Consider the following 57671-nt stretch of genomic DNA (forward strand, 5'->3'; position numbering starts at 1 on the left):
AGATTCTTTAGATCATATAATACGGTTATATTTTACTACGATTAGTAACAAATAGTCAAGGTGGTTGAAAAAATTTTTTAGTATGCTATGAGGCTGATTTGTATAATTATATCGGGCAGGATGTCCGCACCACAAGATTTAGTCCGGGTATTTATTCTACATTGATCGTCAAAACTTGCTCATTTTCGCGTATATATGTGTAATTTGGGTTAATAAACAAAACCCAACAAAATCTTAGAAATGTTGGGTTTCACTTTGTTCTACCCAACCTACAATTATCTTTAACTGAAATCTATCGGTTTTAAGTCAATTTACTGATTTTAACAAAACAAAAAAAGGCAGATTATACAGAGTCTGCAATTTTTATTCAAGATTCCGATTGCAATATTATCGAACTGAGTCAATTTATGGAACAATGATTTTATTCTCCATGACAACAGTTAAAATAGTTGCAGATTTGTATATGATTTTAGTGACCATATATTAGTTTTCAATAATACTAATATATATTTGTTGTTTGCTATTGTCCTCGTCCTGGTTTGCAGTCTGCGAAACCTAATGCTTCGCTATCTAGGAAACTAGCGATCGCCATTTCAATAATAGCTTCTACTGGATAGTCAATTTCAGCAGCACGAGCAATTAAAGCTACTCTGATTTTTTCTGGTAAGCGTTCTAAGATAATTTTAGCATCAGTAGCGGAAAGTTGCTCTAAAAGTTCTACTTGCATAATGTTACTACTCACTTGGTATTTGAACGTTGTAAGGAGGTTCAGTAGCTCTGAGAATAATTGCTTCTAACTCCAATAATAGCCCAGGATTTTCCCAATGAGAAATTGCTTGTACTGCAATACGCACATCTTCGTCTCTATATTTATCTAGCCATGCCCATAAAAAAGCTTTGTGACCTCCACTGAAACGACTACGTAGATTTTGTGCTTTACCAATGTAAAGTAATCCTTCCGTTTTGTGTCTAATAGCGTAAATACCAGGACTTCGAGATATGTTATCAAACCTGCGGTTTAAGGGTTGACATTGCTCAAAGGGAGTAAAAGCTATTGCATCTAATATTACTTGAGCCTGAATTTTTAGATCAGATTCTTTTGCGGACATAAAAACAATTAGGGTAATTCCACAAGAATTATTCCACAGTTTAACGTTATAATAAGTAGTGGTACAAAATAAATTGCATATTTAGGAAAGGAAATGTCAAAATTGATAATGATTTAATAAAAAATATAGGTCGTATTTCTTTATATATTTTTAATCAATTACATAAGTTCTAATTTGACAGATAAAATTGTACTATATTTTTAACAAAAAATGCAAATTACACAGAGTCTTCACACTGCTATCCTAATTACTGATTTAGAACGTTCCGAATATTTCTATAGCCAGATATTAGGATTAAATAAAATAGAACGTCCTTTAAAATATCCCGGTGTCTGGTATCAAATTGGTAATTATCAACTGCATCTGATTGTTGCACCTACTGTACCAACTGATAAGCAACAGGAAAAATGGGGGCAAAATCCTCATATTGCTTTTTCTGTGGTTGATTTGCAGGTTGTGAAAGATGAGTTAATCACTAAAAACTATCCTTTCCAAGCTAGTGCTTCTGGTCGCGCGGCGATTTTTATTAAAGATCCAGATAGAAATATTATTGAACTTAGTCAACAATGAGATTATTCTCCATGACAAAAGTTAAAATGGGTAGATTGTGAAAAGATAAATAGCAAATGTTTTGGGCTGATAAAATCGCTGCTGATGCAGTAGGCTACCAGGTAGTTAATGATTCTAAGACTCCATCAGGAAGAGTACACGTTGGATCTTTGCGGGGTGTGGTTATCCATGATGTGATTTACCGGGCATTGAAACACGCAGGTAAGCCCGTTAAGTTCTTGTATGGTGTGGATGACTATGACGCACTGGATACAGTTCCAAAATACTTAGATCAGGAAAAGTTTTCTCCTTATTTGGGCTTTCCGCTGTGTAATGTGCCTTCTCCTGGTGATGATGCTAGTGATTATGCTAAATATTTCATTGGTGAATTTTTTGAAGTTTTCGAGTATTTAGGAATTAAACCAGAAACTTATTTTCTCCGCGATTTATATCGTTCTGGAAAACTTAATTCCTATATTGACACTTTCTTAAAAAATGCCCATTTGGCGAGAGAAGCTTATAAGGAAGTAAGCAAAGCTGACCGTCCAAATAACTGGTATCCTTTTCAAGTTATTTGTGAAAATTGCGGTAAGATTGCCACAACTGTCACGACAGATTATAACGGTTCAGAAGTATTTTACACCTGCAAACCTGATGCAACTGATTATGTAAAAGGTTGTGGACATTCTGGCTGGGTTTCTCCTTTTAATGGTAATGGTAAATTACCTTGGAAAGTTGAATGGGTGGCTAAGTGGGATGTGTTGGGTGTAACTATTGAAATGGCGGGGAAGGATCATTCTCAAAAAGGTGGTTCTCGTGATGTTGCTAATGCGATTAGTCGCAAGGTTTTACAAAAGCAACCTCCTTTCCATTCTCCCTATGAATTTATTCTGGTAAATGGGACAAAGATGAGTTCTTCTAAGGGAGTTGGTTCGAGTGCTGAAGAAATTGCGGCTTTACTTCCACCGGAATTACTACGCTTTTTAATGTTGCGAACTCAGCCAAGAACTGTAATTAATTTCGCGCCAAATTATGAAACTACTACTCGTTTATTTAGAGATTACGATACTTTAATCAACAAGTATTCTAAATCTCCTGAATTAACGGAGGAATTAATGCCGTTATTTTACGCCCAGCTAGGGGATGAAGTTAAAACTTTCCAACCTTTTGATTTTAGTACCCTGATTTCTTTGTTGCAAGTTCCGCGTTTAAATATTCAGGATGAGGTTGTCCAACGTAGTTTACAGCCTTTAACTGAGTATGATCAGGAAATTATTAATCAAAGAATTGCTGCTGCACAATTGTGGTTACAAGATTATGCAGATGAGGAAGAAAAGTTAGTTCTGTATTTGGAACAAGTTCCTGATAAAGCTAATGATTTGAACTCTGAACAAGTTGCTTATTTGCAAAAGTTGATGGAGAATTTGCAAAATATTCCTAATTGGGAAGCTGAGGAATTACAAACTATAATTTTCTCGACTACTAAGGAGTTAGGGATTCAACAACCAATTGCTTTTAAGGCTTTGTATCTATCTTTTTTAAATAAAGAAAAGGGTCCAAAAGCTGGTGGTTTGTTGTCTTATCTGGAGAAGTCTTTTGTGATTTCCAGGTTGCAAGATATTGTGGCTTTGAATGCTGGTAAGGAAAAACTAGAAGTTTAAATTATTCTTGTTCCCTGTCTCTGGCAGGGAATACGGTTTATGAGGCTCTGCCTCTAGATTATCAGAAGTCAGAGCCTTCTAGATTGCATTCCCAGGTAGAAGCTGGGAACGAGGAAACGAGGAAACGAGGAATAACCATTAAATCCCTCGACGAAATTCTTTGATTGCTTCTAAGAGGATGTTTTAAAAGTTTTTAATGTGTAAACAGACCCCTCTCCAAACCTCTCCCCTACCAGGGGAGAGGCTTTAAAACCCCCATTCCCTTGTAGGGAAGGGGGGAAGGGGGGTTAGGTTTTTGGAGATTATGGGTTTCATATAATACTTTTCAAACAACCTCTAAGGTGCGTCAGATGTCAAAATCTATTTATGGCTGGCTAAGTTATCGAGTCTGACGCACCCTACGATATTTTGGTTTTGGTAATTTCACCGTTTAGCTAATTCAGGAGTTTTTCCTTTTAAGCCAATCATTAATTTCAGGGCGAATATTTTAACCATGGGAACTCGCTGCATAATCCATAGACCCAAACGGCGAATTATGACTATTGGTAAGAAGTTGTTGGAAAAAACTCGATCTAATAAATCGGTGAAACCTAATATTGCGAGGTTTTCTTTTTTTCTCCAACTTTCATATTGCTTGAGAATGGAAATATTGCCAATATCTTGACGATGTTTATGTGCTGTTTGGATAATTTCAGCTAATGCGGCTGCGTCACGAATCCCCAAATTTAAACCTTGTCCACCGACGGGATGACAATTATGGGCGGCATCACCAATTAATGCTAATCTAGGGAGAACATAGCGATCGCTCTGCATTAACTGTACCTGAAAAATAAATCTGTCTCCCAATAATTCCAATTTCCCCATTTGCTGACCATAGCGTTTAGTTAGTTCCGCTAAAAATTCCTGATCATTCAACGCACACAAAGCTTTTGCTTCTTCATGGGGCGCAGTCCAAACAATGCGACAACGGTTTCCCGGTAAAGGTAAAATGGCAAAGGGACCACTAGACCAAAACTTTTCGTAAGCGGTGTTATTGTGAGATTTTTCTGGTTTCACAAAGGCCACAATACATGATTGCCAATATTTCCAACCTTTAGTTTTAATGCCCGCAGCTTGACGAATGGGAGATTTTGAACCATCAGCAGCGACTAACAATTTACTGCGAATTATCCGATTTTCGTCGGCAATTTTGATATTAATAGTAACTATATCTCTTTCATTTTGCGTACTTAATACTTCCGCTGGACACAAGATAGTTACATTTGGACAACTTTGCACAAATTCCTGTAACGGTTCTAACAGTGCATAATGTTCCGCTACAAAACCTAACTCTGGTGTCCCTAAATCAGCAGTTTGGAAATTGACTACATCGGGATAATCAGCATCAGAGAGACGAACTTGGTTATATTTGGCAACATTAGGGAGAATTTTATCCCATAAACCAATTCCTTGGAAAATTTGTGCGGACAGCATATGTACAGCATAAGCCTGTCCTTTAGCCACTGCGGCTGATGCCACTCTAGCTTCAATAAGGAGGATATTTAAACCAGAGTCTTTCAAAGCAGCGGCTAAGGTTAAACCGACAATTCCACCACCGACTATAACCAAATCATAATCATATCCCCAGTAGGTTTCTGTGGGGGTGTGGGGAGAGGAAAGAGTGGGGGTAAGCTGGGAGAGGGACATTGTGAAGATAAATTACATAGTTTTAATTATTATTGTGACGCATAATCTGGCATTAATTCCCGCATAGCTTGGATTTCACTGCTGGTTATTTGCATAGCTGATTGATATTTCTGACTGGGTGGTGTCAAAATTAACTACATTATGGAAAGGCTTTAGTCATTAAAAAAAGATAAAATACCCCAAATACATACAAAAAGTTTGTACTTTTATAAAGTATAGTTAAGAAAAAGATCAATAAATCTAGGATCAATAGGCTTATTTCTTCACCTATTGCGCCTAGATCCGGTTAAAGTTTCTTTCTAAACTAAAAAGTACCATTTTCCTGTGCCAACAACTAAGTTAGCATTCAGAATCAAAGCGACGATGTACAATTCCCAGTTGAAGAGGCAAATAAAGGCGTGGGTCAGTATCAATCTGATGAATTAAAGCAGTATAATCCAGAAGCGTTGCCCTGGGCAAGCGCGGCTACCAGTCGTCACTTTCGCTACCGTCCCTGGTTAGTATGGGGGCGACTACTGAGAATAATCTGGTCTTTTGCCGGATTTATATTCAGTCTCAAGTGGGACGACTGGCAAGACGAGGTAGAGGAAAATCAAGGGAAACGCGCTACCCAGTTGCGAACCCTACTTACCGATCTGGGTCCGACATTTATTAAAGTTGGTCAAGCCCTCTCGACTCGTCCCGACTTAATCCGCAAGGATTTCTTAGCAGAACTAATCAAGTTACAAGACCAGTTACCACCTTTTGATAATGATCTGGCATATCAGATTATTGAAACAGAATTAAATCGCTCAATTAGCGAAATCTTTCGGGAACTTTCCCCTCAACCCGTAGCAGCGGCTAGTTTGGGTCAAGTCTACCGGGGTCGCTTACTCAGTGGTGAAGAAGTGGCAGTCAAGGTACAACGCCCCAATTTACGCCCGTTACTGACAAAAGACCTGTATCTCATGCGTTGGGTTGCCAGTTGGCTTGCTCCCTGGCTACCGCTGAATCTCGGTCATGATTTAACTTTGATTGTGGACGAGTTTGGTACAAAGTTATTTGAGGAAATTGATTACATCAATGAAGGTCACAATGCGGAAAAGTTTGCCCATAATTTCCGTAATGACCCCCAGGTAAAAATTCCCAGTATTTACTGGAATTATACCAGCACTCATGTTTTAACCCTAGAATGGATTAATGGCTTTAAACTCACAGATACTCAGAATATTCAATCTGTAGGTTTAGACCCAGAAGCCATCATTCAAATAGGTGTAACTACTGGTTTACAACAACTATTAGAGCATGGTTTTTTCCATGCCGATCCTCATCCTGGGAATTTGTTCGCTATGGCCGATGGTCGCATGGCTTACATTGATTTTGGTATGATGGATCAATTAGAGGAAACCACTAAGGAGAATTTAGTTGATGCTTTAGTGCATTTGGTAAATAAGGATTACGCTGATTTAGCGGCAGATTTTGTCAAATTGGGCTTTTTGGCAGCGAATACTAATATTGCCCCTATTGTGCCGGCATTAGAAGCGGTATTAGGAAATGCTATTGGTAAAAATGTCCAAGATTTCAACTTCAAAACCATTACCGATGAGTTTTCGGAATTGATGTATGAATATCCTTTCCGTGTACCGGCAAAGTTTGCTTTAATTATTCGTTCTTTGGTGACACAAGAAGGAATTGCGCTGAGTCTAAACCCCAATTTCAAAATTGTGGAAGTTGGTTATCCCTATATCGCCCGACGATTATTAACTGGGGAATCTCCCGCATTAAGGCGACGGCTATTGAATGTGTTGTTTAAAGATGGTAAATTTCAGTGGCAAAGGTTAGAAAATCTGATTACTATTGCTCGCACTGATAGCAATTTCGATGTTTTACCAACAGCGAAGATGGGTTTGGAATTCATCCTTTCCGAAGAGGGTAAATTTCTCCGTCGTCAGTTGGTTTTAGCTATCACTGAAGATGACCGTTTGCACACAGAAGAAGTCCAAAGTTTGTGGGATTTAGTCAAGGACGATTTACCCCCAAATCGTTTACTAAATGTCGCCATTAGCCTGTTAACAGAGTTCTCTAGAGAAGGTGTAGCAGCTATTTTAGCTAAATAATCTGTTACCAAATAAAAATGAATTTTAATAACAACCAGGAGTTTTAATGTACTATTACCCTCTGCAACCACCCTACTTTTTACTATTAGTTGGTTTTCTCACGGCTTTCACTTCTGGGTTAGCTTTATCTGGAACATTGAAGGTAATTGTCCAACAATGGCCACAGGATAAGTCTCCTAAAGAAAAGACTAATACCCGTTCTTTTTATAAACAATTATTAGTACCATTTATTGGTATTACTGGTGGTTCTTGCTTATTTCTTTGTTCTGGTTTTGAGATATTTGGGTTTCCTTTAGGAATGGCTTTAAGTATCGGTTTACCTATGAGTCTGCTAACTTGTTTCTTTATTTGGCGGCAGTTGGGAGGTTTGCTAGATTATGTTAAAAGCGAAGGAATGCAGTCTTTGGATTTAGATTCTTGGTCTTAGTAAGATTATCTTGTCTGAATCAGGATGTCCATGATTCAAAGATTAACAGGATGGAAAAATACATTGTCTGAATCAGGATGTCCATGATTCAAAGATTAACAGGATGGAAAAATACATTGTCTGAATCAGGATGTCCATGATTCAAAGATTAACAGGATAAAGAAATTAAATTCATTGTCTGAATCAGGATTTCCAGGATTAAAGGATTTACAGGATGGAGAAAATAGGTATCTTATTACCAATCACCAATTACCAATCACCAATTACCAACTAGATAACTAGCAACTTACTATTACTGATGATAGTTTTTGAGGAGAAAAAGCTAATGCAGATAATCCGTTTACCGGTACTTTCAGATAATTATATATTTTTACTGCATGATCCAGTGCGGAATATTGCGGCTGTTGTTGATCCTGCGGAAGCACAACCAGTTTTAGAGGAATTGACGAAACTCAAGGCTGATTTAGTAGCAATTTTTAATACTCATCATCATGGCGATCATGTGGCTGGAAATACGGGGTTGATGAAGGAATTTCCCGATGTGAAAGTTTATGGAGGTGCGGAAGATCGGGGGAGAATTCCGGGACAACAGGTGTTTTTGCAGGAAGGCGATCGCATCCAATTTAGCGATCGCACTGCTAATATATTCTTTGTACCTGGACATACTCGCGCTCACATTGCCTACTATTTCCCCCCAGCAAGTCCAGGAGAGCCTGGAGAATTGTTTTGTGGTGATACATTGTTTGCGGGAGGTTGTGGTCGTTTATTTGAAGGTACACCGGGGCAAATGGTAGATTCTTTAACTAAACTCCGGGCTTTACCTGATCATACTCGCGTCTGGTGCGCCCATGAATACACTTTAAGCAATTTGCGTTTTGCGGTGACTGTGGATGCTGAAAATGCAGATTTACAAAAACGCTACCAAGATGTTAAAGCTCAACGGGATGGGAATGAAGCGACAGTTCCATCAATACTAGGAGTGGAAAAACTCACAAATCCTTTTTTACGTTGGGAAGAACCATCTCTACAAGCAATAGCGAAAAGTAAAGAAGGAGTCCAAACCTTTGCCCGGATTCGAGGGATGAAGGATAATTTTTAGTCAGTTGTCAGTTGTCAGTGGTTAAGAATTTTCTGGTTATCTTCTTTGTGTGTCCCTTCTCAACTCCTTTTTTGATATTTCTGACATTTGGTATTGCGATCGCTCCCCAAACTTCGCTAGAATCTTGAGGCTGTGGGTATGTTCAAAGTCGCTGAGGATCAAGCTACAATTTTGTGAGCCACTCTGATGACACCCAAATAACGAAGATTTTACCAAGAAAAGCGAAAAACAATGGCGAAACGTGTGCAATTAGTTTTAACAAAAGATGTTACCAAGCTGGGAAAACTCGGTGATTTGGTAGAAGTAGCTCCCGGTTATGCTCGTAACTACCTCATCCCCCAGAGTTTAGCCGCTCGTGCTACACCCGGTCTGCTCAAACAAGTGGAACGCCGACGCGAGAAAGAATATCAAAGACAATTAGAACTCAAACAACAAGCAACTGAGCAAAAAACAGCTTTAGAAAATATTGCTGGTTTAAAAATTGCCAAGCAAGTTGGTGAAAATGAGGCTATTTTCGGTACAGTTACTACTCAAGATGTTGCAGATGCAATTCAAGCAGTAGCTAGTCTAGAAATAGATCGTCGTGGGATCACTATTCCCGATATTAGCCAATTGGGTACTTACAAAGCTGAAATTAAACTCCATTCTGAAGTAACAGCAGTAATTAACATTGAAGTCGTCTCTAACTAACGGTGACTTAATTAATCACCACAGATGATATATCTGTGGTTATCAATATTTTCCTATCGGTTTTGGATGATTAGGTAAAAATCCAAAATCGCTAAAATTTAAAATTCTATGGCTGAAGAACTAAGTTTTCAAGGTGATGGTAGTAATCGCGTCCCACCTCAAAACATCGAAGCAGAAGAAGCGATTCTAGGAGGTATTCTACTAGATCCAGAGGCAATTGGTCGAGTGAGCGATCGCCTAGTTCCGGAAGCATTTTATATTAGCGCCCATACAACCATCTATCAAGCCGCCCTGCGTCTCCATACCCAGCAAAAACCCACAGACTTACTTTCTATAACTAGTTGGTTGACAGACAATGATCAATTAACACAAATTGGTGGCAGAAATAAATTAGCAACATTAGTAGACCGGACAGTTTCTGCCGTCAATATTGATGCCTTAGCAGGGTTAGTCATGGAAAAATACCTGCGTCGGCAATTAATTAAAGCCGGGAATGAAATTGTTCATCTTGGTTTTGAAACAGAAACAGAATTACCAATTGTTCTTGATAGTGCCGAACAAAAAGTTTTTAACGTCACCCAACAAAAAACCCAATCGGGATTGGTTCATATTGGTGACACTTTAATTAATACTTTTCAAGATATTGAAACTCGTCATCAAGGCATTGCTTTACCGGGGATACCTTGTGGTTTCTATGATTTAGATGCCATGACTAGCGGTTTTCAGCGTTCTGATTTAATTATCGTTGCTGGGAGGCCGTCAATGGGAAAATGCCTCAGCCATGATTCAGAAATCGTCTTAGCAGATGGACAAATTGCGACAATTGAAGAACTATATCAGCAACGTCAAGGTTCATTATTAACCTTAAATGATGATTGGAAATTTACCTTTACCCAACCATCTGCATTTGTAGATGATGGAATTAAACCAGTTTTCCGCGTCACAACTCGATTAGGTCGGGTAATTGAAACCACAATCACTCACCCATTTTTAACTATTAAAGGCTGGCAAAGATTAGAAAATTTGCAAGTTGGAAATAAGATTGCCATCCCTCGTAAAATAGATGTGTTTGGGACAGAAACTATCCGCGAGTGTGAAGTCAAATTATTAGGTTATTTAATTGGTGATGGTGGTTTAACTAATAGCACTCCTAGATTTACAAACAGCAACCCATTATTGCAAACAGATTTTTCTGAAGCAGTAACTGAATTTGGTGGTTTATCAGTACGATGGGAAGATTCCCAAGGACAACGGACACCTTCATTATGTGTTCGTGGAGATTTAGAATTGATTGCCACTCAAAGACAGCTTTTCGCGGAAAGGCTCAAAATTGCTATTAGTTCTCGTTCATTAACTGCTAAAAAATTGAGCAATGAACTAGGAGTAACGCCATCTTTACTTTGTATGTGGCAAAAAGGAGAATGTGTACCAAATTATGACACTTTTGAGTTATTATGTAAAACTCTGGAAATTAAGTCAGAAGAATTTGCACCTCATGGATTCGCTAGTATCAGTAAATCGAGTAAAAATGCTTTGACAGTTTGGTTAGAAAAATTAGGTTTATGGGGCAAAGATGCTCATACTAAAACTGTCCCAAATATTGTATTTAAATTAGAAAAATCACAATTATCCTTATTCCTAAATCGTCTCTTTGCCACTGACGGCTGGGCTACCCTACTCAATAGTGGTCAATCACAATTAGGTTATGGTACAGTCAGCGAAAAACTAGCAAGACAAATTCAACATCTGTTATTAAGATTTGGTATTATTGCTGCTTTGAAAAAAAGGTCTGTAAAATATAATAATACCCGCAGACCAGCATGGCAATTAGATATTACTGATGCCATATCTATCAAAAACTTCATTGCAGAAATTGGCATTTTTGGCAAAGAAGCAGCATTAGCAAAAGTTACAGAAGCAATATCTCAAAAAAGATATCAAACCAATCGTGACTTGATACCTGTAGAAATTTGGGAACAGATAGCAGTAGCTAAAGGTAGCGAAACTTGGAGTAGTTTAGCTCAACGGGCTGGGATTAAAAGCTATACAAATATTCATGTCGGTAAACGGGCATTAAAAAGGGAAAGATTATGGATTTTAGCCACGGCTTTAGACAATTTACCACTTCAGCAATTAGCAAATAGTGATGTATATTGGGATGAAATTATTTCTATTGAATCAGTTGGTAACAAACAAGTTTATGATTTAACAATTCCCGAAACACACAACTTTATTGCTAATGATATTTGTGTTCACAATACCGCCTTTTGTCTTAACCTCGCTCATAATATTGCTGCTGGTTATAAACTACCGGTGGCTGTTTTTAGTTTAGAAATGTCCAAAGAACAGCTAGTACAAAGACTATTAGCTAGTGAAGCCGGAATTGAAAGCAGTTATTTAAGAAGTGGCCGGATTAGTCAAACCCAATGGGAACCTTTAAGCCGTGCCATTGATAAACTCTCAGACACGCCAATTTTTATTGATGATACGTCAAATATTACAGTCACACAAATGCGAAGTCAAGCGCGACGACTGCAAGCCGAACAAAATGGAAATTTAGGATTAATAGTCATTGATTACTTGCAATTAATGGAAGGTGCAGGTGATAATCGTGTGCAAGAATTATCAAGAATTACCCGTTCTTTAAAAGGTTTAGCAAGAGAATTATCTGTACCCATAATTGCTTTATCACAGTTAAGTCGTGGAGTAGAAGCAAGAACTAATAAACGCCCAATGTTATCTGATTTGAGAGAATCGGGTTGTTTAGCAGGAGATACTTTAGTAACATTAGCTGATAGTGGAATACAAATACCAATTAAAGAATTAGTAGGTAAATTTGGTTTTGCAGTTTGGGCATTAAATGAAAAAACAATGCAATTAGAAAAAGCAATTGTGAGTAATGCCTTTTCCACAGGCATGAAATCGGTATTTACCTTAACAACTCGATTAGGTCGAAAAATTCGTGCTACTGGTAATCATAAATTTTTAACTATTAATGGTTGGAAAAGATTAGATGAATTAGATTTGAATCAACAATTAATTGCCCTTGCCAACAGTGATGTATACTGGGATGAAATTGTTTCAATTATACCTGATGGAGAAGAAGAAGTATTTGATTTAACAGTTGATAAATTACATAATTTTATTGCTAATAATATTATTGTTCATAACTCAATTGAACAAGATGCGGATATAGTAATGATGTTATACCGCGATGAATATTATTCACCAGATACCCCAGAGAGGGGAGTTACAGAAGTAATCATAGCTAAACATCGGAACGGACCAACAGGAACAATTAAACTATTATTTGATCCACAATTTACAAAGTTTAAAAATCTCGCTAAACCAAATAATAATTGGTAATATGTTAAAAAAAAATTATGCCAGTTTGATATTACTATTTATTTCTATTAATATTGGTAGTATTCAAAAAATAGCCCAAGCCCAAACACCTGTTACACCAGTTACTACTACTAAACAAATTTGTCCTGCTCAATTATCATCTGCTATTAATACTATTATCAATCATCCTCAATTTAGTCGAGTCCGTTGGGGGATTTTAGTTAAACCATTATCATCAGAAAAAATTCTTTATAGTCAAGATTCTCAAAAATATTTTATTTCTGCTTCTAATATGAAGCTATTTACTACCGCAGCAGCATTACAAAAATTGGGGGCAGATTTTCGGATTCGTACCTCTATTTATGATGAAGGTAATGGTGTTTTGCGTGTAGTGGGAAGGGGAGATCCTAGTTTCAAAAATGCTCAATTAACAATATTATCGAAACAACTATATCAACAGGGAATTCGGCAAATTAATCAGTTAATTGCTGATGATAGTTATTTTCAAGGTGAAGTAGTTAATTCCAGTTGGGAATGGGAAGATATACAGGCTGATTATGGCGCACCTGTTAATAGTCTAATTGTCAATGAAAATGCTTCTATTTTAACTTCTTTACCCCAAACTATTGGACAACCATTAAAGATTCAATGGAATGATCCTACAGAAACATATCACTGGAAAGTTGAAAATAATTCCGTCACTACTGAAGCCGATAAACCCAGTTTTGTAGAAGTAAATCGTGACTTAAAAGGACAAATTCTGCGAATCAAAGGACAATTGGCTATAAATTCCCAGCCAGAGATTACAGGTTTAGCCGTATTTGATCCAGTTGCTAATTTTATCAGACAATTTCGCCAAAATTTAGCTAAAGAGGGAATTACAGTTAAAGAAACTCTGAGTAGTAATCTGAGTAAAAATGACAAAGAAATAGCCGCAGTAGAATCTCCACCTTTATCGGAATTATTACTAGAGACAAATGTGAATAGTAATAATTTATATGCTGAGGCTTTACTCAGAAGTTTAGCTATTAAGAAACCAGAAGAAAAAAATCAAAATACGGCTGATGTCGGATTACAAGTTGTCAGAGAAACTTTAACTCAATTAGGAGTTGCACCAGCAGGTTATGTCATTGTAGATGGTTCTGGTTTATCTCGGAAAAATTTAACGACTCCAGCAGCGTTGGTACAACTTTTACAAGGAATTGATAAATCACCTCAAGCAGCAGTTTTTCGGGCTTCTTTACCTATTTCTGGTGTCAAAGGTAGTCTAAAAAATCGGTTTCTTAATACTGCGGCTGCGGGAATAGTGCAAGCAAAAACAGGTTCAATGACAGGAATTTCTGCTTTATCTGGATATATGAACGCACCCAATTATGAACCCTTGGTTTTTAGTATTATGGTAAATCAATCTGAACAACCGGGGAAAGTCATGAGAACAGCAATAGATGAAATTGTAGTTTTATTATCTGAATTAAAGCGGTGTTAAAATAATTGAGTTGAGTAAATGACAGGACTTAAGCAAAATATCTCTCAAACCCCCATTTCTCTGTGTTCTCTGTGCCTCTGTGGTTCGTTATTCCATGACTTACTTATATCTATACTTTCGCACAAAATGACCAAAAAGATAAACTCCATGTACAACCTGAGTTTAGGCAATACTACCCCGTTTTCTTGCTTCTTTGTTGGAAATCCCGACATTTTTGATCCCAGCTTTAATCATTTGTCGTTCTAAAAGGGCAAAGAACCGGGTTCTATCACCACCCCTGACTACAGCCTGATTATGCGCTTCGGCGATCGCCACAGGATAACCATACCCCTTATGTACCTGTGCCAACATTAGCCCTAGTGCTTGATCAAACATGATGGAATTTTCTGCAACCCAAGCAGGAACTTCAATCCGGGCAATTTCCGTCCCGACATGGACGTAACAAAAATAAATAATTTGCTCGTCATACAATTCTAAAATTCGGGCATTACTCCGCCATAATGGTCCTCTTTGTCCAGGTTGAAGTTGGGTGGTCATGATGGTTGTATCGCGCAAAGTATCAAATTTTTTGCAAGGTACGTATTCTAGTTGATTGGGACAATGGGCAATACAATCGGGGACAGGATGAGGACAAGCTAAAAAGCGTAAAAAGTTGGTGGCTTCGGTGCTACGAGAGGCACTAAGATAACCCATGAGGGGGATTTGGGCTTGTTGGAGTTTTTGCCAAGCTTCTAAAACCGGAGGTAAAATCATATCCCTGGCATCCATCGGTAACTGATCTAAAAACCAGTATATTAACGAACCATCTATCATTGCTAAGACTGGGGCTTCTGTCCTGGTACTACAAGCCAGTTCCGCTAATACTGTAGCCTCAGAGGCTGTGCGCCGATAACCCATCCATTCATCTGTTCTAATGCCCCACTGACGCGATATATATAAATCTTCAGGGCGATAAAATACCTCCGGTAAACTATCGAGAACTGGGTGAAGATCTTGACCATAGTGTAAAACAACTCTGCCGATATTCAGTAAATAACAATACGCAATTTCGTGATGATTGGGGGCAATTTGCGAACCATCTGTAGAAATAACAGTATGAACTTTGGGGGGAACAGGAATAGTAATACAGGTTTCGAGAGGTTCAATGGGTGTAGCATTCGCAAAAATAATCCGATTTCGCCATTCTTCTTGACGTTTAACTAACTCCTCTTGACACTCAAAGGCCTTTTTTAAATATTCTTGTGCTAACTCTAACCGCTGATGACTTGCAGCCACTTCTGAAGTTAAATGTTGACTGAAACCTTGCATTTGTCTCGATATTTTTGTTAAATCAAGCATATTAGTTGAGTCTATTTGTGTTGATGTAAGTAAATGCCATATAATTAATAACTGTATGCTAATAATTGGAAAAATAGCGTCATGAAAAAATGGAAATTAACAATTACAACTCTTATATTAGGAACTATATTATATAGTCCAAAGGTGAGCGCTAAGAATTTGGCAAATATTTCCGATTTTAGAATAAAATCAGCACTGTTAGCACAATCTGATCTGAAAGAGGCTATAGTATATTTTCATCAGGGAATTAACCGTCATACATTTGGAGACATAAAAGGGGCTATTGAAGAATATAATAAGGCTTTACGGTTACATCCTAATTTTCCTGAAGTTTACTATAAACGAGGAATATCTCGCTATAAGTTGGGAGATTTAAAAGGGGCGATTGCAGATTATAACAAAGCAATCAGTCTTAATGCTAACTATCCTGGTATCTACAATCATCGAGGATTTACTCGTCATGATTTGGGAGATTTAAAAGGTGCGATCGCAGATTTCAATCAAGCATTACTTCTTAATCCTAATTTTCCTGAAGCTTACCAAAATCGAGGTATTACTCGCAATGCCTTGGGTGATAAACAGGGAGCAATTACTGATTTGACAACAGCAGCTAACTTATTTAAAGAACAAAAAAGAATTTCTAATTATCAAGAGGTAATTGATTTAATTCAAAAGATTAAGATCCCCGACTTCTTAAAGAAGTCGGGGATCTAGGTTTACTCGATTTACAACCAGGTGGAAAAATCGTGAGCAAAATGGGAAAGTGATATTAGCTGAATACGTGGATCATTTTTGCCAGCTTCCCTTTCCGGTTGAGTGTTATAACCCCAATCTGCTAAGAAAAGTTTGACATGATCTAAGTCTGATTGTTGTTTAACTAACTGTAAAGTTTTCAGTCTATCTTCAACAAACCATAAACTTACATTTTGGATATTTGCTTTCTTGATTAATTCACGCAAAGTTTCATATTTTGGGCGTTTTACTTCCTTCCCAAAAATATTTTCTGGTGGTAAATTAACTCCTTCTTGTTGTAATAATTCCTTGACAAATCGCCCTTCTTTGGTAGTGACAATATATAACTGTCTTTCACTTTTAAGAGTTATTTTGAGTCTTTCTATCACACCTGGATAGAATCTATGGAGACTTAACCAACCATTTAAATCTGTCTGAATCCATTCATCTCGTAAATGATCCAATTTTGTCGAAACTGCTTTTGCTTCTAGGTTATCTGCTGCTAAAATTTGGGGAGTGATGTTTGTCCATGATTGGAGAATTTGATCATCAGAAAAACCCTCAATTAAGGCTTTGATTAAAACGGGCATTTCCCAACCAGTTTCAATTACAGGACGTAAACGATAAAATCTTAAAGCTAAATCATCTGGTGGTGTATCGTTAATCGGCGACCAAATTTGACAGTAGGTACGCCACGCTACCTCAAAATACTCAATTAGTCCATCGCAAACCACTCCATCAAAGTCTAAAGCCAAAATCGTGGGACTATTTGCTGTCATTGTTCTGAGGTTAAAAACTGCTTTTGTTAGCTTACCGCATCTTCATCTCTGGATATGTAGCGATTAATCTATGAAATAGGGAATAAAAAATAAAGTTTTTTTAAGGTTTTTTCGGTATTTTTATGGAAATAGGGGAAAATATTGATGTATTAATAGTATCAATTGACTCAAACCGAGTCAGACCATCAGATATTAAGGTGTAAATAGGAGCATCAAAACCATGCAAATCAAGCTGATTTCCGAAAATAAACTGACAGAGGAGCAGGAAGAACAGGTTTTTACCCTGCCGGTAGCTATCGGACGAGATATAACTCAACTTCCTGCCGTCCTCAATGGTGAAACGGTGTCTCCTGTAGTTTTATTGGACTCTAATAAGCAAATTTCTCGGTTTCATGCTCAAATTACCTTAGACAACAATGAGCTTTATGTAGAAGACAAGAGCGCCAATGGGACTCAAGTTAACGGTCAAAAGCTACTTAATCAACGTCGGACTTTAAACAGTGGGGATAGACTGGGAATAGGTAATCATACCATTACCGTTATTCTCATTCGATCTGAGGATGAGAATGCTACCGTTGTATTGGAAAATAATTCCACAATTTTTAACCCCCAATCTGAGATTATTCCCGTATCTAGGGTGGGGAAATTACCAGATTCTCAATCATCCATCATTTTTAACCCTTATACGGATGCTTTAGAACAGCAAACTCCCGACGCTGTACCTAGTCAACCTGCGGGTTTTCCCTATAATCTCAACTTTTGGAATGGAGAAAAGGTTTCCCCGGAAGCTATTCGTCGCAGTGGTATTTTAGTCAGAGAAACAGAATATGTGGCCTGCGGGGGAGGAATGGGCAGTTTTGTTTGGGTGGATATGTTGAGAATTGCGGGGGTTAAACCGGAAAATATTAAAGTTTTGAGTATTCAAGACAAACCTTATAAGCGCTATGAAAGCCTACTGAAAAATTGTCAAATTCCCCGACATAAACGGATTCGTTCTGGTTCAGATTCCTGTCCTGATAATATTTGGGGATGGCCAGGATATGCTTTAAGAGATACTTGGAAATCCTTTTTTTCTGGACAAGTTGGTGCAGCTTTAGGATTTTTGTGGCAAGTTTTTGCCGAACCTGTTTATGCAGATACTTACACCCCTCGTGGAAAAGATGTATTTGAGTCCATGGACCGGGAAGGGGAGCGCATTGGTTGGGGTAAAATGTTAGAATATGGCAGTATTCGTAGTCTACGACAAACAGAAGATGGGCGTTATTGTATTGCCTATTCTACTTCCAACCAAGAAGACGGAAATCACCAATTTTTATTAGCTAAATATGTCCATCTCTGCACAGGTTATCCAGCAATTAAATTACTAGAAGACCTAGAACAATATCGTCAACAATATCCCGAAGAAACAGGAAATAAGAGAACTGTAGTTCAAGGTTATGAACCCCATGATCATATTTACCAACAATTAGAAAAAAAGGGCGGTACTATTGTCCTTCGAGGGTCGGGAATTGTCGCCTCACAAATATTAGAAAGGTTGTATGAAGCCCGAAAAATGCAAGGGAATATTCAGGTAATTCATTTAAACCGAGAACCGCGCAAAGGTAATCAATTTGAGCAAGCTAAACGCTATGTAGAAAATGATTGGGAATTTCAACCTTTTAACTGGCCAAAAGGAACTTGGGGCGGTGATATGCGGACAATGTTAGAAGCCGCTGACCCGTTAAGACGACGGGAATTATTACAGGGTTGGGGGGGAACAACCACAGCCAGTCGTAAAAAATGGCGCGACATTATTCGTCAAGGAATAGCCCAGAAATGGTATGAAATTCGTTATGGTGTAGTCACAAAACTAGAACGTAATTCCCAAGGTCAAGTTATTACTCATGTAGTCACTAACAAAGGTCAAAAAACCCTAACTGCTGATTTTGTTATTGACTGTACAGGATTGATTTCCAATCCTTTAGAAAGTCCATTTTTAAAAGACCTAATACTGCATTACGATTTAGAACTAAACCCACAAGGACGTTTTCATGTAGAAAACAACTTTGAAATCAAAAAACTGCGAAATAATCGTTCTCGCATATATGGGGCAGGAATTATCACATTAGGCGGTCCCTACGCCCCCGTAGACACATTTTTAGGACTACAATATGCTGCCCATCGTTCTATGGAAGCATTGGCGGCTGCAAAGGCTCCAGGAGTCCGCTATATTCAGGGAATTTATTCCCTTTGGCAATGGCTAAAATGGGCATTGAATCAAAAACCTTAATTGCTTTCAAAAACCTTAATTTACATTATTTCTAACAACATTTCTAACAACATTATGACTCCAACTTTATTCGGACGTTGGCAAACGCGAATTTTTTTGTTAGCAACGGTGGGAATGTTAGTTTCTCTGCTTTTCTATGGGGGATATTTAGGCATTGCCTCCAACTTAGTTTACTTTTGGGTTGTGTTTTATGTAGGTTTATTTGGCATTGCTTGGGATGTTTTGTATGATTTTCTGCAAAAATATCTGTGGGACCATGACTGGCCTGGAGTATTTCAACTTTATGCAGGAGTTATAGAAGGGGTATTTCTGGCTTTAATAATTGCCAATATCGGTTTACCGCATATTCCTAAAAGTGAATTTGATTTAATCAGATTTATTCAACATTATGGTTTAGTTTGGTTAGCAATTTATTTATCTGCTTGGGTAGTCATGCGGTTATTATTTCCCCGGTGGCGTTTTCGCGGTGGAGAATGGATTGGCAAATGGCCGAGAATTTCTTAGGGATTTATTCTTCCCACTTTTCCATAATTCCATTTAACATCTGTTCAAAAAATTCCCTCTTGAGGAAACTGGAATTTACCCCCCTTAGTCCCCCCTTGCAAAGGCTACGGTGTACACACAAGTCTTCTAGAGTTGCCCCACAACGTTTAGATCCCCCCAACCCCCCTTAAAAAGGGGGGCTAAATTCTTCAAAGTCCCCCTTTTTAAGGGGGATTTAGGGGGATCGGATAACGTTTAGCATCCTGTCTAGAGATGTGTGTACACCGTAGCTTGTAAAGAAACCGGAATTTACCCCCCTTAGTCCCCCCTTGTAAAGGGGGGAAACCGGAAAAATTAGTTCCCTCCCCTTTGCAAGGGGAGGGTTAGGGTGGGGTAAGAACCTGATATTGTCCTAAAACAAATAAACATTTTTATGAATCACCAGAACTTTCTCGCTTTCATTACTTCCTCAATATTCATGGTGGGATTAACTTTAGGTTGTCGTTCTCATGCAACCACTACAACCGTTATTCCCAGCCTTCAACCCGCTGCCAATGGTAATTTTGCTCCAAATGCTATTCAAGGGCAGAATACCCCGTTAAAGCTGGCTGCTAAGGTGTTTAATGTCCAAGACTCTTTTGTTTTAAAAGGTTTTGATGCTGTAGCCTATTTTCAACAAGGAAAACCGATTCCGGGTAATGCTAATTTCACCTATAAATGGCAGAATGTAAATTGGCGATTTTCCACAGCCGAAAACCGCAACTTATTTATTAAAAATCCTGAAAAATACGCTCCTCAATATGGAGGATTTTGTGCTTGGGCTGTCAGTAGAGGATATACTGCACCTATTGACCCTAATGCCTGGAAAATTGTCAACGGTAAGTTGTACTTAAATGTTAATTTGGACACTCAAAAACGCTGGGAAAAAGACATTCCTGGAAATATTCAAAAAGCTGATCAAAATTGGCCTGGTATAGCCAAAAAAATTCGCCGTTAATGAGCATTAGTCCTACTTTAGATCCCCGACTTCTTAAAGAAGTCGGGGATCTGGCAGGCTAACAGGTAATGAAATCCCCAAAGCCTAATAAATCGGTTGTTTATTTTTTGATAAGAAATACTTGTAATCTTGTGTAACGCTTATGGGTTATAGTCTAGAGAAGAGAAAAGAGTACCCCCTCCCCCCCCCCGCCAAAGTACCCTGTACCCCCTCCCCTCCCATCACCCCCCAACTGTTCCCCCTACCCCACCAACTCCCCCATCCCGGCAGGTGTCCCGGTAGTGCATTTGTACTAAAGGTGTAACTATCGTAACTGAGCCATTCATTATTTTGTCTCCAACCAACGCGGGAGCCTAACTTCTGCAAAGTATCCCAGTCGGGTTCTCCATCTAATTTACCACCCAAGTCCAGCCAAATTTGCTTTTGTACAGAAAAGCCCAACTTGCCATTACTATATTTTACCCATAATTGATCCATTTTTCGCAATTCCTGTCTGGGAAAATTTTTCACATCTTCAAGTCTTAACCATCCTTCCTGTTCTCGTTTAGTTAACTTTTTCATCAATGCCCAAGTTTCTAAATCTGCTTCTCGCCATTTTCCTGCTTTTAATAATGCTTCTAACTTTTGAAATATAACAGGTGTAGGTTCATTTGTAGGACTAGGATTATTAGGAGGGGTATTAGCTAATGTGACAGGTTTAGATTCAGTTCTAGGACTAGGATTATTACGAGGGGTATTAGCTTGGGTATTATTTTGAATATTATTTTGAATATTACTAATTAAATTGGGGAATTTTTCCGTTGGTATTCCCTGAACTCCTACAATTTCAGTTCTTTGAACACCTTGAATTATAATAGATTGGGTTTCTGCCTTACCGTGAATAGCAATTAGAAGACCTTCTTCATTTAATACTGGACCTCCACTCATCCCCGGTAAAGCTGATCCATTATAGGATAATTCATACCCTTCTTGATTTTGACTCCTGCCTGTTATATCGGCTCGTATAAAACGATAATTACGCGGTTGATTTGTGGTTTCAGCCGGAAACCCTGCATAATATACGGTAGCTCCCTCTTTAACTGTCCGAGAATCAGCAATTTTAGCAAGGGGATAATTTTGAGAACTGGTAAATCTGACTAGGGCTAAATCTAATTTTCCCACAATTTGAGCTTTGTTTTCCATCTGGTATTTTTGCCCATCATGGGTGATAAGCTCATAAATACCATATCCCGCTTTTTTAACCACATGATTGGCTGTTAGCACAGTGTAGGTATTACCATTTTTGGCAATAATTACTCCTGAACCCTTACCATCTAATCCTCCAATCATGACGGTAATTGGTTTAGCGATATCATTAACTTCCACAGGAGTTAATGCAGATACGGGTTGGTATTGTACTAAAGCTAGGGTTGTTGTCCCTAGAATTACTCCTAATCCCTGGGAAAATTTCATAGTCCTTTGTCTGTTATAATACTATTTTTTATATACTATTTTTTATAATACCCTTTCTTGCTACCTCATGCAAAGATGTAAGGTTTTAAAAGCTTGATTTAGATTTAGACAGCCAGACAGCCAGGGAATAAATTCCCTGTCTGAAAGCTCAAGTCGGTTAAAACCGACTGGGGATTTGATTAGACATCTCCGGTAATTAAATGTGCGTGGTTTGAAACCCTTGTAGAGACGTTCTATAGAACGTCTCTACATTCATTTTCACCAGAGGTCTATGTCTATTGGGGTTCGCTCAATAGTAATGCACCATGATCAAGGATTATGGGTAAAATGAGATTCATTTAGGTAGAGTGTGTTAGCGACAGCGTAACGCATCATTATCAATGATTCTTATCATCTGAATATATCTAATAAGTTATTCAAATCATTTTTCAGCAAAAAAGCACAAGTACCCTATATTCTCAATAATCTTGAGAATTTTATCAATAAGCTGACGAAAAAAGTTAATTTCAGGGCTTGAAATTCTCAACTATTTTTTGTACAATTTTTTTAGATAAAATCTGCTTGGGCTTTTTTTAGGAAAAAGACTTACAGCATATTTAAACTTGTTGATATATTCTATTTTTTGTCCCCCGCAAAATTACAAGCATCAGGAATTGCCTTTGGCAAATAACAATTGCTTGACTGTTTCTAAGGGAATACCCCAACTATATTGACTTATTTGTTCTCGCTGTGCGTCCGTTGGGTAAGAACCATCTTCAAAAACATAAGGATCACCCCAAATTGGGTTAGCATGAAGTCCATTAATTCCCACTAATTCCCCCGCGCCATTCAATAGGGGTCCTCCACTCATCCCTTTTTCTACGTCATTGGTAGAGCCAATTCGGTATCCTCCCTCTAGGGCTTTATCTAGCACCAGTTGAATTTTACCGGGTTTAATCACAAACCTCCCGGATTTGCTTTGGCTATTTTTGAGGGGAAAACCTGCGGACATTACCCAAGCTCCAATGACAGCTTGTTGATTTGATTTGGTAGCAATCCTGTATTCTGAGTCAGCTACAAATTCTAATAAGGCTAAATCTAAATCATTTCCCCTCAGTTGTTTTTTCCGCACCACAGAGTTAGCACGGTAAATTTTTCCGTCGGGAGTTTGAATAGAATAGGGAGCTTCACCGGCTTGTAAAACGTGATTATTGGTAATTACTCCATAGGTTGAGGTTAATTTATCTTGATAAAATAGTACACCAGAACCTAATGAGCGATCGCGGTTTTCTCTAGGGCTACTCAGAATCTTAACTGTAATTAAACGGGCTTCTTGTTCAAGTTGAATTTGTTCCTGTCCAGACCACAAATTAACCATTGAAAAGGGGGGTTTTGGAACTGACGACACTGGAGTTGCCAAAGGCAAAACAGAACCAGCTAGTGCAAAAACAGCGACCATTCCTATCCGCCAACTCATGATTTTCCCCCCATCATCTCAAATTTACCAGATCGGCTCACTTTTACCGTTGATCACCTGATCAATGTCAACGCTGGCAGTGCCATCACGGTTGATTGTTGGTTTAATGTGTCCTTCTTGGTCGCCACTGAGGTAAACAGCTTCCCCACTTGCGGCAACACGGGTATTCAATAGTTGTTCAAGGACTTGCTTAGGGTCACGATCCTTTGTCATGGTCAGTAAAACATTTTTCTTATCACAAGCTCTCTGATTAGTTCCTAAACCACAGATAACATATTGACCGTTAACTGTTCCCGTTTTCAGGATTTTCAGTTCACCTTTATTTTGCAGTTTCTGGAAACGATCTGATACCTCTTGACAACGTTTTTGAGGTGTCCATGTACCACTAATCTGACTTGTGTTTGTCCACACAATTAAGGCTACACTACCTCTGGTTGGGTGACGAACCACGGTTACTGGATAGTTATCACTTAAACCACAGGTAAATTGGCGGCTTTGAGCTTGGCTGGGCTGATTACTAGCTAAAGTAACACTCAAGGCTAAAGCCAGACCAGTTAAGGGTGCTGATAGGTTATTTTTCATAACTAAAGCCATAAGAAATCAGGTTATTAAGAGGGTTACAAAAAGCTGATTATTTGAGTCAATCCTATGTTAATATAACTAGTGTCTAAATGTCAATTGAGAAGGTATATTACCCCGCTGGATCTCAGAGGATATTTGAAAAGTTTTTAATGTATAAATAGGCTTGCTGATAGCGAAACGTGGCCTTAGCCGTACTCCTGATAGCGAAGCGTGGCGTTAGCCATACTTCTAGCCCCTTTTTAAACACCCTCTCATAAGACCTCACGGTAAGTGGGAAACGAGCGCGTCTTTAGACCAGGGAGGGAAGCGGCGCGAGCGGTTTTAACCGCTGTGGTATTTTCTGTATTATCCGTGATGCGGATCTTCAATATATTTCCTCACCGATTCACTACTAACATTTCCCGCAGTGCTTACAAAATAGCTACTTGTCCAAAGAGACGGTAGTTTTTTTAATTGGGGAAATTCTTTTCTCAAGTAGAAACTAGAACGCCCTTTAAATGCCTTGATAACTAAATGTGGGGTATCTGTAGGCTTAACGCTAATAAATAAATGGATATGGTCTGGGGCTACTTCTAAGGCTAAAATATCCCAACCTTTTTCTATAGCTAGTTCAGCAAAAATCTGTCTTATCCTTGTTGCTATATCCCCTGTTAAAACTTTTTTCCGGCGCTTGGGTATCCAGACAAAGTGGTAGTTAACCAAGAATTTAATGTAGTTATGGGTTTTGTAGTCTTCTTGCGTTAACATATTTTTGTGTTGTTTTCTCTATATCTATTGACAATCCTAGTTTAATCAATTATTATTGAGAAGTCAACTTTCATTACATCAAAAATTGGTGGTAAAAAATAAAAAGTCAATGGGAGTGCAACAAGTTTTGTTATCTCCTGATGATGAAACTAAGGCAGTATTAGAATATCTTTGTCAGCAGTCGGGGAAACTCTATAACAGTGGTGTTTATTTCGCTCGACAAACATTTTTTAAAACCGGAAAACTTTTAACGGGTAAATTTGATTTAGCCTACGAACCTTCAGTTTCTAAAACTATGGTTGCTCAATCAGTGCCATCTACCCCAGCACAACAAACTTTATTGTCTGTAATTGAGGCTTTTAAATCTTTCAAAGGATTACGCTCTTTGTTCCTTAACGGACAATTACATTTTAAACCGAAAGCTCCCGGCTATCTAACAGGTTCTAAACTTTTCAAAGTTGCCTATCCTAATAGCGGTGGACAAAAACCAACTCTAATTAATGGACAACTTAGATTTTCGTTAGGACTAACTGTAAAAAGATGGTTTGGAATTTCTGAATTTTTCCTACCAATGCCGTCAAATATAGACATTGCAAAGGTTAAAGAGTTTACTATCCTACCTAAAAACGGTGCTTTTTATTTAGAAATATCTTATGAGGTTGAGAAACAACACCACGTCTTAGACATCAATCAAGCTCTGTCTATTGACCTGGGAACGGCTGATAATCTAGCGGCTTGTGTTGATACATTGGGTAATTCCCTATTGATTGATGCCCGTGCAATGAAGTCAATGAATCAACTTTGGAATAAGAAAGTATCAACACGAAAAGAAGGGAAATCAGAAGCTTATTGGGATAATTGGTTAGACAAAGTAACTCGTAAACGTAACCATCAAATGCGTGACGGCATTAATAAAGCTGCAAAACTAATTATTGACCATTGCTTAAAATACGGCATTGGTACATTGGTTATTGGTTGGAATGAAGGCTTTAAATCTAACGCTAACATGGGGAGAATTAATAATCAAAAGTTTGTCCAAATGCCGTTAGGTAAACTCAAGGATAGGTTAAAACAATTATGCGATTTGCACGGTATTAGATTTCAAGAAACCGAAGAGGCGTATACATCCAAAGCTAGTTTTCTAGATGGAGACTCCCTACCTAAGTTTGGTGTTAGCGAAGCGGGGCGAAGCCCAAAACCAGACGGGTGGAAAGCATCTGGAAGACGGATTGAGCGTGGTTTGTACAAGTCGGGTAATGGTTCAATGATCAATGCAGATTTGAACGGCGCAGCTAATATTCTGCGAAAAGTAGCCAGCAATCTAAGCTTAGACTTGGGCTTACTGGGTAGACGGTGTTTGACTACCGTAGCGAGAATTAGACTTTGGGCGTTACCTAAGTTTACTCTGTCCGCAGAATCTCAGTCCCTTTAGGGCTGAGAGTGTCAAAGACCAATAGGCTCTATATGAAAAGACCTCATCATGGTTTGTTCTACATCCTTGAGAAAGGGATCATAGAGTTTTTCTTCTGCTCGGTAAGTCAGAATATAAACTTTTGAATCACTAATAGTCCAAACTTCCATGGACTTAAACCTGAAGTTATGAATTTGATCTTGACCTGTATACACTATTTTATATCCCTCTCGATCATCTAGTTTTTTCGATTGTTGTTCGAGAATTTGGACGTTTCTAACGGATTTTTTAATTTGTTCGATAGCAGCCTGATTATACTCTGATAAAGTCTGAGATTTTTGTATATCTTCGATACGGATAAATAGCCCTACTTCGAGATTCAGACTAGAAGTATTAGGGAATATTTTGGCAATAGTTCCCCCGGTTAACGGACTATATTCTTGTTTTTCAGCCTTCCAATCTTGAGGATATTTGATCTCAATTCCAAATTGTTTATCTGTAAATAGTTTACCAGGAATGGTTTTAATACTTCCTTGGGAGTTTTGAATTTGATAGCGATACAAAGTTATGAAAACCCCAGCAGCGGTCAAAATAATTGCTGTTATCAATAAAACTTTAATAAATTGAGGTTGGGGAGGAGGGATAATTATTGTCTTATCATCATTATTTGTACGCGGACTCAATCCCGGTGGTTTATCATCAGGTTTATTCAGAGCTTCCATTACTTCCCGTGCTGACTGGAATCTATAATAAGGATCTTCTTGGAGCATACGCCTTAGTATCTTACCCAAATGTTCACTAATATGGGGATATTTTTGCCAATTCCAAAGATTATTAACGTCACGGGAATCGTCTGGAAATTCACCTGTTAATAATTGCACACAAGAAGCAGCTAAAGCATATAAATCACTGGAATAATCAACTTTTTCCTTTTTGATTTGTTCTGGGGGAGCATAGGAAATAGTTCCAAATACTATAGATTTTTCTGTGGTGGAAATATCACCTTTAATTACTTGTTTAACTGCTCCAAAGTCAATTAAATAGAATTTGTCATCTTCTGCATTGGAGCGCACAATATTACTAGGTTTAATATCCCGGTGAATAACATTGTGATTATGGATAAAGTCCAAACCAGGTAAAATATTATTTAATAGAGTCAAAACTTTTGCTTCTGAAAAACGTCCTTGTTGTTCCAGTTCTTTACTTAGATCTTCACCTTCGATATATTGTTGAACTAAATAATTAAACTCTTGTGGAGTATTTAATTGAGGGTCAGTTACAGTTAAGGAAAAATAATCATACAAGCAAGGAATGTTACCGCTTCTATCCCCTAAATCTTCTAGAACCTGAGCCTCTCTTTCAAAGGCTTTTTTAATCCCTGCAACTATTTCAGAAGAATAATGATTATCAATTCGTAATCGCTTGATCACACAGTGTCGCTGAGTAAGCGTATCTAAATCAATAGCTAAAAAAGTGTCCCCAAAACTCCCTCCTCCTAAAGGCCTGAGAAGTTGGTATCTTCCTTTGTTTCCAGCTAAAATCGGGAGTTGTCCTTGAATCTCATTCATTTTCTTTCACCTGGGTTGCTGCACCTTAATCTGACACCTCAAGAATTATAATAGCGGTACTTGTGAACACTTTTCCAGTTTAGTAATCAAATTACCGATTTAATAATTTTATCTCCTATTCCCACTAGGGATCAAAATCCCATGTCGAGGACTAAACAACAAAGCCAACGTAAACAAACCCGAAACAACTAACACAATCGCCGGACCAGAAGGTAAATTATAAAAGTAACTGAGATACATTCCACTAATACTAGAAATTACCCCAATTACCGCCCCTAAAATCATTACTTCATGTAAACGTTTCACCAATAAATAAGCAGTTGCGCCTGGGGTAATTAAAAGTGATAATACTAAAATTACTCCCACAGCTTTCATGCTGGCAACAATAGTTAAAGCAATTAACAACATTAAACCAAAGTTTAAGCGATTGACTGGTAAACCAGCAGCTTGTGCGCCCAAAGGATCAAATGTGTAAAATAACAGTTCTTTATATAATAAGAAAACTACCATTAAAACAATAGCTGCAATAATAGCTGTATCTCTGACTTCATCAACAGTCACCCCTAAAATATTACCAAAAAGAAAGTGATTCAAATCAATTTTATTATCCTTTTGAATGACTGTAATTAAAGTAACTCCCAGAGCAAAAAAAGCAGAAAAAACTATGCCCATAGCAGCATCTTCTTTAATGGGAGATCGGGTTTTAATTACCGCTATGGCCATTGTACTTAAAACACCAGCAATAAATGCTCCGACAAAGATATTAGCACCAATCATGAAGGCTATAGCCAGTCCTGGTAAGACTGAATGGCTAATAGCATCTCCCAGTAATGCGAGGCGTTGTACCATTAAATAACTACCGACAATGGCACACAATAAGCCTACTAATATGGCGATGATTAAGGAACGCTGCATGAAGCCATATTGCAACGGTTCTATTAGTGCTTGAAGCATAGATGAAAATGAACCACGAAGGAGCGATAGCGAAGCGTCTCGTTAGAGATAGTAAGCGAAGGAAGAGAGGAAGAAAATACCAATTTTATGTGATGCTGCACAGAATTATAAAACACGACGATTCAGTTAAGCCTAAAAATCTTTTTTAAAACGAACCACAGAGGCACAGAGGACACAGAGACAAGAGAAGAACAAATTCTTAACTGAACTGTATTGAATTATAAAATCAATTAATTCATCCGCGTTTATCTGCGTTTATCTGCGTTCAATTATTCTTGATTTTTTATTCTATGCACCTTCATTTTAATTTGGTATTAGCCGTTATTATGCTGCGTCGGAAAAGTACATAACTTTGCCACTATAAGCACGATATAAGTTTTCTTCTGTTAAGACTTGTTGGCGTGAACCTGTGGCGATCAATTCGCAATTTAGTAAGATTAAATCATCAAAATGGGTGATTGATTCACCTAAATCATGATTAACTACTAGGACGATTTTATTGTTTTTTGCTAGTTCTTGAAAGACTTCAAAAATGATAGCTTGGGTTTTTTGATCTATCCCTACAAATGGTTCATCAAAACAGAAAATTTCTGCTTCTTGAGTTAACGCCCTGGCTAAAAATACCCGTTGTTGTTGTCCTCCTGAAAGTTCACCAATGGGACGATTTTTTAATTCTTCTATTCCCACTCGTTCTAATGCTTGTTTGGCGATTTGGCGGCTAATTGTGGAAAAACTCCGTAACCATCCTGTTTTTTTGACACGCCCCATCATCACTACATCCCACACGGTTGCGGGATAATTCCAGTCAATTTGGCTACGTTGTGGTATGTATGCAACTTTCTCTAGTTGCTGCATTAAAGGCTGATTTTTGTATAAAACTTGACCACTACTCATGGGAACTAATCCCAAAATGGCTTTCATTAATGTACTTTTACCCGCCCCATTTGGTCCAAAAATGCCTGTGATTCTTCCCGGCTTAATTGTGCAATTAACGTCTCTCAATGCTTCTTGTGTGCGGTAATATACGCCTATGTTAGTGATGTTAATTGCTGTTGAGGAATTCATGTCAATGGATTTAATAACTTGTGTAGGTATATCTACTTGATTTTTGGGAGATAGGCTAAATTTTCGGTAAAAAGAAACGTTTTGCATAACCCTAGTTAAAATACTTATTTTTTGAGTTTACTATAAAAATGAGAGAAATATGAAAATATATATAATTAGAAGTAATCACTGAGATAAATGAAACTAATGTTTAATACAATGTATGACTTATTACTGAAACCCCTCTCCAAACCTCTCCCCTGTGAGGAGAGAGGCTTTTATTCTTACTCCCCTTCCCTGCGAGGGAAGGGGTTGGGGGTTAGGTTCTCTTTACTTAATCCCCTTTGTCTAGGAATTTTCCTATCTTTGGCTTTAATGGGTTGTACTCCCAACTCCCAACCCCAGGGAAATACTCAGCCACAGGTTGTAGCAACAAGTACCATTATTGCTGATTTAGCTGAAGAAATTGGCAAAGAAGAAGTACAAATTACGGGAATTCTCAAACCAGGTGCGGACCCTCATGTTTACGAACCTGTACCCGCAGATAGTCGAGTTTTGGAAAAAGCTAACTTGATTTTGTATAACGGTTACAATTTAGAACCGGGACTTATTAAGTTAATGAATGCGACTGGAGGGAAAGCGAAAAAAATAGCTGTGGGAGAAGTTGTTAAATCTTTGAAATTAGATAAAGGTAAAGGGCAAATTATCCCAGATCCTCATGTTTGGGGCAGTGCAGAAAATGTTATCTCTATGGTGAAAGCAATTCGAGATAGTTTAATTGAATTGTCACCAGAAGATCAAGAAAAATTTACTCAAAATGCCGAAAGGCTAACTGATGAATTACAACAATTACATCTTTGGATCATTCAAGAAATTCAAACTATTCCCGCAGATAAAAGGAAACTCATCACTACCCATGATGCTTTTCAATATTACGGAAATGCTTATAAAATAGCGATCGCTGGAACTTTAATTGGCATTAGTACGGAGGAACAACCCAGCGCTCAAACTGTAAAAAAGTTAGTTGAATCAGTTAAAAAAATAGGTGTTCCCGCTATTTTTGCCGAAACGACAATTAACCCAGCTTTAATTAAAACAGTAGCCGAAGAAGCCGGAGTAAAATTAGCACCAACTCCACTTTTTTCTGATTCTATTGGGGCAAAGGGTAGTAATGGTGATACTTATATAAAAATGATGGCAGCAAATACCCGCGCTATTGTTGAAGCATTGGGGGGAAAATATACGCCATTTCCATTAAAGAGTCAAAAATAAGGATCAGATCCCCGACTTCTTAGAGAAGTCGGGGATCTGATTGATTAATTAACAAACTTGTTCACGAGTTGCTTCTGTGTCTATGGGTTTAATCAGAAATAGCTTGAACATATACCAAAAAATCATTAGAGTTAAGGGAATTTTTTGGATGAATTTCGCAATTTTCCAATCATTGATTTGATTGAGATCAATTATTTTCTGATTATAGACAGCACATTGTTCCAAATACCAGAAAAAGTAAGGGTGATTGGTATTTAAAATAATTGGAAATGCTTTAGCTGCGGTTTTGTTAGTTTCTTCAACTACTTGAGTATTGTATTGACGAGGATGAATCCCTAATATTTCATAGAAATTCCCTCTTTCAAATACTGTCATAGTGTGGGTAGCAAACACAGTTATCAAGAAAAACCGCACCCATAAGCGAGATCTCCAATTATTCCATAATTGGGGTTGAGAACGTAACAAAGCTTTGAAAAAATCACCATGTCTATTCTCATCTTGACACCAGCTTTCAAACTTCCGAAATAGGGGATAAAACTGGTATTCGGGATTTTTTTCCATGTGACGAAATACTAAAATATAACGCCAATAACCTATTTTTTCTGATAGGTAAACTGTGTAAATAACCCACTCAATTGGGAAAAATGTATAGGTACGATTTTTAGTGAGATAACTCAAGTCAAGAGAAAGGTTAAAATCTGCCATTGACTTATTCAGAAATCCCGCATGACGGGCTTCATCTCGCGCTAAATAAGCAAATGCTTCTGATAGTAAAGCGTTACTGTCTTTAAGACGACGAGATAATTCTTTAAACAGTAAAAACCCGGAAAATTCTGAAGTACAAGAACGTTCTAAAAAGTCAATGAAAGCAAGTCGTTTTTCACCAACAATGTGATCCCAACCTTGCTTAAATTCATCATCGCGCACAAAGTGATGACGGTTATAATCAGCCTTGAGTTCGTCAATTACAGACCTTAATTCCGTTTCATACCCAGAAATATCCATTTTTGCCACTGTGTCAAAATCAGTGGTATAAAAACGGGGTGTTAATAATGTTTCTTGAACTGGTGCTTTTACACCTGATTTCGATAAATCAAGTGGGGGTTTATCGAACGATTTAACCATAAGTAGTCCCTTTACCATTGTCTGCCTTAAAATTATATAAGCATAAATATTTGTTATTAGTCATCAGTTAAATTATTGAAAATAATTCTTACAAAAATACTGAATTATCTTTAATTCTCCCATAGTTTAAATACCTATTTACTGAACAAATGTATTTATGAAACCATAAATAAATATGAATACTCTTATAGTTATACAAAGAATAATAGTTAAATGATTTCAGGAGCAGTAAAACTAGCCGAAATCTGCATCGGTAGTAATTTGTGCTGGAGAAATTATTCTCAAAACCCTATTCCCATAGAATAGCAATTTTTCTGTGATGATAACGACGGTGAACTGATAAACAAGTCGTTGAAATTTGCAAACCCTGACACGTAAAGAAGAAGGAACTAAGAATGAGTAATGATTTGGCAATGAAACTGCGTGTAGGAACTCAACAAGCACATACAGATTCAGAAAATCTGGGTTTCATGAAATGTTTTGTCAAAGGAGTTGTAGATAGAGATTGTTTTATTCAGTTGTTGAGGAATTTCTATTTTGTTTACAGTGAACTAGAAACAGCAATTGAGAAACATAAACAGCATCCTGTCATTAATTTGATTTATTTTCCCGAACTAAATCGCCAATCTTCCCTAGAACAAGATATGTTATTTTACTATGGGAATCAATGGCAGAAACGCATCACCCCTTCACCCGCTGCTCAAGCTTATATTGCGCGTATTCAACAAATTTCTACTCATGAACCTGCACTATTGTTAGCTCATTCCTATACTCGTTATTTGGGTGATCTTTCTGGTGGGCAAATGCTACAAAAAATTGCTCAGTCAGCCTTAAAACTGTCTGGACATGAAGGAACATCATTTTACAACTTTCAGCAAATTCCAGACAAGCAGGCTTTCAAAGGAAAGTATCGTCAAGCATTAGATAAACTATCTATTGACGATAAAACCACTGACAAAATTGTGGCAGAAGCTAACCATGCTTTCAAGCTAAATATGCAGATACTTAAAGAGTTGGAAAGTATTTTAATCCAAGCCCTGGGTAGAGCTACTTACAACGAATTAACTTGAGTCTCTGCATCATTTACAAAAATATAATTCATCACCCAATTAATTTTGACAATGATGAATTATATAAAAATCCTAAACAAGATGCAAACATCTATTTATTCTCTTCCTCTGTGTTCTCTGTGCCTCTGTGGTTCGTTAAAAATAATACTAACCACAAACGAATAGGATAAAAATATTCTATTTGCTAATAGCTAAATCCTCAATTACAACATTAAATTGGGAAAATTAATTGTGATTATTCCCAACTAGTAAGGGCGAAGAATTCGGATTGAGAATTAATGGTTTTAGCGATAGTTTATCGGCCGAATGCTGATGCTTCCAGCACGCTCCGCGAACGCCCCTACAAGGACATATACCCACATTTATTGGAGGCTGTAATGGTTTTTCTATTACCTGGTGTTAAGTTTGATTTTGATCTAATTCAAAAGTATGATACTCGCGCTCCTCGATATACGAGTTATCCCCCAGCAACGGAATTAAGTGAAAATTTCACTGCAAGAGATTTCCAATCTGCAATTACCGCTTCCAATCAAAGACAAACACCTCTATCCCTATATTTCCATATTCCTTTTTGCCAAAGCGCTTGTTATTTCTGCGGTTGCAATACCGTGATTACCAATAACAAGAAAATGGCTATTCCATATCTAGAACATTTGGAACAGGAAATCAAAAATACCTCAGCTTTAATTGACAAAGATAGAAAAGTCCTTCAGATTCATTGGGGTGGAGGTACACCGAATTATTTAGAACTTGATCAAGTAGAATTTCTATGGAAAAATATTACCCGTAATTTCCAAATTGCTTCAGATGCAGAAGTATCCATTGAAATTAATCCCCGCTATGTGACTAGAGACTATATCTTATTTTTGCGAGATATTGGCTTTAATCGCATTAGTTTTGGGATTCAAGATTTTAACCCAGAAGTACAAAAAGCGGTGAATCGGATTCAACCAGAAGCACTACTTTTTGATGTGATGAGTTGGATTAAGGAGGCTAAATTTGATAGTGTCAATGTAGATTTAATTTATGGTCTACCTTATCAAACTCTTGACACTTTTAGAGAAACATTACACAAAACAATGGCATTGGATGCTGATAGAATTGTCGTGTTTAATTTTGCCTATGTTCCTTGGATTAAACCTGTACAAAAAATGATTCCCCAAGCCGCATTACCGGGAGCAGAAGAAAAGTTAGATATTCTCAAAATGACGATTGAGGAATTAACTAATAATGAGTATCTGTTTATTGGGATGGATCATTTTGCTAAAAATAACAATGAATTAGCGATCGCTCAACGTCATGGTACACTAAAACGTAATTTCCAAGGTTATACTACCCACGCGGAAACGGAATTGTTTGGTTTCGGTGCCACATCTATTAGTATGTTAGAAGATGCCTATGCTCAAAACCACAAGGAATTAAAGGATTATTACAAAGCAGTTGCCGCAGGTGTAATTCCTACCAGTAAAGGCATTAAACTCACTCAAGATGACATTATTAGACGGGATGTAATTATGTCAATAATGTCTCACTTTCAGTTAAATAAGTCAGAGATTGAGCAGAAATATCATATCAATTTTGATAAATATTTTGGCTATGAACTCAAAGAATTAGCACCACTACAAGCGGATGGATTAGTAAATGTATTAGCAGACGAAATCCATATTACTGATATTGGTAGATTGCTAGTTAGAAATATTGCAGTTGTTTTCGATACTCATACAAGAACTAGAGAGACAAAATTCTCTCGTTCTATTTAATTAGCATTGGTATGTAGTGATGATTTATGAACAGAACAAAACTACATACCTTTTGATTTATACAGTTTATGTCATTAGGTAGAAATAAATAATATTAAGCTTTGATAAATTTGACATAACCTAAGTCAATTGTTTGAGGCAATCAATGAATATTATTACTTGGATAATTTTGGGACTATTAGCTGGTGTAATTGCCAAATCAATCTATCCTGGTTATCAAGGTGGGGGGATGATATCCACCATGATCTTAGGTATTGTTGGTGCTTTTATCGGTGGTAGTTTATTTACTCTTCTCCGCACAGGGACTTTACAACTGACATCGGCATCTTTAAGTATTCCTGGGGTAATAGTGGCAGTTCTTGGGGCAATTATTGCCATTTATTTGTGGGGATTATTCCAAAGAGGCAGCAGGGCATAACTTACTAATAGTTAGCTATTGATATAGCATTAATTAAAGTCATTTTCATTAATTTACGTAGGTTGGGTTGACGCAAGGAAACCCAACACTGTTACATTATCAAAACTTTGGTTGGGTTGCGATGCAGCTTAACCCAACCTACATTTTAAATTGTTTCTGGGTCAATATTTAGTTCTCGCAACTTTGCTGCTAAACGTTCTGCGGTTTCTTCAGGGGTAAAAACTAGCTTTCCTTCTGGTGTAAAATACCGTAATAAACCCTCATAAATTCCCAAATATAAACCTAGCTGACGACTCCATAAATGTCCTTTTTCATTTGAAAAGGAGAATTATTTGTCTCAGATGTAGTTCTGTTTCCACGGGAGGTTCATTACTATATAAATCACTGGGAGGAAAAATTATATCTTGAGAGATGTTTTCTTGACATTCTAATTCTTGAGTAATCATCATAATATGATACCAAGTAGTTATTTGTTGATTATAGCATTAATTTTTATCATCAGGATTTAGAGGATTTAAAGATTAACAAGATGTTCTATTTATTCATCCTGAACATCCTCAAATCCTGGACATCCTGATTCTGACAATTTCCAAAATTTCCTAACCATCAAAAATCATTCATCCTGAACATCCTCAAATCCTGGACATCCTGATTCTGACAATTTCATTTTTCTACAGACTTCGCTATTACCCCTAATTGTAAACCTAGAGGAAAACTCCCTTCTTCCTTGATGCGTTTAATTTCCGCAGCAGTAATTGGCAAATTTAACCTTTGTGCTAATGCTTGGACAATATCCCCTCTATCAATGACACCAGCAACAGCATCCGCAGGAGAAAGAACAGTAATCTGAGGTAATTGTTCAGTTTCTAATTTCTTAATTACCTCTGCTAAAGAAGTAGATTCAACAACAGTAGGAATTGTATTTAGGGGATGAACAATAGTTTGTAAAGTTTGGGTTTCCCATTCACTTCTTTGGGTAGTTCGCAAATCATTAATATTAACTAAACCGCGATAACGACCATCAGCTGCCGCAAAATAAACTTCTGGTGTAGTTGTTTCTAAAAGATAAGAATCAGCAAATTCTCGCAATGTTTGATTAGCATCAACTACCCGAAAATTACGAGTCATACCATCAGATACTACTAACTTTAGTAAAGTTTCTTGTAATGTAGTTACCCGGTCATAACTGTTAGCATTCCGAACCGCAAACCAACCGATCAAAACAATCCATAAACCCGTGATAAATTCTCTGGTGAAGAAATCAATGGCAAATCCCAAAGCGATCGCACTATAACCTAAAATTTGTCCGGCTTTTGCTGCCCAGTGTACAGCTTTAAAGCGATCGCCTGTAATTTTCCACAAAGCCGCTTTTAACACCTGTCCCCCGTCCAAAGGTAAACCAGGAATTAAATTAAATAAAGCCACAACTAAGTTAATTCTTGATAAATCTCCCATCATTTCATGCAAAGGATTACTATCAGGAATAACACTCGCACCCAGACGCAGTAGGAAAAATAGGATCACACTTACCGCAGGTCCAGCGATCGCTACTTGAAAAGCTTTACCAGGAGTTTTTGATTCCTCCTCGATGGCCGCAACTCCCCCAAACAAAAACAAAGTAATAGAATTCACCTTAATTCCTTGGGACTGTGCCACCAAGCTATGTCCCAACTCATGCAGTAGCACCGAAGCAAATAACAACAGTGCCATAATCAAACCAGCACTCCAACCCGCGACAGTCCCCCATTGTTGGTAAGCAAATCCAAAATTCAGGGTAGTTAACCCCAAAATTACAAACCATAAGGGGTCTAAAAATAAAGGAATGCCAAATAAAGAACCTATTTGCCAATTAGTTTGCATAACATCAATTTATCTAGTTTTTCAATACCTTCAACACAATCCTGAACCCTATTAATATCCTAACGATTTTATTGGTTTTGGGATCTATATTTGCACAGAATCATAAAATCCATTAATTCATCCGTCTTTATCTGCGTTTATCTGCGTTTATCTGCGGTCAATTATTCTGAGAATTTAATTCCTCAAAAACCAAAAATTGTGAAATAATTATTCAATCTTAAATAAAACAGACGAGTCAATATTTTCTAAGCTAAAAAAAGCTGAACAACTTCTAATTACTGCCATAGAATTACCAAATATTTGCGTCCAAAATCTTAATATAATAAAATACAAAGGTGTTTGCTGCGGTTCTTTTTCAGCTAGTCCTTAATTATGAGACAGATCAGTAAATCTAAAAAAAATGCTAATTGCTACCAATAGGATCAATAAAAATTTAACTGGAAAATATTTACTATTCAATTTTGATTTAAACTTAATTATGTCAACCAGCAAAGTGGTTAGGACATTAGCGGTAAGTAATTTGATTTTTACCTACCGCTGAATTTTTACTCTCTATAGCAAGAGAGGATGAAATCGAACTTACAAGCGACCAATATTAGTTAGTCCTAACACAATACCAATACCAATCACATGACCAAAAGCCATTGCCCCAATGAATCCTGGTACACTCACAGGTAATACAGGCATCCTTGGTCCGACTTTAGCAGATTTGAGTGCAAAAGTGAATAAAAGTACAACTGCGCTGCTGGCGCTGATAATGATACCGACTGTAGGACTCCACACTGGTGTAACAGGAACGGATGCTGCGGCTAATAAAACTGATAACATGAAAGTGTGTTCTCCTGATTGAAAAAATGAATATAATCCTACCGAATTATAAAATTACTAAGGACAAAGCAAAAGTTTTTAACTTGAATTAAGATACTTTTGTGATTATTTGTAACTTTTCAGATGAAAATTCGGGTTAAAATTTGCGGTATTACTCAACCAGAGCAGTCTCTAGCTATAACTTCCCTTGGTGCAACAGCGCTAGGATTTATCTGTGTTCCCAGTTCCCCTCGCTACGTTAGTATAGCTCAAATTCAGGCAGCTATCGCTCCAATTACCCCAAATATTGATAAGATCGGCGTTTTTGCTAACACCACTATTTCCGAAATTAGTCAAATAGTTAAAAAGTCTGGTTTAACTGGTGTCCAGCTACATGGAGACGAAACACCAGAATTTTGCCATCAATTACGTCAATCTTTATCCCAAGTAGAAATTATTAAAGCTATACGAGTCCGCAGTTTAGAGCATCTACAAACCACCACGCATTATATGGATTATGTAGATACCCTACTACTTGATGCCTACCATCCCCAACACCTAGGAGGAACAGGACAAACCCTAGATTGGCTAATGTTAAATCAGGAATTTAGCCCCTCTCTCCCTTGGTTCTTAGCCGGAGGACTCACACCAGATAATATTTTGACTGCTTTAAGTCAAATTAACCCCCATGGTATTGATTTATCCAGTGGTGTCGAACACTCACCAGGTAACAAAGATTTAGACAAAGTAGCTCTATTATTTCAAAATCTGGGGAATAGGTAATTGGTCAGTTGTCAGTAGGGGCGAAGCATTTGGAAGATAAATTATCGGTCATTGCCAAAAATAGTTCTCCAAATGCTTCGCCCGTACAGTTGTCAGTTGTCAGTTGAAAAAATCTGTTCCCTGTTCCCTGCTCCCCGTTCCCTGTTCCCTGTTCCCTCATTAAAAGAATGACGGTTGGTGACGAATCAAGCTGAAGAATTCTTCACGGGTTTTCTGTTCTTCCTGGAATACTCCTACCATTGAACTGGTAACTGTCCAAGAACCAGGTTTTTGCACTCCACGCATTACCATGCACATATGACTGGCTTCCATGACGACAGCAACACCTTTAGGTTCGAGAACGGTTTGCAGTGCCTCAGCAATTTGTCGAGTTAGTCTTTCTTGAACTTGCAATCGGCGAGAATACATTTCCACAATTCTTGCCAGTTTGCTTAATCCTACAACTTTTTGATTGGGAATATAAGCCACGTGCGCTCTACCCATAAATGGCAACATATGATGTTCGCATAAGCTAAAGAAGTTAATATCTCTAACTAACACCATTTCATCATGTCCTTCATCAAATATCGCACCATTGATGAGGTCTTCTAAAGATTGATTATAGCCACTGGTAAGAAACTTCATCGCCTTAGCTACGCGCTTGGGTGTTTTCAGAAGTCCTTCCCGTTCAGGATCTTCTCCTACTCCCACAATCATTGTTCGCACCGCTGCCATCATTTCATCCATGATTTCCTCAGATGGTGGATGTATTTGTGGTTCTTTGCCATTATGGGTATTGCGGTCTGGTCGGACATTGATAGCTTCTGCTAAATCAGGAATGAGAGGTGATTGGGAAGTGTTAGAACCGTTTGAACCAGCGATAGTCATGATTGAATTTTAGTAATTTGTCAGTTGTTCGTTGTCAGTTGTTAGTAGGGGCGAAGCATTTGGAAGATAAATTATCGGTCATTGCCAAAAATAGTTCTCCAAATGCTTCGCCCGTACAGTTGTCAGTTGTCAGTAGGGGCGAAGCATTTGGAAGATAAATTATCAGTCATTGCCAAAAAAAGTTCCCCAAATGCTTCGCCCGTACAGTTGTCAGTTGTTAGTAGGGGCGAAGCATTTGGAAGATAAATTATCAGTCATTGCCAAAAATAGTTCCCCAAATGCTTCGCCCGTACAGTTGTCAGTTGTTAGTAGGGGCGAAGCATTTGGAAGATAAATTATCGGTCATTGCCAAAAATAGTTCTGCAAATGCTTCGCCCGTACAGTTGTCAGTTGTTAGTAGGGGCGAAGCATTTGGAAGATAAATTATCGGTCATTGCCAAAAATAGTTCTGCAAATGCTTCGCCCGTACAGTTGTCAGTGGTAATTAAAGAGATAAATGATAAAATCACCAATTAGAGAACACCAGCATTGGACATAATCGTCAATTCTTGAATTACTGCTTCTTGTGGTAATAAGACAGTGTGCAGAATTGTTGTTGCCACAATTTCTGGAGTTAACATTTGGGAACGGTCAAAGTTGGCTTGGACTGTAGGTGTATCCCAAATTTCCGTATTCACAGAACCAGGACAAATGGCAATGACGCGAATGCCATTAGCACGTTCTTCTTGTGCGAGGGTTTGGGATAGGAAAAGAAGTCCTGCTTTGCTGACGCAGTAAGCGCCCCAACCCGGAAAAGCTTGTTTGCCAGCTATAGAGGCAATATTAATAATTGTGCCTTGGCCTTGTTGGCGCATTCCTGGCAAAATTCCCATCATGCACTGAAAGACACTGGTGAGATTTAAATTAATTACCTGTTGCCAGTCTTCTAAAGGTGTTTCACTCAGGTTGCCCGTATATCCAATCCCAGCGTTATTGATGAGAATATTTATGTTGCCAAATTCGTCAGCTATTCCTTGAATTTTGGATTTAACCTGGGTAACTTCAGCTAAGTCTACACAAAAGGCTTTGGCTTCTACTCCTAACTCCTGTGCAGCTTTAGCTACGGACTCTAGTTTATCCTGAGAACGGCTGACCAATGCTACATCTATCCCAGCCTTGGCAAATGCCAAAGCTGTTGCTTTGCCAATTCCGCTACTAGCACCAGTAATTAAGGCGCGTCTTTTTTGCTCAAAATTCATGATATTTTCCAACTTTTTGGCAATGCTGTCAGCCAACAGATGCTCATAAACCCAAGTAAATACAAATGCCTATAGCTCTTGAAGATTGTTAAAAATCTTTAAGCAGCCATAGGCAATTATAGCATTGCTGTGATTCTATGCCATTTTCTTGAGTATTTTTAGTGAGCAAGTTCTGTGAAAACGCCGATATTACGGAATTTATCATAACGGAGTTGGCGACGTTCAGCAGGTGTCAGACGGTTCAGTTCGTCTAAGTTTTCTAGCAAGGCTTGTTTCAAGTTTGTCGCTGCTGTTAAAGGGTCTGAGTGTGCGCCACCCAAGGGTTCAGGGAGAATTTGGTCAATAATGCCCAAGTTTTTGAGGTCGTGGGAGATAATTTTTAAGGCTACGGCGGCCAGGTGAGATTTACTGGCATCTTTCCACAAAATTGCAGCGCAGGCTTCCGGGGTAGCGACGGTATAAACTGAGTGTTCAAACATCAATAGGCGATCGCCTACACCAATACCTAACGCCCCACCAGAACCACCTTCACCAATAACTGTGCAAATGATGGGTACGTCAAAACTGAACATTTCCCGCAGGTTATAGGCGATCGCTTCTCCTTGTCCTTGATGTTCGGCTTCTATGCCTGCCCAAGCCCCAGGAGTATCAATAAAGGTCAAAATTGGCATACTAAACTTATTGGCGTGTTCCATGAGGCGCAGAGCCTTACGATAGCCACCAGGAGCAGCCATGCCAAAGTTACGAGCCACGTTATCTTTAGTATCCCGGCCTTTTTGATGTCCTAACATCATCACCGGTTGTCCAGCGATGCGACCAACGCCACCAACTAAAGCTGGATCATCGCCGCCACAGCGATCGCCATGCAACTCCATCCATTCATCACTAATAGATTGAATATAATCTAAAGTGCTAGGGCGGCGGGGATGACGGGCTACCTGCAATCGTTGAGATGGTGTCAGACTGCTAAAAATCTCTTCCCGTAATTGCGTCGCCCTTGTCTCTAGTTGGCGAATTTGTCCAGAAACATCAACACCATTTTCTTCAGCCAGTTGGCGAATTTGGTCAATGCGAGTGGCCAGTTCTGCTAAAGGCTTTTCAAAATCTAACAGTAGCGGTTTGCGCTCAGTGGTTGCCATAGTTATGTTAGTTGTCAGTTGTTAGTTGTTGGTTGTCAGTTGTCAGTCGTCCGTTGTCAGTTGTTAGTTGTCTTTTCTTTGCCACTGACCACTGACCACTGACCAATGACTAAACTAGCAATGGTCTAAAACCGTGTTTAATGGACACACGACCAATTTGCTCCATTTTGTCTACGGTAATCTGATTACGCCCCCAAGAAAAGTTTGTATATAACTTCTCAAATTCCAATAGCATTGATTCTGCAAAACAAGCAAATAATTGCCGACCTGGCACATCCATATTGACAATTTTCATAATTTTCCAGTCAATATCTAGGGAATGCTCCACAATGCCACCATTTAACACATACACCCCTGGGTGCTGAATTTTTGTGCCTAAGTTTTTAGGATAGCCACCATCAATCAATAGACAGGGTTGTTTTAATGTTGTCGGGTCAATTTCTACGCCTTTGGGCATACTCGCCACCCAAACGACAATATCCGCTTGGGGTAATGCTTCCTGTAATCCCATGATTTTACCGCGTCCTAGTTCTGCTTGCAGTTCTTGGAGACGTTCTTGATTTCTAGCAATTAATAGTAATTCTTGGACATCTGTTTTTTTATCTAGCCAGCGGGTGACTGCGCTACCAATATCCCCCGTTGCACCGCACACAGCTACAGTTGCTTTGGACAATTCAATCCCTAGTTGTTTAGAGGCTTCTTCTACTTGCCGACAAATAATGTAAGCTGTATGAGTATTGCCTGTGGTGAAGCGTTCAAAATCTAGGTTAATATTGCGGACTTGTTTGAACTGCTCTAAATTAAAGTTCTCAAAAATAATTGAGGAAAATCCTCCCAAAGCTGTAATATCAATGCCATGCTTTTGAGCATGAGCCATAGCGTTGAGAATTTTCCGCGTGGCAGCTTTAATACGACGATTGGCCAGCATTTCTGGCAAAAAGCAAGATTCTACATACTTTCCTTCTATTTTCTGCCCGGTGATACTGGTGACAGTGATATGATCAACTATTTGCGGCGGGGCGCTACACCAAAAGTCTAGCCCTTGATCGGCATATTCTGGATATCCCAATTCTTGAGCTACTGATTGAGCGTGTTCTAAACTAGTCAGATGTCCAATTAAACCAAACATGGAGTGATATATTAGGCGTGTGCTGTCGTGCAAAACTGTGGAATTAGTGGGCAATACCAACTTTGGATTTGAGATTTTGGATTTTGGAGAAATCGCAAACTATAGTATCTAACTATTAAAAATACTACATAAGGGGTCAATGTTCACAGTTGACGGTTGACTACAGAACTATTACTCCCCTACCTCCCCTACCTCCCCTACCTCCCCTACCTCCCCTACCTCCCCTACTTCCCCTACCTCCCCTACCTCCCTGGGGTAACAAAGTCGTCACCCCTGTGGGCAGTTATTAAACGGTTGCCAGTCCGTAGGCTGAAAGACGCATGATGTCACGGGTGGTAAAGCCAATGTTACTTAATGCTTCACCGTATTGAATCATAAAGTCTTCTACTAAAGCATCTTTTTCCATTGCTAAGACTTTGGCATCGTCTGCTACTTCGTTCAGCATTTTCCAGACAATGGGCAGATTTTGGCGGTTTGCTGCTTCTAATTCGGCTTGAGATTCTGTAAAGTTTTCTTGCAACCACACTTCACCAAAGTTAAGATGGCTGTATTCTTCTTTTACAACTCCTTCTGTGATTTTACGAGCGAAATCATCAGCTACGGGAATGTAGATATTATAGGCAGCGATCGCAAAACATTCGATAATTAATGATTGAATCAAAAGGCAAGTAACGACTTTACCTTCTTCGGCTGCGGTTTGAAAATTGTCGTGTAGTCCCAAGAAAAACTTTTTAGCGAATACTAAATCTGGAGTCACTTTTAAATTCCGTCCACAGGCTTCAAAACCTTTTTTGTGGCGACTTTCCATTTTCGAGAGACGAATTAATTCCTCTTCCTGTGCTGGCAGCAGTTTCGCTAATGTCATGTAATTTTCGTGGGCTTCTTGTTCCCCTTCAATGACAATGGCATTGATGCGGCTATAAGCATCTTTATATATTTTGCTTTGGAAATCAATTTTTTCAATTTGGTCTACAAGCTGCTGCATATTCGGTGTTACTCCGTTGTCCATGAATTATTTAATACAAAAACTTAAATTACCCGATCAATTTGGGGTAATTATCACTGTGATTTAATTTAACTTAACAAGAAACTATAGTTATTAAATTAGTTTTTACTGATGGTTGTACCAACAGAAAAACAAATGTATGGAGTCATAGCCAATGTCCAAGCTAAACTGGAATCTAAAAAAATGCCAATTTGTTGAGCCTGTTAGTAGCGCTAACAAGTGCATTTATAGGGTTACTGCCGCTAATTGTGGTTTTCCTGACCTCTTTTGGGGGTGCGAACAGGCACTTCCCCAAATAATTGGACTTTAGCCAATTACCGGGGGGTAGGGACAAGGGAAGTTTTTATTAGCTTTTGCTAATTCTACCTTAGTAGCGATCGCAGTTACGGCTTTTCCAATTTTCACTTCGGCTTTAGCGGGTTACGCCCTGGCGAGGCTAAAATTTCGGGGTAGACAAGCGTTGCTTTTGGTGGTGTTAGCAACTTTGGTGATTCCTTTTCAGTTATTGGTAATTCCCATCTTTTTGGTGCTGAAGTGGGGACATCTGATTAATACCTACTGGGCTTTGATTTTACCAACTGCTGTCAACGGCTTTGGGATTTTTCTGTTACGTCAATATTTCCAGACAATTCCCGTAGAATTGGAGGAAGCAGCCGCTATTGATGGTGCAAACCGATTACAAATTTTATGGCGGATAATGTTGCCTTTAGCACGTCCAGCGTTAGTAACTCTGTTTCTATTTACCTTTATTGGTGAATGGAATGATTTATTTAAGCCTTTGGTATTTACAACCAGACCAGAATTAAGAACAGTGCAATTAGCTTTAGCAGAGTTTCAAGAGCAGTTTACCAATAATTGGCCGTTGATGATGGCAGCGGTGACAATTGCTACTGTACCAGTGATGGTATTATTTTTAATTGGTCAACGGCAGTTTATACAGGGTATTGCCACAACAGGAATTAAGAATTAGGCATTGGTTAATTGTTAGTCTCAATGAAAAGGATAATATTTTTAAAGTTTACAGCTTTGGTAAAATATATTTATTGTCATCGAATTAAACTAAAAACTTTTATGAAAGCAATCCAAACCACAGGTAAAATTGATGAACAAGGTCAATTATCCTTAGATTACCCAATTGAAGGCACTTCACCTAGTTCAGTGCGAGTGATTATTCTATTTGCAGAAACAGATACCACTGAATTTTTCACAAACATCAGTGAATATCAACAGCTTAATCTGATGCCACCCAAACAATTAGAACAGGAATTAAAACAGGCATTGAGTGAAGCTGGCTATGATTCCAGGGAAAAAATTATTGATCTTGTGCAAGAGGTTAAACAAGAAATAGCGTTAGAACGCCGACAAAAGTAAGATTAAATAAAATGACAACCGTTCCTGAGTTAATTTTTTTGGATACTAATGTTTATCTGATTGGTGCAGTGGATTTAAATAGTTATGAAGGTCAAATTCTGCAATGGTTAGGTTGGGAAACTCAAGGTAATGATGGAATTGAGGTAGTTATTTCTGATGAATTAATTGATCAAATTTCCAGAGTTGCTAAACGGTTAAAGAATAAAGACTGGGCAGGAGAAATTATTGGACGAATTTGGCAAAAGTTAAATATTTGTTATGTTCAAATTGATGATTTTGCTCAGGCAGAAATGGAATCAGCAGGAGTTATTCCTCGTGAAGATATAGGAGTTTATTTGACGGCAAAAGCAGGACATTCTCAATGTTTTGTTTCAGCTAATCATAAGTTAATTCGGATTTTGGCTGAAGAAACAGGAGAGTTTGAATGTTTGACTCCATTTGAATTTGTAAGCAAATACTTGGTCAGCTAGGAATTTACTGATTGTGGTTTTGATAAAATGCAGCACACTTACGCGCTAATCATACAATGGCCAACATAGAACATTATCGTCAGTGTATTCAAACCATCCTCAAAGAACATGGTAAATTTAAGCCCAAATACGATGAAATAGATAATGAACTAATTTTTGATACTACTCATGATCATTATCAACTTATGCGTGTTGGTTGGGATGATTTAAGAAGGGTTTATCATAGCGTCATTCATTTCGATATTAAAGATAACAAAATCTGGATTCAACAAAACATGACAGAATCAGATTTAGCTCAAGAACTTGTAAATATGGGAATACGAAAAGAAGATATTGTTTTTGGTTTACAACCACCCTACAAACGTCCTTATACTGGTTATGGTGTAGCTTGATTTTTGAATGTTTCAGTTGTCAGAATCAGGATTTTGATTATTTTTGCTCTATCTTTAAGGATGAATTGTGCCATCAGGCATCATTGCCCCTTGAAGGTTTGCTCCTTGAAGATTAGCGTTATATAACTTGGCTCTGTATAGATTGGAGTTTAACAGGTTGGCGCTTGACAAGTTGGCATTTGACAAGTTGGCTCTCGACAGGTCGGCTTTTCCTAGATGGGCTTCTGATAGGTTAGCATTTGATAAGTTAGCTCCTGACAGGTTTGCTCCTAACAATTCGGCTTCTGATAGGTTAACCCCCAGCAATTCGGCTCCTGACAAGTCACATTTAACACACTTTTTTGTCTTTAATAGCTGCTCAATATGTGCAGGATTTGCGGCATAGACAGGAGCACTAACTAAACTAAAAATAGTTGTAATCATAGCCAAATAAATCTTGTACATCCACTGATTCCCCTTCTCTAAGTTGTCTGAAATTACAGGTAAATAGCATATTCAGTATCACTACTCAATTATAACTCTATCATTTCATTACTCAGAGATTTTATGCAAATGAAACAAATCATTTTTTGCGTGAAATAAAAACCTACAATGTGAGTTAAACCACTCCAGCTAAACATACAAAAATACTAAACTCAGATTCCGTCATCATCAGAAAATATGCAAAAGTTGGGTTTAGTGTTAATTATCATTTCATTTTTACCATGGTTGGCGATCGCTGTGATAGTGCCATTTTTGCCAATTTCTCTCGCCCAAAAAGCTATATTAGTTCCAGCGTTATTAGTTTTGGCTGAAGTTCTATTTTGGCCAGGTACGCTGTTGGTGGGGAAAGAAGTAGTGCAAAAGTATCGCCGTTATTTAAATTTCCGTTATCTAAATATACTCGTCAAAAGATGGAAGCGGAAAAATAGAAAAAGATGATAATTAGGTAGAATCAGTATTTATAAATCTCTATGTAGGTTAGGAAAATGGCAGCACAAAAACTCAGCGAAGCAGAACTAAAATTAGCCCTCAATAGTTTACCAGGATGGCAAATTAAAGAAGGCAAATTATACAAAGAATATAAATTTAGCTCCTTTGCAACTGCGTTAGGTTGGATGGTTAGTGTGGGTGTTCACGCGGAAAAACTTGGACATCACCCGGAATGGTTTAATGTTTACAGTACAGTCCAGGTAAATCTTATTACCCACGACATCGGTAATGCTATCAGCAATTTGGATGTAGAACTGGCGAAGAAAATGGAAGAATTAGCACCGTGAGATTGGGGAAGTTGGGGAAGTTGGGGAAGTTGGGGAAGTTGGGGAAGTTGGGGAAGTTGGGGAAGTTGGGGAAGTTGGGGACTGGGAAAGAGTTTGACTAATTACCAATCACCAATTACCAATCACCAATTACCAATCACCAATTACCAATTACCAATTACCAATTACCAATTACCAATTACCAATTACCCATTACCAATCACCAATCACCAATTACCAATTACCAATTACCAATTACTTAACTCGTTTCCTGAATCTGTAATCTAATGGTATGTTCTGTTGTACCGCTTAATTGCAGTTCCATGATTTCCCCTCCTAGAGGTTCTATGCAGGTGAGGAGCGATCGCAAATTGGGCGTACTTGCACCAGTATCCACATATAACCTGTCCGCTAAACTACTAATTTTTTTCCAGGTCATATACAATTTGCCAATGGTTTGTTCAATTTGTGATGCTTGATTTACCAAGTCAGCAGCAATACTTAAACAACCGACTCGTTGGGCTTCTTCTAAGGCAGTTTCAATATCTACATCTTCCGCTATTAACGCTTGCACTTGGGCAGCAGATTTGAGATATTTGGCTAATTGTCGGGCTTCTGAGGTAGCTTGTTTAACAGTATCAACATCAGGATTGGCGGCTATATCCCTTTGTAATGCCTTTTGGTGCAATTCGGGCAGTTTTTCCATTTCCTTGACCAGAGGGGCAATGTAGCGCGGTGGCAGACTGTTATCTGCGGCTTTTTCCCTAACTTCTTCTGGTAATAAATCGGAGGACATGGCTGTCCATTCGTCACTGAGTTGACGGACTTCTCTGCGGGTAATGCGATCGCCTTTCTCCGCAGCTTCACTGACCATCTGTTGTACTTCTGGAGACGCTTTGGCGGTTTCTACAAATGCCCGTTTACTAAAGTTATTAACCGTGTCTGGGTTCAGTTTGCCATCTGATATCAAGGTATCAGCACTATTGGCTAATTGAATCCAACTGTATGCCTGGGTTTTGCTGATTTCGCGTTCTTTGAGCCATTTAAGAAAACCCGCACCGCGTCCATCTCCGCCTTTTTTCTCACGGTCACGGATAGCGCGTAAAATGCGACCACGCCAAATTTCTGTTTGTAAATCAAAGCGATCGCATACCTGCCATGCTACATCAAGTTGTTGTAAAAAGTCGGACTCAGGAATTTGTTCATCTTCTGGATCAGGTAATGCAAAGTCTAAATCTGCTGGCTGTTGGAGTGCAGCAGCAATGTCATTCATAGAGTCGGTATCTTGCACGATGGATAGCTGGTTGGGGTATGCGATTTAGCTTATATTCACGCAACTTGCGTCATGAAAATTGGTGAGTAAGTATTGTACTTTAAAAATTAAATTTTAGGGGGACTGGGAAAATGAGAAAATGAAGGGACGAAAGTGCAGAACAGACAAAAATAACAGGACTTACGGAAAATATCTCTGAAACCCTCATTTCTCCGTGTCCTCTGTGACTCTGTGGTATGGCTAACGCCACGCTTCGCTATCGTTATTCCGTGATTTGTGCGTAAGCACTAAATAAGAAACAATTCTCTGTCACCTGTCACCTATTCCCTTATGAAACAAACTGCGAAAATCCTTGATGGTAAAGCATTAGCCGATAAAATTCAGCAAGAACTTAGTGAGACAATTAGCAAATTACAAGGTAAAATTGGGCGATCGCCTGGATTAGCGGTATTAATGGTGGGAGACAACCCCGCATCAGCCGCTTATGTTCGCAACAAAGAAAAATCCTGTGCCAAAGTCGGAATTACCTCTTTTGGTAAACACTTTCCCACCCAAACCAGCCAAACCGAACTAGAGGAAGTAATTGCCCAACTCAACGCAGATGATCAAGTAGATGGGATTTTAGTCCAGCTACCCCTTCCCAATCATTTAGATGCTGTCAGTCTACTACATCAAATTGCCCCGGATAAAGACGCTGACGGACTCCACCCTGTGAACTTAGGAAGACTGGTACGAGGTGAAACCGGTTTACGGAGTTGTACTCCTGCCGGTGTGATGCGATTGTTAGCAGAATATAGAATTCCTTTACAGGGCAAAAAAGCCGTAGTCGTAGGACGGAGTATTTTAGTAGGGAAACCGATGGCTTTGATGTTATTAGCAGCTAATGCCACAGTCACAATTGCCCATTCCAAAACCCAGGATTTACAAGATATTACCAAAGATGCTGATATTCTCATTGCTGCCACCGGGATTCCGGGAATGATTAATGCCCAGATGGTAAAACCGGGCGCAGTTGTGGTAGATGTGGGAATAAATCGGGTTACAGATAGCAATGGTAAAAGTCGGTTAGTTGGTGATGTTCAGTTTGAAGCGATCGCTAATGTGGCAGAATATATTACTCCTGTTCCTGGTGGTATCGGTCCAATGACAGTAGCCATGTTATTGCAAAATACTGTTTCTAGCTATTTACAAACCACAGGCAACTGAGAAATAATTTTTATGAATATTCATGATTACTCACCAAAACCGTGAGTGTTTCCGCCCCAAAGCCCCGTAAAATTGGTACACAGATCACAAACAGCCCAATATTTTGAACAGTCAAGAGGAATACAAAGCATGGTAGCAACGGATAAAAGATTGGAAACCCCAAAAAAATCAGAGTCGGCTAGTTTTAACCTCGCTACCTATCTCAAACAACGACAACAGCTTTGCGAACAAGCTTTGGATAATTCCATTACCGTCGTTTATCCAGAAAAGATTTATGAAGCTATGCGCTATTCTCTCTTAGCTGGAGGTAAACGAGTTCGTCCTATTCTCTGTCTTGCGACTGCTGACATGATTGGTGGCACAATAGAAATGGCTATGGCTACAGCTTGTGCCGTAGAAATGATTCATACCATGTCCTTGATTCATGATGATTTACCCGCCATGGATAATGATGATTATCGTCGCGGTAAACTCACAAATCATAAAGTTTATGGTGAAGATGTGGCTATTTTGGCAGGAGATGGTTTATTGGCTTTAGCTTTTGAACACGTAGCCGCCCAAACTCCTACAAATGTACCTAGGGATAGAGTTTTACAAGTCATCATTCGCCTGGGTAAAGCCTTGGGTGCGGCTGGCTTAGTCGGTGGTCAAGTGGTAGATTTGGAATCGGAAGGTAAGTCAGATATTTCCTTAGAAACCCTGAATTTTATTCATAATCATAAAACCGCAGCCCTGTTAGAAGCTTGCGTAGTTTGTGGGGGAATTATTGCTGGTGCATCCGCTGAAGATGTGCAAAAATTAACTCGTTATTCTCAAAATATTGGTCTGGCTTTCCAAATCATTGATGATATTCTAGATATCACTGCTACCCAAGAGCAGTTGGGTAAAACCGCTGGTAAAGACCTCACAGCCCAGAAAGTTACCTATCCTAGTCTGTGGGGAATTGAAGAATCTCGCGCTAAAGCTCAACACCTGGTTGCTCAAGCTTGTGCTGAATTAGCATCCTATGGTGAAAAAGCCATTCCTTTGCAAGCGCTCGCTCACTTTATCATCAACCGCAATAACTAAGCCCAATTGTGGATTTTAACTAAATTTTGGCTTCTACTGCCGTTTTTCCTCCATACAATCACTGCTTACACTTACTAACTTCACCAAAATACCATGCAGGACATAGGCGAAATTGTTAACAACCGGGTGCTGCTGGTTGCGCTTGTAGCTTGTTTTGTAGCTCAAGGATTAAAGCTTATCGTTGAGTTAGTCAAACATCGTAAATTAAACGTGCGTGTTTTAGTAACTACTGGAGGTATGCCCAGCGCCCATTCAGCCCTAGTAACAGCCCTAGCAGACGGTGTTGGCCAAACTTTAGGTTGGGCATCTCCAGAATTTGCTCTAGCTACAGTTTTTGCTATCATCGTTATGTACGATGCCGCTGGAGTGCGTCAAGCTGCTGGCAAGCAAGCAAAAATTCTCAATCAAATGATTGATGAATTATTCCATGAAAAACCGGACTTTTTTCAAGACCGTCTCAAGGAATTATTAGGACATACACCAGTTCAAGTTATCGCTGGTTCAGTTTTAGGTGTAGCTATTTCTTGGTTAGCGCGGGCTGTATATTAGTCGGTTGTCAGTAAACAAGGATATTGCTCGTACGTAATAATCAGATTTTCAGGCAAATCTTGTGTAAATTAGAATCTTATGTAAAAATTTAATTAGTGCAATTCAGGTGTTAAAGTTATGACAACGATTTTTTCTACCCGCAAGCTAGTGGGAATTATACTCACTGGTTTAACAGTAACTTCCTGTGGTGGGGGTACATCTAGTAATACATCTAGTGATACATCTGGTAATACATCTAGTGATACTAACCCAAAGACCTTAACTATTAATGTTCCTTCATTAGGTTATTCGGCAACCTTGGATAAGACTACAACTGCTGCTGATATTGGTAGGGTACGATTAGAGCTAAGAGAACAGTGTAGAAACATCTTTAATGTTGGTAGTCGTTCACAAGCCAGGTGCTTGACTGAAGTTTCGGAAGCAGCACAAGCAGCGGTCATTTTCATTAACAGTTAAGGCAAAACCTGAGAATTTTTAACTAATTAATACTCTGTTACATAAAGAAGGCGGACATATTGTCCGCTTATACATCATATAAAACCCAAAAAATGATAAATGAAGAAAATCAATATTTTTACTCAAATATCATTACTAGAACGCTATTTAGTCTCTCAATTAATAACCCCTTTATTATTTAGTATTGTCATTGTTACTGTGGTTGCGGAATCAATTGGTATTTCCTTTGAACAATTTAGATTTTTGATAGAGAAAAGGTTATCTTTTGATGTTCTTATATATCTTCATATCCTGAAATTACCAGAATTTATTATTTATTCCCTACCTATTGCCACTTTAATGGCAACTATTTTTACCTATCAGCAGCTATCAAGAAATACTGAAATTATTGCTTTACAAAACTGCGGGCTTAGTTTATACAGATTAGTATATCCTGCGGTAATGATAGGTTTATTATTAACAATTTTGATGTTAATCTTGAATGAAGTAGTTGTTCCTCCAGCTAACTACAAAGCAGCAATTACTCTAGAAAAACATCTAAATATTAGTAGAGAAAACATCAGAATCCATGATATATTTTATGTTCAAATATCCCAAAATAACACAGATGATATAGTTTCTAAAAGTAAATATCTTAAATACCTATTTTATGCAAAAGAATTAACCGAAAGAAAAATGAAATCTGTAGTCTTATTAATTAGAGATAATGAAAGATTAAAGATGATTATTAATTCTAAATTTGCAGAATGCCATAGTGAAGAATATTGCTATTTTTATGATGGTAATAAAACTATTATTAATACCAATGGTTCTTATGGAAAAAATCTAAAATTTCATAAAATATCTTTATATTTACCGAATATATCTTCACAATTTAAGGCAGATAGAGAAAAACTTGATCATAGAGAAATGAGTCTATATCAAGCTTATCAGCAATTGTCAATTTTGGAAACAGCGGGCGATCACCAAAATTTTCTCAAACTACAAGTTCACATTCAAAAACGCTTTGCCTCAGCTATTTCCTCCACTGTATTTGCCTTTTTAGGTTCAGCCATAGGCATTAACTTAAAAACAAGAACCAAATATAACAGCTTTGCCTTGACTTTGGGTATCATCCTACTGTACGATACATTTCAACTAATTACAGGTATTTTGGTTGTATCAGAAAATATCTTATATGGTTGGGTTTGGTTGCCAAATATTGTCGGTACTAGCATTGCAGGTTATTTACTAATTACGAAAAATTCGCTGTCATTAATTTAGTAAACATCTTACGCAAAAAGTAAATCATACCGCCATATCGTCGTAGGATAATTTTAAACTCTCCTCTAACTAATTATCAACGGACAATTGAGCGGAGTAAAACTACTTTCCGACCATCAGCTAAGATAGCTACAAATCCACTTTCGCTAAGTTTTTTTAATGTATTGTATGCTTCCTTTTGATTGGTAGTATAAACTGCCAACAGGTAAGGGCGTTGTCCATAGGAGACAAAACCCACATCACCTCCTACGGATTTTTGCAGGCTACTAACCATTTCTGGACGGTTAAAATAATCAACCAGAATTGCATAACCTTCCCCTAATATTTTGGGGTTATAGGTGATTTTTGAAGTTGGTAATTTTGGAGTTGTTTGTGGTACTTGTTGAGGTGCTTGTTGAGGTGCTTGTTGGGTAGCGCGAGTGGTGATAATGGCAGATAAACCAACTATATTCTGAATATACCTTGCCCAGCGATTGGCATCATCAATATTTTTAAACCCACCAATTCGCGTTACTGTTTGATTATTATATTTGCAAGTAACTGTTTTTAATTCAGTCGGTAATGCACTACGCAACTGCTTTTGATTTTCAGTTGTGGGACTTACTACTAATAATAAATATTCTCCCGCATTTGGTGGTTGACAATTAGTAAGATTTTGTTGAGCAATAACAGGATTGATATTGCTAATTAAGGGAGTAACTGCTAGTAATAAGGCACTTGGTAAGATTGTTAATATTTGCATAAATTGGTAATTGGTAATTGGTAATTGGTAATTGGTAATTGGTAATTGGTAATTGGTAATTGGTAATTGGTAATTGGTAATTGGTAATTGGTAATTGGTAATTGGTAATTGGTAATTGGTAATTGGTAATTGGTAATTGGTAATTGGTAATTGGGGAAGAGGTGAAATTCTTATATATTCCCCGTTCCCCGTTCTCTGTTCCCTATTAAGAAGCTGTGGTAAGGGATGCTAATGGATTTGGTATAGTGTCGCTAGGGGCGGAGAATTCTCCAGTAATCACATACTCTAACCGCAGTTTTAGCCAAGTTATAAATTGCGAATTGGTGGAAATAATGGCTGCCGCAGGTTGGGGACATTTCTTTTTAATATCTGCCATTTTTGGTGTTTCTAAAAAAGCGGGTTGCTTAACTAACCAAAAATCAATTTCTTTTTCTTGTTCATGATAGTTACGAGTCCGTTCTTTGAGAACTTCGTCTATCGGTTCTTGTTCCATAAGAAAGTGTTGACTGGCCAAAACGTAATAGTATGTTTGCATTTTCTTTGCTTGCTGACTAATCTATAATTTTAGGTTACTGTGGTAATATGCCCGACTTCTAGTATTAATTCATCATTTATTAACATCATGAAAACAGAAGTCGGGGATCTGCTATAATTTTAGGGCGCAGTGTTGAATCTGTACCCTGAGCGATTAACTTTTCTTCAATCCCTGAAACCAAGAACCAAAAGGACAACCACCGCTCTTATTTTCACTATTTTCTAGTTTGCCACCTGCTGTCAGGCTTTCTAAAAATAGGGCATTATCAAAATAGTGTTCTAAGGAAACAATTTTTAAATCTTCGGTGACATGAGCAACACTCATACCGATAATTTCAACTGTTTTCCCTGTGGGTGCATAATCTTTATACTTACCCTGAAAATGTCCCCAGTGTCGCCATTTAAATGTAACATTGGGAGGACCAGAATAAACCGCCAATACTTCCCAGGGAAATCCTTGAGGAAAGGTACTATGAAAGATATCATGGGATGATTCAAAACTTTCCTCTGAAGCTTTGTAATGTTCAGAATCAGCCATAAATAAATTATAAGTACCTGATTTACCTAATTCGGCAGCGGTGTATTCTTGACCACCATTGCTTGTTACCCGGAATTTGTCATTGACGATAGATAACCACTGTTGGGGGTTAGTTTTCCATGACACTTCCATTTCAAAGGTTCTCACCAGATTTTCAACTATAGCTTCTAGTGTACCTTCGAGATGATGGTGGATACTCTCTTTTGCTAGGTTTTGCTGAGAACGGCTATAGTCAGGGGGTTTTTGATTGCGCCATTGAGCATCAGTGCTGGCTGCAATTACCTTGTCTCTATCTTGTACCCATAGTGGCAATTTGTTAGACTGTTGAGAATTCATAGTAGGTTGAAGTTTCCAAATGTGACTCTAATTTTCTGGAATTACGCAGGTACAACCCCTCTAGTAGTCTGTCAAGCAGGGAGGTGGGGGATGTGGGGGATGTGGGGGATGGAAGAACAGAAGTTTTTTCCGATCATTACCCGTCAAAATAAATTTGACGAACTACTAGTCCAAAGAGGCAAAAGGTAGGGGGAATATATTTCCCAATTACCAACTACCAACTACCAACTACCAATTACCAATCACCAATCACCAATCACCAATCACCAATCACCAATTACCAATTACCAATTACCAATTACCAATTACCAATTACCAATTACCAATCACCAATTACCAATTACCCCGCATTGCTTCTTTCATTTCTCGAACTGCTCTTTCAATACCTACTAAAGCTGCCCGACTAATGATAGTATGACCGATGTTTAGTTCTTCCATGCCTGGAAGTGCAGCAATGGGGTAAACGTTCCAGTATGTGAGTCCATGACCGGCATTCACCCGTAAACCTGCTTTAATGGCTTGTTCACAGCCTTGGGCTAATAAAGCTAGTTCTTTTTGGCGAGTTGTTTCGTCTTTGGCTTCCGCATATTGTCCTGTATGCAGTTCAATAAATTTGGCTTTTACCTTGACAGATGCCTCAATTTGTGGTGGTTCGGCATCAATAAACAAACTTACGGGAATGCCAGCATTTTGCAACTTATCAACTATCTCTCCTATTCTAGCAATTTGTCCGACAATATTTAAACCACCTTCTGTGGTTACTTCTTCCCGCTTTTCCGGTACTAAGGTAACATAATCGGGTTTGATATCTAGGGCTATGGCTAACATTTCTGCGGTTGCTGCCATTTCTAGGTTTAAGTGGGTTCTCACCGTTTCCCGCAATAGTCGCACGTCTCTATCTTGAATATGTCTTCTATCTTCGCGCAAATGGGCTGTAATGCCATCTGCACCCGCTAGTTCTGCGAGAATTGCCGCTGCTATGGGATCTGGTTCTACTGTGCGCCGTGCTTGGCGAATGGTAGCGATATGGTCAATATTTACACCGAGTGTAGGCACGCCTGGTTTCTCCTGTTCAACAATCCTTAGATGTTGATTTTAGCGAAAATACCAATTTTAGGGGTGAGTGATCGTATTATAAAGAAAGGTAACTCTCAAAAATTTGACAATCTCTGAGGTGATATGCTTTTAGAACTGCAACAAATTATTGTCAACCCTGGTCAACAAATGTTACTCAAGGATATTAGTTGGCAGCAGTTAGAAAAGATTTTGGAGGAAATGGGAGAAAAACGTGCTGCACGTATTTCTTATAGTGATGGTTGGTTAGAAATTATGGTTCCTTTACCTGAACATGAAAAAGATAAAGAACTTCTTGGTGATTTAGTCAAAATTTTGTTGGAAATACTCCAAATTGATTTTGAGCCTTTTGGTTCGACAACACTTAAAAATAAGCGAATGCAGCAAGCTGTAGAACCGGATACGAGTTTTTATATTCAAAATCAAGCTGCTGTAATTGGCAAAAATCGCATTGATTTAAATATAGAGCCACCACCAGATTTAGCTATTGAAATTGATATTACTTCTCGGACTCGATTTGAGAATTATGAGATTTTGGGAGTTCCTGAATTTTGGCTATATCAACAACAAGGTTTGGAGATTTTCTTGTTACAAGAAGGGAAATATGTAAAATCTCAATCTAGTCCTAATTTTCCTAATATTCCTATTATTGAATTAGTTAATGAGTATGTACGGCAGTGTTTGACTATTGGGAGAAGTCAGGCTATGCGGAGTTTTAGGAGTTGGG

At 38.3% G+C, this 57671-nt stretch carries 61 protein-coding genes and 2 pseudogenes (1 of these 63 only partly in view); 36 read left to right on the plus strand and 27 right to left on the minus strand.

Annotated features, from left to right (window positions below; all coding sequences use genetic code 11):
• Positions 1-520: 520 nt before the first annotated feature.
• Positions 521-727: a hypothetical protein gene (locus ANA_RS05780; RefSeq protein WP_015079117.1), complete on the minus strand. Its 207-nt coding sequence runs from the start codon at positions 725-727 to the stop codon at positions 521-523.
• Between the two features lie 7 nt (positions 728-734).
• A complete protein-coding gene (locus tag ANA_RS05785; protein ID WP_015079118.1) occupies positions 735-1109 on the minus strand; it encodes a GIY-YIG nuclease family protein in 375 nt (124 codons plus the stop codon).
• A gap of 210 nt (positions 1110-1319) precedes the next feature.
• Between ANA_RS05785 and ANA_RS05790 the strand changes: the two genes are divergently transcribed.
• Both ANA_RS05790 and lysS read left to right on the plus strand, forming a co-directional pair.
• The gene (locus ANA_RS05790) at positions 1320-1679 is read left to right on the plus strand and encodes a VOC family protein (RefSeq protein WP_015079119.1); all 360 of its coding nucleotides are present in this window, start codon (positions 1320-1322) and stop codon (positions 1677-1679) included.
• A 56-nt stretch (positions 1680-1735) separates the two neighbouring features.
• The gene (gene lysS / locus ANA_RS05795; protein ID WP_015079120.1) at positions 1736-3319 is read left to right on the plus strand and encodes a lysine--tRNA ligase; all 1584 of its coding nucleotides are present in this window, start codon (positions 1736-1738) and stop codon (positions 3317-3319) included.
• Positions 3320-3742: 423 nt separating this feature from the next.
• Here lysS and ANA_RS05800 read toward each other — a convergent pair whose 3' ends face one another.
• A complete protein-coding gene (locus ANA_RS05800) occupies positions 3743-5005 on the minus strand; it encodes an FAD-dependent hydroxylase (protein ID WP_015079121.1) in 1263 nt (420 codons plus the stop codon).
• A 398-nt stretch (positions 5006-5403) separates the two neighbouring features.
• Between ANA_RS05800 and ANA_RS05805 the strand changes: the two genes are divergently transcribed.
• The 6 genes from ANA_RS05805 to dacB all read left to right on the plus strand — a co-directional run bounded on the left by ANA_RS05805 (position 5404) and on the right by dacB (position 14148).
• Complete coding sequence (locus ANA_RS05805) at positions 5404-7101, plus strand: ABC1 kinase family protein (protein ID WP_015079122.1); 1698 nt, start codon at positions 5404-5406, stop codon at positions 7099-7101.
• Positions 7102-7147: 46 nt separating this feature from the next.
• Entirely contained in the window at positions 7148-7528 is a 381-nt protein-coding gene (locus tag ANA_RS05810) for a hypothetical protein (protein WP_015079123.1), read from the plus strand.
• 325 nt (positions 7529-7853) lie between these two features.
• On the plus strand, positions 7854-8627 hold the full coding sequence (gloB, locus tag ANA_RS05815; RefSeq protein ID WP_015079124.1) for a hydroxyacylglutathione hydrolase: 774 nt from the start codon (positions 7854-7856) through the stop codon (positions 8625-8627).
• 231 nt (positions 8628-8858) lie between these two features.
• The gene (rplI, locus tag ANA_RS05820; RefSeq protein WP_015079125.1) at positions 8859-9317 is read left to right on the plus strand and encodes a 50S ribosomal protein L9; all 459 of its coding nucleotides are present in this window, start codon (positions 8859-8861) and stop codon (positions 9315-9317) included.
• Positions 9318-9425: 108 nt separating this feature from the next.
• Entirely contained in the window at positions 9426-12683 is a 3258-nt protein-coding gene (gene dnaB, locus ANA_RS05825; protein ID WP_015079126.1) for a replicative DNA helicase, read from the plus strand.
• Position 12684: 1 nt separating this feature from the next.
• Positions 12685-14148, plus strand: coding sequence for a D-alanyl-D-alanine carboxypeptidase/D-alanyl-D-alanine endopeptidase (gene dacB, locus ANA_RS05830; protein ID WP_015079127.1), 1464 nt, complete (start codon positions 12685-12687; stop codon positions 14146-14148).
• A gap of 162 nt (positions 14149-14310) precedes the next feature.
• Here the strand turns inward: dacB and ANA_RS05835 are convergent, their stop codons facing one another.
• Positions 14311-15486, minus strand: coding sequence for a DNA double-strand break repair nuclease NurA (locus ANA_RS05835; RefSeq protein ID WP_015079128.1), 1176 nt, complete (start codon positions 15484-15486; stop codon positions 14311-14313).
• 81 nt (positions 15487-15567) lie between these two features.
• On the opposite strand from ANA_RS05835, the gene ANA_RS05840 reads away from it, so the two are divergent.
• Positions 15568-16200 (plus strand): tetratricopeptide repeat protein, encoded by a 633-nt coding sequence (locus tag ANA_RS05840; protein ID WP_015079129.1) that lies wholly within the window; start codon positions 15568-15570, stop codon positions 16198-16200.
• Positions 16201-16211: 11 nt separating this feature from the next.
• Here the strand turns inward: ANA_RS05840 and ANA_RS05845 are convergent, their stop codons facing one another.
• On the minus strand, positions 16212-16997 hold the full coding sequence (locus tag ANA_RS05845; RefSeq protein ID WP_015079130.1) for an HAD family hydrolase: 786 nt from the start codon (positions 16995-16997) through the stop codon (positions 16212-16214).
• 220 nt (positions 16998-17217) lie between these two features.
• On the opposite strand from ANA_RS05845, the gene ANA_RS05850 reads away from it, so the two are divergent.
• The 3 genes from ANA_RS05850 to ANA_RS05860 all read left to right on the plus strand — a co-directional run bounded on the left by ANA_RS05850 (position 17218) and on the right by ANA_RS05860 (position 20746).
• Entirely contained in the window at positions 17218-19266 is a 2049-nt protein-coding gene (locus ANA_RS05850) for an FHA domain-containing protein (RefSeq protein ID WP_015079131.1), read from the plus strand.
• A 54-nt stretch (positions 19267-19320) separates the two neighbouring features.
• Positions 19321-19770, plus strand: a complete 450-nt coding sequence (locus ANA_RS05855) for a hypothetical protein (protein WP_015079132.1) — start codon at positions 19321-19323, stop codon at positions 19768-19770.
• 412 nt (positions 19771-20182) lie between these two features.
• Positions 20183-20746, plus strand: a complete 564-nt coding sequence (locus ANA_RS05860; protein ID WP_015079133.1) for a YHS domain-containing (seleno)protein — start codon at positions 20183-20185, stop codon at positions 20744-20746.
• A gap of 147 nt (positions 20747-20893) precedes the next feature.
• Here the strand turns inward: ANA_RS05860 and ANA_RS23445 are convergent, their stop codons facing one another.
• The 4 genes from ANA_RS23445 to tnpA all read right to left on the minus strand — a co-directional run bounded on the left by ANA_RS23445 (position 20894) and on the right by tnpA (position 24983).
• Positions 20894-22198 carry a GUN4 domain-containing protein gene (locus ANA_RS23445; protein ID WP_015079134.1) on the minus strand — a complete coding sequence of 435 codons (1305 nt, stop codon included), beginning with the start codon at positions 22196-22198 and terminating at the stop codon, positions 20894-20896.
• Positions 22199-22844: 646 nt separating this feature from the next.
• The gene (locus tag ANA_RS05870; RefSeq protein ID WP_015079135.1) at positions 22845-23654 is read right to left on the minus strand and encodes a S1 family peptidase; all 810 of its coding nucleotides are present in this window, start codon (positions 23652-23654) and stop codon (positions 22845-22847) included.
• A gap of 24 nt (positions 23655-23678) precedes the next feature.
• Positions 23679-24248: a COP23 domain-containing protein gene (locus tag ANA_RS05875; RefSeq protein WP_235081960.1), complete on the minus strand. Its 570-nt coding sequence runs from the start codon at positions 24246-24248 to the stop codon at positions 23679-23681.
• Between the two features lie 333 nt (positions 24249-24581).
• Entirely contained in the window at positions 24582-24983 is a 402-nt protein-coding gene (gene tnpA, locus ANA_RS05880; protein WP_015079137.1) for an IS200/IS605-like element ISAsp6 family transposase, read from the minus strand.
• Positions 24984-25092: 109 nt separating this feature from the next.
• Between tnpA and ANA_RS05885 the strand changes: the two genes are divergently transcribed.
• On the plus strand, positions 25093-26415 hold the full coding sequence (locus ANA_RS05885) for an RNA-guided endonuclease InsQ/TnpB family protein (protein ID WP_015079138.1): 1323 nt from the start codon (positions 25093-25095) through the stop codon (positions 26413-26415).
• Between the two features lie 11 nt (positions 26416-26426).
• Here ANA_RS05885 and ANA_RS05890 read toward each other — a convergent pair whose 3' ends face one another.
• From ANA_RS05890 to ANA_RS05900, 3 genes are all read right to left on the minus strand, one after another.
• Entirely contained in the window at positions 26427-27962 is a 1536-nt protein-coding gene (locus ANA_RS05890) for a serine/threonine-protein kinase (RefSeq protein ID WP_015079139.1), read from the minus strand.
• Between the two features lie 108 nt (positions 27963-28070).
• Positions 28071-28916 carry a metal ABC transporter permease gene (locus tag ANA_RS05895; RefSeq protein WP_015079140.1) on the minus strand — a complete coding sequence of 282 codons (846 nt, stop codon included), beginning with the start codon at positions 28914-28916 and terminating at the stop codon, positions 28071-28073.
• Between the two features lie 324 nt (positions 28917-29240).
• Positions 29241-30068, minus strand: coding sequence for a metal ABC transporter ATP-binding protein (locus ANA_RS05900; protein WP_015079141.1), 828 nt, complete (start codon positions 30066-30068; stop codon positions 29241-29243).
• Between the two features lie 267 nt (positions 30069-30335).
• Between ANA_RS05900 and ANA_RS05905 the strand changes: the two genes are divergently transcribed.
• Entirely contained in the window at positions 30336-31232 is an 897-nt protein-coding gene (locus ANA_RS05905; protein ID WP_235082016.1) for a metal ABC transporter substrate-binding protein, read from the plus strand.
• A gap of 48 nt (positions 31233-31280) precedes the next feature.
• Here ANA_RS05905 and acsF read toward each other — a convergent pair whose 3' ends face one another.
• Positions 31281-32357 (minus strand): magnesium-protoporphyrin IX monomethyl ester (oxidative) cyclase, encoded by a 1077-nt coding sequence (gene acsF / locus ANA_RS05910; protein ID WP_015079143.1) that lies wholly within the window; start codon positions 32355-32357, stop codon positions 31281-31283.
• 395 nt (positions 32358-32752) lie between these two features.
• Between acsF and ANA_RS05915 the strand changes: the two genes are divergently transcribed.
• The 3 genes from ANA_RS05915 to ANA_RS05925 all read left to right on the plus strand — a co-directional run bounded on the left by ANA_RS05915 (position 32753) and on the right by ANA_RS05925 (position 35605).
• The gene (locus ANA_RS05915; protein ID WP_015079144.1) at positions 32753-33427 is read left to right on the plus strand and encodes a biliverdin-producing heme oxygenase; all 675 of its coding nucleotides are present in this window, start codon (positions 32753-32755) and stop codon (positions 33425-33427) included.
• Between the two features lie 377 nt (positions 33428-33804).
• Positions 33805-35187 (plus strand): oxygen-independent coproporphyrinogen III oxidase, encoded by a 1383-nt coding sequence (hemN, locus tag ANA_RS05920; RefSeq protein WP_015079145.1) that lies wholly within the window; start codon positions 33805-33807, stop codon positions 35185-35187.
• A gap of 145 nt (positions 35188-35332) precedes the next feature.
• The gene (locus tag ANA_RS05925; RefSeq protein WP_015079146.1) at positions 35333-35605 is read left to right on the plus strand and encodes a GlsB/YeaQ/YmgE family stress response membrane protein; all 273 of its coding nucleotides are present in this window, start codon (positions 35333-35335) and stop codon (positions 35603-35605) included.
• A gap of 145 nt (positions 35606-35750) precedes the next feature.
• Here the strand turns inward: ANA_RS05925 and ANA_RS24205 are convergent.
• The 3 genes and pseudogenes from ANA_RS24205 to psaK form a co-directional block, all read right to left on the minus strand.
• Positions 35751-36054 (minus strand): annotated as a pseudogene (locus tag ANA_RS24205) (hypothetical protein).
• A 214-nt stretch (positions 36055-36268) separates the two neighbouring features.
• Complete coding sequence (locus tag ANA_RS05930) at positions 36269-37465, minus strand: site-2 protease family protein (RefSeq protein ID WP_015079147.1); 1197 nt, start codon at positions 37463-37465, stop codon at positions 36269-36271.
• Positions 37466-38044: 579 nt separating this feature from the next.
• Positions 38045-38293 carry a photosystem I reaction center subunit PsaK gene (gene psaK, locus ANA_RS05935; RefSeq protein WP_015079149.1) on the minus strand — a complete coding sequence of 83 codons (249 nt, stop codon included), beginning with the start codon at positions 38291-38293 and terminating at the stop codon, positions 38045-38047.
• Between the two features lie 129 nt (positions 38294-38422).
• On the opposite strand from psaK, the gene ANA_RS05940 reads away from it, so the two are divergent.
• Positions 38423-39055, plus strand: a complete 633-nt coding sequence (locus tag ANA_RS05940; RefSeq protein WP_041458277.1) for a phosphoribosylanthranilate isomerase — start codon at positions 38423-38425, stop codon at positions 39053-39055.
• A gap of 159 nt (positions 39056-39214) precedes the next feature.
• Here the strand turns inward: ANA_RS05940 and folE are convergent, their stop codons facing one another.
• Positions 39215-39922 (minus strand): GTP cyclohydrolase I FolE, encoded by a 708-nt coding sequence (folE, locus tag ANA_RS05945; protein WP_015079151.1) that lies wholly within the window; start codon positions 39920-39922, stop codon positions 39215-39217.
• A gap of 2 nt (positions 39923-39924) precedes the next feature.
• Here folE and ANA_RS27410 point away from each other — a divergent pair, with 2 nt between their 5' ends.
• From ANA_RS27410 to ANA_RS27425, 4 genes are read left to right on the plus strand one after another with little or no spacing between them, the layout of a single operon-like run.
• On the plus strand, positions 39925-40080 hold the full coding sequence (locus ANA_RS27410) for a hypothetical protein (RefSeq protein ID WP_235081961.1): 156 nt from the start codon (positions 39925-39927) through the stop codon (positions 40078-40080).
• Positions 40025-40168 (plus strand): hypothetical protein, encoded by a 144-nt coding sequence (locus tag ANA_RS27415; protein WP_235081963.1) that lies wholly within the window; start codon positions 40025-40027, stop codon positions 40166-40168. Before ANA_RS27410 ends, ANA_RS27415 begins: the two co-directional genes overlap by 56 nt.
• Before the next feature lie 32 nt (positions 40169-40200).
• A complete protein-coding gene (locus tag ANA_RS27420) occupies positions 40201-40344 on the plus strand; it encodes a hypothetical protein (protein ID WP_168204385.1) in 144 nt (47 codons plus the stop codon).
• Entirely contained in the window at positions 40289-40438 is a 150-nt protein-coding gene (locus ANA_RS27425) for a hypothetical protein (protein ID WP_235081964.1), read from the plus strand. Before ANA_RS27420 ends, ANA_RS27425 begins: the two co-directional genes overlap by 56 nt.
• Here the strand turns inward: ANA_RS27425 and ANA_RS05950 are convergent.
• The 3 genes from ANA_RS05950 to ANA_RS05960 all read right to left on the minus strand — a co-directional run bounded on the left by ANA_RS05950 (position 40435) and on the right by ANA_RS05960 (position 43428).
• On the minus strand, positions 40435-41160 hold the full coding sequence (locus tag ANA_RS05950; protein WP_015079152.1) for an SDR family oxidoreductase: 726 nt from the start codon (positions 41158-41160) through the stop codon (positions 40435-40437). The two genes, ANA_RS27425 and ANA_RS05950, sit on opposite strands and share 4 nt — an antisense overlap.
• Before the next feature lie 158 nt (positions 41161-41318).
• Entirely contained in the window at positions 41319-42299 is a 981-nt protein-coding gene (locus ANA_RS05955) for an acetyl-CoA carboxylase carboxyltransferase subunit alpha (RefSeq protein WP_015079153.1), read from the minus strand.
• Positions 42300-42408: 109 nt separating this feature from the next.
• Positions 42409-43428, minus strand: a complete 1020-nt coding sequence (locus ANA_RS05960) for a long-chain acyl-[acyl-carrier-protein] reductase (protein ID WP_015079154.1) — start codon at positions 43426-43428, stop codon at positions 42409-42411.
• A 149-nt stretch (positions 43429-43577) separates the two neighbouring features.
• On the opposite strand from ANA_RS05960, the gene ANA_RS26450 reads away from it, so the two are divergent.
• A complete protein-coding gene (locus ANA_RS26450) occupies positions 43578-43718 on the plus strand; it encodes a hypothetical protein (protein WP_158310508.1) in 141 nt (46 codons plus the stop codon).
• On the opposite strand, the gene ANA_RS05965 is transcribed toward ANA_RS26450, so the two are convergent.
• The gene (locus tag ANA_RS05965) at positions 43715-44413 is read right to left on the minus strand and encodes an aldehyde oxygenase (deformylating) (RefSeq protein ID WP_015079155.1); all 699 of its coding nucleotides are present in this window, start codon (positions 44411-44413) and stop codon (positions 43715-43717) included. The two genes, ANA_RS26450 and ANA_RS05965, sit on opposite strands and share 4 nt — an antisense overlap.
• 175 nt (positions 44414-44588) lie before the next feature.
• On the opposite strand from ANA_RS05965, the pseudogene ANA_RS28455 reads away from it, so the two are divergent.
• The 4 genes and pseudogenes from ANA_RS28455 (at position 44589) to ANA_RS05985 (ending at position 46667) form a co-directional block, all read left to right on the plus strand.
• A pseudogene (locus ANA_RS28455) lies at positions 44589-45404 on the plus strand (carbohydrate ABC transporter permease).
• A 101-nt stretch (positions 45405-45505) separates the two neighbouring features.
• Positions 45506-45805: a hypothetical protein gene (locus tag ANA_RS05975; protein WP_041457755.1), complete on the plus strand. Its 300-nt coding sequence runs from the start codon at positions 45506-45508 to the stop codon at positions 45803-45805.
• A gap of 11 nt (positions 45806-45816) precedes the next feature.
• On the plus strand, positions 45817-46275 hold the full coding sequence (locus ANA_RS05980; RefSeq protein ID WP_015079157.1) for a hypothetical protein: 459 nt from the start codon (positions 45817-45819) through the stop codon (positions 46273-46275).
• A gap of 56 nt (positions 46276-46331) precedes the next feature.
• On the plus strand, positions 46332-46667 hold the full coding sequence (locus ANA_RS05985) for a XisI protein (protein WP_015079158.1): 336 nt from the start codon (positions 46332-46334) through the stop codon (positions 46665-46667).
• A gap of 54 nt (positions 46668-46721) precedes the next feature.
• Here ANA_RS05985 and ANA_RS05990 read toward each other — a convergent pair whose 3' ends face one another.
• Positions 46722-47111 carry a pentapeptide repeat-containing protein gene (locus tag ANA_RS05990; protein ID WP_015079159.1) on the minus strand — a complete coding sequence of 130 codons (390 nt, stop codon included), beginning with the start codon at positions 47109-47111 and terminating at the stop codon, positions 46722-46724.
• Positions 47112-47327: 216 nt separating this feature from the next.
• Here ANA_RS05990 and ANA_RS05995 point away from each other — a divergent pair, with 216 nt between their 5' ends.
• The 3 genes from ANA_RS05995 to ANA_RS26455 all read left to right on the plus strand — a co-directional run bounded on the left by ANA_RS05995 (position 47328) and on the right by ANA_RS26455 (position 48193).
• Entirely contained in the window at positions 47328-47588 is a 261-nt protein-coding gene (locus ANA_RS05995; protein WP_015079160.1) for a transporter suffix domain-containing protein, read from the plus strand.
• Between the two features lie 47 nt (positions 47589-47635).
• The gene (locus ANA_RS06000) at positions 47636-47926 is read left to right on the plus strand and encodes a 4a-hydroxytetrahydrobiopterin dehydratase (protein ID WP_015079161.1); all 291 of its coding nucleotides are present in this window, start codon (positions 47636-47638) and stop codon (positions 47924-47926) included.
• Positions 47927-48019: 93 nt separating this feature from the next.
• Positions 48020-48193 (plus strand): hypothetical protein, encoded by a 174-nt coding sequence (locus ANA_RS26455; RefSeq protein ID WP_015079162.1) that lies wholly within the window; start codon positions 48020-48022, stop codon positions 48191-48193.
• Here ANA_RS26455 and ANA_RS06005 read toward each other — a convergent pair.
• Complete coding sequence (locus tag ANA_RS06005) at positions 48165-49196, minus strand: hypothetical protein (RefSeq protein ID WP_015079163.1); 1032 nt, start codon at positions 49194-49196, stop codon at positions 48165-48167. The two genes, ANA_RS26455 and ANA_RS06005, sit on opposite strands and share 29 nt — an antisense overlap.
• A gap of 312 nt (positions 49197-49508) precedes the next feature.
• On the opposite strand from ANA_RS06005, the gene folD reads away from it, so the two are divergent.
• The 5 genes from folD (at position 49509) to ANA_RS06030 (ending at position 53720) form a co-directional block, all read left to right on the plus strand.
• Entirely contained in the window at positions 49509-50384 is an 876-nt protein-coding gene (folD, locus tag ANA_RS06010) for a bifunctional methylenetetrahydrofolate dehydrogenase/methenyltetrahydrofolate cyclohydrolase FolD (protein WP_015079164.1), read from the plus strand.
• 129 nt (positions 50385-50513) lie between these two features.
• Positions 50514-51452, plus strand: a complete 939-nt coding sequence (gene crtE / locus ANA_RS06015) for a geranylgeranyl diphosphate synthase CrtE (RefSeq protein ID WP_015079165.1) — start codon at positions 50514-50516, stop codon at positions 51450-51452.
• Between the two features lie 93 nt (positions 51453-51545).
• A complete protein-coding gene (locus ANA_RS06020; protein ID WP_015079166.1) occupies positions 51546-52001 on the plus strand; it encodes a divergent PAP2 family protein in 456 nt (151 codons plus the stop codon).
• A gap of 117 nt (positions 52002-52118) precedes the next feature.
• Positions 52119-52457 carry a hypothetical protein gene (locus tag ANA_RS06025; protein WP_015079167.1) on the plus strand — a complete coding sequence of 113 codons (339 nt, stop codon included), beginning with the start codon at positions 52119-52121 and terminating at the stop codon, positions 52455-52457.
• A gap of 99 nt (positions 52458-52556) precedes the next feature.
• On the plus strand, positions 52557-53720 hold the full coding sequence (locus tag ANA_RS06030; RefSeq protein ID WP_015079168.1) for an LptF/LptG family permease: 1164 nt from the start codon (positions 52557-52559) through the stop codon (positions 53718-53720).
• Between the two features lie 76 nt (positions 53721-53796).
• Here the strand turns inward: ANA_RS06030 and ANA_RS06035 are convergent, their stop codons facing one another.
• The 4 genes from ANA_RS06035 to ANA_RS06050 all read right to left on the minus strand — a co-directional run bounded on the left by ANA_RS06035 (position 53797) and on the right by ANA_RS06050 (position 56926).
• Entirely contained in the window at positions 53797-54462 is a 666-nt protein-coding gene (locus ANA_RS06035; RefSeq protein WP_015079169.1) for a hypothetical protein, read from the minus strand.
• Positions 54463-54667: 205 nt separating this feature from the next.
• Entirely contained in the window at positions 54668-54997 is a 330-nt protein-coding gene (locus tag ANA_RS06040) for an MgPME-cyclase complex family protein (RefSeq protein ID WP_015079170.1), read from the minus strand.
• 153 nt (positions 54998-55150) lie between these two features.
• Positions 55151-55870, minus strand: coding sequence for a hypothetical protein (locus ANA_RS06045; RefSeq protein ID WP_015079171.1), 720 nt, complete (start codon positions 55868-55870; stop codon positions 55151-55153).
• A gap of 333 nt (positions 55871-56203) precedes the next feature.
• The gene (locus tag ANA_RS06050) at positions 56204-56926 is read right to left on the minus strand and encodes a pyridoxine 5'-phosphate synthase (RefSeq protein WP_015079172.1); all 723 of its coding nucleotides are present in this window, start codon (positions 56924-56926) and stop codon (positions 56204-56206) included.
• A 123-nt stretch (positions 56927-57049) separates the two neighbouring features.
• On the opposite strand from ANA_RS06050, the gene ANA_RS06055 reads away from it, so the two are divergent.
• Positions 57050-57671 carry the 5' portion of a Uma2 family endonuclease gene (locus tag ANA_RS06055; protein ID WP_015079173.1) on the plus strand. It continues 41 nt past the right edge of the window, so only the first 622 of its 663 coding nucleotides appear in the window; the start codon lies at positions 57050-57052; its stop codon lies beyond the right edge, outside the window.

Source organism: Anabaena sp. 90, from assembly GCF_000312705.1.
Taxonomy (GTDB): Bacteria; Cyanobacteriota; Cyanobacteriia; order Cyanobacteriales; family Nostocaceae; genus Dolichospermum; species Dolichospermum lemmermannii.

Coding starts and splice junctions, on each gene's coding strand:
- ANA_RS05780 (WP_015079117.1), bottom strand. CDS start 727: ATGCAAGTAGAACTTTTAGAGCAACTTTCCGCTACTGATGCTAAAATT.
- ANA_RS05785 (WP_015079118.1), bottom strand. CDS start 1,109: ATGTCCGCAAAAGAATCTGATCTAAAAATTCAGGCTCAAGTAATATTA.
- ANA_RS05790 (WP_015079119.1), top strand. CDS start 1,320: ATGCAAATTACACAGAGTCTTCACACTGCTATCCTAATTACTGATTTA.
- lysS (WP_015079120.1), top strand. CDS start 1,736: ATGTTTTGGGCTGATAAAATCGCTGCTGATGCAGTAGGCTACCAGGTA.
- ANA_RS05800 (WP_015079121.1), bottom strand. CDS start 5,005: ATGTCCCTCTCCCAGCTTACCCCCACTCTTTCCTCTCCCCACACCCCC.
- ANA_RS05810 (WP_015079123.1), top strand. CDS start 7,148: ATGTACTATTACCCTCTGCAACCACCCTACTTTTTACTATTAGTTGGT.
- gloB (WP_015079124.1), top strand. CDS start 7,854: ATGCAGATAATCCGTTTACCGGTACTTTCAGATAATTATATATTTTTA.
- rplI (WP_015079125.1), top strand. CDS start 8,859: ATGGCGAAACGTGTGCAATTAGTTTTAACAAAAGATGTTACCAAGCTG.
- dnaB (WP_015079126.1), top strand. CDS start 9,426: ATGGCTGAAGAACTAAGTTTTCAAGGTGATGGTAGTAATCGCGTCCCA.
- dacB (WP_015079127.1), top strand. CDS start 12,685: ATGTTAAAAAAAAATTATGCCAGTTTGATATTACTATTTATTTCTATT.
- ANA_RS05835 (WP_015079128.1), bottom strand. CDS start 15,486: ATGCTTGATTTAACAAAAATATCGAGACAAATGCAAGGTTTCAGTCAA.
- ANA_RS05840 (WP_015079129.1), top strand. CDS start 15,568: ATGAAAAAATGGAAATTAACAATTACAACTCTTATATTAGGAACTATA.
- ANA_RS05845 (WP_015079130.1), bottom strand. CDS start 16,997: ATGACAGCAAATAGTCCCACGATTTTGGCTTTAGACTTTGATGGAGTG.
- ANA_RS05850 (WP_015079131.1), top strand. CDS start 17,218: ATGCAAATCAAGCTGATTTCCGAAAATAAACTGACAGAGGAGCAGGAA.
- ANA_RS05855 (WP_015079132.1), top strand. CDS start 19,321: ATGACTCCAACTTTATTCGGACGTTGGCAAACGCGAATTTTTTTGTTA.
- ANA_RS05860 (WP_015079133.1), top strand. CDS start 20,183: ATGAATCACCAGAACTTTCTCGCTTTCATTACTTCCTCAATATTCATG.
- ANA_RS23445 (WP_015079134.1), bottom strand. CDS start 22,198: ATGAAATTTTCCCAGGGATTAGGAGTAATTCTAGGGACAACAACCCTA.
- ANA_RS05870 (WP_015079135.1), bottom strand. CDS start 23,654: ATGAGTTGGCGGATAGGAATGGTCGCTGTTTTTGCACTAGCTGGTTCT.
- ANA_RS05875 (WP_235081960.1), bottom strand. CDS start 24,248: ATGGCTTTAGTTATGAAAAATAACCTATCAGCACCCTTAACTGGTCTG.
- tnpA (WP_015079137.1), bottom strand. CDS start 24,983: ATGTTAACGCAAGAAGACTACAAAACCCATAACTACATTAAATTCTTG.
- ANA_RS05885 (WP_015079138.1), top strand. CDS start 25,093: ATGGGAGTGCAACAAGTTTTGTTATCTCCTGATGATGAAACTAAGGCA.
- ANA_RS05890 (WP_015079139.1), bottom strand. CDS start 27,962: ATGAATGAGATTCAAGGACAACTCCCGATTTTAGCTGGAAACAAAGGA.
- ANA_RS05895 (WP_015079140.1), bottom strand. CDS start 28,916: ATGCTTCAAGCACTAATAGAACCGTTGCAATATGGCTTCATGCAGCGT.
- ANA_RS05900 (WP_015079141.1), bottom strand. CDS start 30,068: ATGCAAAACGTTTCTTTTTACCGAAAATTTAGCCTATCTCCCAAAAAT.
- ANA_RS05905 (WP_235082016.1), top strand. CDS start 30,336: ATGGGTTGTACTCCCAACTCCCAACCCCAGGGAAATACTCAGCCACAG.
- acsF (WP_015079143.1), bottom strand. CDS start 32,357: ATGGTTAAATCGTTCGATAAACCCCCACTTGATTTATCGAAATCAGGT.
- ANA_RS05915 (WP_015079144.1), top strand. CDS start 32,753: ATGAGTAATGATTTGGCAATGAAACTGCGTGTAGGAACTCAACAAGCA.
- hemN (WP_015079145.1), top strand. CDS start 33,805: ATGGTTTTTCTATTACCTGGTGTTAAGTTTGATTTTGATCTAATTCAA.
- ANA_RS05925 (WP_015079146.1), top strand. CDS start 35,333: ATGAATATTATTACTTGGATAATTTTGGGACTATTAGCTGGTGTAATT.
- ANA_RS05930 (WP_015079147.1), bottom strand. CDS start 37,465: ATGCAAACTAATTGGCAAATAGGTTCTTTATTTGGCATTCCTTTATTT.
- psaK (WP_015079149.1), bottom strand. CDS start 38,293: ATGTTATCAGTTTTATTAGCCGCAGCATCCGTTCCTGTTACACCAGTG.
- folE (WP_015079151.1), bottom strand. CDS start 39,922: ATGACTATCGCTGGTTCAAACGGTTCTAACACTTCCCAATCACCTCTC.
- ANA_RS27415 (WP_235081963.1), top strand. CDS start 40,025: ATGCTTCGCCCGTACAGTTGTCAGTTGTCAGTAGGGGCGAAGCATTTG.
- ANA_RS27420 (WP_168204385.1), top strand. CDS start 40,201: ATGCTTCGCCCGTACAGTTGTCAGTTGTTAGTAGGGGCGAAGCATTTG.
- ANA_RS27425 (WP_235081964.1), top strand. CDS start 40,289: ATGCTTCGCCCGTACAGTTGTCAGTTGTTAGTAGGGGCGAAGCATTTG.
- ANA_RS05950 (WP_015079152.1), bottom strand. CDS start 41,160: ATGAATTTTGAGCAAAAAAGACGCGCCTTAATTACTGGTGCTAGTAGC.
- ANA_RS05955 (WP_015079153.1), bottom strand. CDS start 42,299: ATGGCAACCACTGAGCGCAAACCGCTACTGTTAGATTTTGAAAAGCCT.
- ANA_RS05960 (WP_015079154.1), bottom strand. CDS start 43,428: ATGTTTGGTTTAATTGGACATCTGACTAGTTTAGAACACGCTCAATCA.
- ANA_RS05965 (WP_015079155.1), bottom strand. CDS start 44,413: ATGCAGCAGCTTGTAGACCAAATTGAAAAAATTGATTTCCAAAGCAAA.
- ANA_RS05975 (WP_041457755.1), top strand. CDS start 45,506: ATGAAAGCAATCCAAACCACAGGTAAAATTGATGAACAAGGTCAATTA.
- ANA_RS05980 (WP_015079157.1), top strand. CDS start 45,817: ATGACAACCGTTCCTGAGTTAATTTTTTTGGATACTAATGTTTATCTG.
- ANA_RS05985 (WP_015079158.1), top strand. CDS start 46,332: ATGGCCAACATAGAACATTATCGTCAGTGTATTCAAACCATCCTCAAA.
- ANA_RS05990 (WP_015079159.1), bottom strand. CDS start 47,111: ATGTACAAGATTTATTTGGCTATGATTACAACTATTTTTAGTTTAGTT.
- ANA_RS05995 (WP_015079160.1), top strand. CDS start 47,328: ATGCAAAAGTTGGGTTTAGTGTTAATTATCATTTCATTTTTACCATGG.
- ANA_RS06000 (WP_015079161.1), top strand. CDS start 47,636: ATGGCAGCACAAAAACTCAGCGAAGCAGAACTAAAATTAGCCCTCAAT.
- folD (WP_015079164.1), top strand. CDS start 49,509: ATGAAACAAACTGCGAAAATCCTTGATGGTAAAGCATTAGCCGATAAA.
- crtE (WP_015079165.1), top strand. CDS start 50,514: ATGGTAGCAACGGATAAAAGATTGGAAACCCCAAAAAAATCAGAGTCG.
- ANA_RS06020 (WP_015079166.1), top strand. CDS start 51,546: ATGCAGGACATAGGCGAAATTGTTAACAACCGGGTGCTGCTGGTTGCG.
- ANA_RS06025 (WP_015079167.1), top strand. CDS start 52,119: ATGACAACGATTTTTTCTACCCGCAAGCTAGTGGGAATTATACTCACT.
- ANA_RS06030 (WP_015079168.1), top strand. CDS start 52,557: ATGAAGAAAATCAATATTTTTACTCAAATATCATTACTAGAACGCTAT.
- ANA_RS06035 (WP_015079169.1), bottom strand. CDS start 54,462: ATGCAAATATTAACAATCTTACCAAGTGCCTTATTACTAGCAGTTACT.
- ANA_RS06040 (WP_015079170.1), bottom strand. CDS start 54,997: ATGCAAACATACTATTACGTTTTGGCCAGTCAACACTTTCTTATGGAA.
- ANA_RS06045 (WP_015079171.1), bottom strand. CDS start 55,870: ATGAATTCTCAACAGTCTAACAAATTGCCACTATGGGTACAAGATAGA.